53 protein-coding genes (2 of these 53 cut by a window edge) are annotated in these 57,352 nt (G+C 56.2%); 20 read left to right on the top strand and 33 right to left on the bottom strand.

Annotated features, from left to right (window positions below):
- Positions 1-273 carry the 5' portion of a molybdopterin adenylyltransferase gene (gene mog / locus G5193_RS04325; RefSeq protein ID WP_421205073.1) on the bottom strand. Its footprint begins 258 nt before the window's first position, so 273 of the gene's 531 nt are visible here — the first part of the coding sequence; its start codon is at positions 271-273; its stop codon lies off the left edge, out of view.
- A 382-nt stretch (positions 274-655) separates the two neighbouring features.
- On the opposite strand from mog, the gene G5193_RS04330 reads away from it, so the two are divergent.
- From G5193_RS04330 to proX, 7 genes are all read left to right on the top strand, one after another.
- Positions 656-991 carry a DUF3135 domain-containing protein gene (locus tag G5193_RS04330; RefSeq protein ID WP_421205075.1) on the top strand — a complete coding sequence of 112 codons (336 nt, stop codon included), beginning with the start codon at positions 656-658 and terminating at the stop codon, positions 989-991.
- A 235-nt stretch (positions 992-1,226) separates the two neighbouring features.
- Entirely contained in the window at positions 1,227-2,024 is a 798-nt protein-coding gene (locus G5193_RS04335; protein ID WP_421205077.1) for a threonine/serine exporter family protein, read from the top strand.
- Entirely contained in the window at positions 2,021-2,488 is a 468-nt protein-coding gene (locus G5193_RS04340; protein ID WP_026035076.1) for a threonine/serine exporter family protein, read from the top strand. Before G5193_RS04335 ends, G5193_RS04340 begins: the two co-directional genes overlap by 4 nt.
- Positions 2,489-2,506: 18 nt before the next feature.
- Positions 2,507-2,998 (top strand): type 3 dihydrofolate reductase, encoded by a 492-nt coding sequence (folA, locus tag G5193_RS04345; protein ID WP_421205079.1) that lies wholly within the window; start codon positions 2,507-2,509, stop codon positions 2,996-2,998.
- A gap of 555 nt (positions 2,999-3,553) precedes the next feature.
- Entirely contained in the window at positions 3,554-4,750 is a 1,197-nt protein-coding gene (proV, locus tag G5193_RS04350) for a glycine betaine/L-proline ABC transporter ATP-binding protein ProV (RefSeq protein WP_216953005.1), read from the top strand.
- The gene (gene proW, locus G5193_RS04355) at positions 4,747-5,901 is read left to right on the top strand and encodes a glycine betaine/L-proline ABC transporter permease ProW (protein WP_216953006.1); all 1,155 of its coding nucleotides are present in this window, start codon (positions 4,747-4,749) and stop codon (positions 5,899-5,901) included. Before proV ends, proW begins: the two co-directional genes overlap by 4 nt.
- The gene (gene proX, locus G5193_RS04360) at positions 5,898-6,896 is read left to right on the top strand and encodes a glycine betaine/L-proline ABC transporter substrate-binding protein ProX (RefSeq protein WP_421205081.1); all 999 of its coding nucleotides are present in this window, start codon (positions 5,898-5,900) and stop codon (positions 6,894-6,896) included. Before proW ends, proX begins: the two co-directional genes overlap by 4 nt.
- Before the next feature lie 93 nt (positions 6,897-6,989).
- Here the strand turns inward: proX and G5193_RS04365 are convergent, their stop codons facing one another.
- The 3 genes from G5193_RS04365 to G5193_RS04375 are packed head-to-tail and all read right to left on the bottom strand — an operon-like array spanning position 6,990 to position 11,276.
- The gene (locus G5193_RS04365) at positions 6,990-7,772 is read right to left on the bottom strand and encodes a phosphoadenylyl-sulfate reductase (RefSeq protein ID WP_421205083.1); all 783 of its coding nucleotides are present in this window, start codon (positions 7,770-7,772) and stop codon (positions 6,990-6,992) included.
- Positions 7,762-9,486, bottom strand: coding sequence for an assimilatory sulfite reductase (NADPH) hemoprotein subunit (cysI, locus tag G5193_RS04370; protein WP_421205084.1), 1,725 nt, complete (start codon positions 9,484-9,486; stop codon positions 7,762-7,764). The genes G5193_RS04365 and cysI overlap by 11 nt, the downstream gene beginning before the upstream one ends.
- Positions 9,486-11,276: an assimilatory sulfite reductase (NADPH) flavoprotein subunit gene (locus G5193_RS04375; RefSeq protein WP_421205086.1), complete on the bottom strand. Its 1,791-nt coding sequence runs from the start codon at positions 11,274-11,276 to the stop codon at positions 9,486-9,488. Before G5193_RS04375 ends, cysI begins: the two co-directional genes overlap by 1 nt.
- A gap of 189 nt (positions 11,277-11,465) precedes the next feature.
- Between G5193_RS04375 and G5193_RS04380 the strand changes: the two genes are divergently transcribed.
- Positions 11,466-12,272 carry a PhzF family phenazine biosynthesis protein gene (locus tag G5193_RS04380; protein ID WP_421205088.1) on the top strand — a complete coding sequence of 269 codons (807 nt, stop codon included), beginning with the start codon at positions 11,466-11,468 and terminating at the stop codon, positions 12,270-12,272.
- A gap of 120 nt (positions 12,273-12,392) precedes the next feature.
- Here the strand turns inward: G5193_RS04380 and lysS are convergent, their stop codons facing one another.
- Positions 12,393-13,928 (bottom strand): lysine--tRNA ligase, encoded by a 1,536-nt coding sequence (gene lysS, locus G5193_RS04385; RefSeq protein WP_421205090.1) that lies wholly within the window; start codon positions 13,926-13,928, stop codon positions 12,393-12,395.
- A 16-nt stretch (positions 13,929-13,944) separates the two neighbouring features.
- Positions 13,945-15,043, bottom strand: a protein-coding gene (gene prfB, locus G5193_RS04390) for a peptide chain release factor 2 (RefSeq protein ID WP_100645262.1) whose coding sequence is annotated in 2 segments (ribosomal slippage) — positions 13,945-14,967 and positions 14,969-15,043 — 1,098 coding nt in all. Because the reading frame shifts where the segments join, the coding sequence is not laid out codon by codon here.
- Positions 15,044-15,299: 256 nt separating this feature from the next.
- On the opposite strand from prfB, the gene G5193_RS04395 reads away from it, so the two are divergent.
- The gene (locus G5193_RS04395) at positions 15,300-17,171 is read left to right on the top strand and encodes a methyl-accepting chemotaxis protein (RefSeq protein ID WP_319920118.1); all 1,872 of its coding nucleotides are present in this window, start codon (positions 15,300-15,302) and stop codon (positions 17,169-17,171) included.
- A gap of 231 nt (positions 17,172-17,402) precedes the next feature.
- On the opposite strand, the gene gltS is transcribed toward G5193_RS04395, so the two are convergent.
- On the bottom strand, positions 17,403-18,602 hold the full coding sequence (gene gltS, locus G5193_RS04400; protein WP_108614086.1) for a sodium/glutamate symporter: 1,200 nt from the start codon (positions 18,600-18,602) through the stop codon (positions 17,403-17,405).
- A 446-nt stretch (positions 18,603-19,048) separates the two neighbouring features.
- Here gltS and ansA point away from each other — a divergent pair, with 446 nt between their 5' ends.
- Positions 19,049-20,056, top strand: a complete 1,008-nt coding sequence (gene ansA / locus G5193_RS04405; RefSeq protein WP_005335195.1) for an asparaginase — start codon at positions 19,049-19,051, stop codon at positions 20,054-20,056.
- 262 nt (positions 20,057-20,318) lie between these two features.
- On the opposite strand, the gene G5193_RS04410 is transcribed toward ansA, so the two are convergent.
- Both G5193_RS04410 and G5193_RS04415 read right to left on the bottom strand, forming a co-directional pair.
- Entirely contained in the window at positions 20,319-20,612 is a 294-nt protein-coding gene (locus G5193_RS04410) for a YeaC family protein (protein WP_005335194.1), read from the bottom strand.
- A 72-nt stretch (positions 20,613-20,684) separates the two neighbouring features.
- The gene (locus G5193_RS04415; RefSeq protein WP_421205092.1) at positions 20,685-22,118 is read right to left on the bottom strand and encodes a glyceraldehyde-3-phosphate dehydrogenase; all 1,434 of its coding nucleotides are present in this window, start codon (positions 22,116-22,118) and stop codon (positions 20,685-20,687) included.
- A gap of 211 nt (positions 22,119-22,329) precedes the next feature.
- Between G5193_RS04415 and G5193_RS04420 the strand changes: the two genes are divergently transcribed.
- From G5193_RS04420 to G5193_RS04445, 6 genes are all read left to right on the top strand, one after another.
- Complete coding sequence (locus G5193_RS04420) at positions 22,330-23,130, top strand: DUF2989 domain-containing protein (protein ID WP_421205094.1); 801 nt, start codon at positions 22,330-22,332, stop codon at positions 23,128-23,130.
- Positions 23,131-23,137: 7 nt separating this feature from the next.
- Positions 23,138-23,698, top strand: a complete 561-nt coding sequence (locus G5193_RS04425) for an NUDIX domain-containing protein (RefSeq protein WP_421205095.1) — start codon at positions 23,138-23,140, stop codon at positions 23,696-23,698.
- A 251-nt stretch (positions 23,699-23,949) separates the two neighbouring features.
- Entirely contained in the window at positions 23,950-24,600 is a 651-nt protein-coding gene (locus G5193_RS04430) for a TnsA endonuclease N-terminal domain-containing protein (protein WP_094698524.1), read from the top strand.
- Positions 24,597-26,474 carry a Mu transposase C-terminal domain-containing protein gene (locus G5193_RS04435; protein WP_421205097.1) on the top strand — a complete coding sequence of 626 codons (1,878 nt, stop codon included), beginning with the start codon at positions 24,597-24,599 and terminating at the stop codon, positions 26,472-26,474. Before G5193_RS04430 ends, G5193_RS04435 begins: the two co-directional genes overlap by 4 nt.
- A complete protein-coding gene (locus tag G5193_RS04440) occupies positions 26,474-27,370 on the top strand; it encodes a TniB family NTP-binding protein (RefSeq protein ID WP_421205099.1) in 897 nt (298 codons plus the stop codon). The genes G5193_RS04435 and G5193_RS04440 overlap by 1 nt, the downstream gene beginning before the upstream one ends.
- Entirely contained in the window at positions 27,370-28,356 is a 987-nt protein-coding gene (locus G5193_RS04445; protein WP_421205100.1) for a TniQ family protein, read from the top strand. The genes G5193_RS04440 and G5193_RS04445 overlap by 1 nt, the downstream gene beginning before the upstream one ends.
- A 22-nt stretch (positions 28,357-28,378) precedes the next feature.
- Here the strand turns inward: G5193_RS04445 and G5193_RS04450 are convergent, their stop codons facing one another.
- The 20 genes from G5193_RS04450 to leuS all read right to left on the bottom strand — a co-directional run bounded on the left by G5193_RS04450 (position 28,379) and on the right by leuS (position 49,629).
- Positions 28,379-28,795, bottom strand: a complete 417-nt coding sequence (locus tag G5193_RS04450) for a Mov34/MPN/PAD-1 family protein (RefSeq protein WP_421205102.1) — start codon at positions 28,793-28,795, stop codon at positions 28,379-28,381.
- A gap of 49 nt (positions 28,796-28,844) precedes the next feature.
- A complete protein-coding gene (locus G5193_RS04455) occupies positions 28,845-30,599 on the bottom strand; it encodes an E2/UBC family protein (protein WP_421205104.1) in 1,755 nt (584 codons plus the stop codon).
- Between the two features lie 2 nt (positions 30,600-30,601).
- Positions 30,602-31,888: a CBASS cGAMP synthase gene (locus G5193_RS04460; protein WP_421205106.1), complete on the bottom strand. Its 1,287-nt coding sequence runs from the start codon at positions 31,886-31,888 to the stop codon at positions 30,602-30,604.
- A complete protein-coding gene (locus G5193_RS04465; RefSeq protein ID WP_421205108.1) occupies positions 31,888-32,952 on the bottom strand; it encodes a CBASS cGAMP-activated phospholipase in 1,065 nt (354 codons plus the stop codon). The genes G5193_RS04460 and G5193_RS04465 overlap by 1 nt, the downstream gene beginning before the upstream one ends.
- A gap of 83 nt (positions 32,953-33,035) precedes the next feature.
- Entirely contained in the window at positions 33,036-33,200 is a 165-nt protein-coding gene (locus G5193_RS04470) for a DNA-binding protein (RefSeq protein ID WP_421205110.1), read from the bottom strand.
- A 160-nt stretch (positions 33,201-33,360) separates the two neighbouring features.
- Positions 33,361-35,052 (bottom strand): hypothetical protein, encoded by a 1,692-nt coding sequence (locus G5193_RS04475; protein WP_421205111.1) that lies wholly within the window; start codon positions 35,050-35,052, stop codon positions 33,361-33,363.
- Between the two features lie 95 nt (positions 35,053-35,147).
- A complete protein-coding gene (gene lipA / locus G5193_RS04480) occupies positions 35,148-36,128 on the bottom strand; it encodes a lipoyl synthase (RefSeq protein WP_421205113.1) in 981 nt (326 codons plus the stop codon).
- Complete coding sequence (lipB, locus tag G5193_RS04485; protein ID WP_216953013.1) at positions 36,125-36,802, bottom strand: lipoyl(octanoyl) transferase LipB; 678 nt, start codon at positions 36,800-36,802, stop codon at positions 36,125-36,127. The genes lipA and lipB overlap by 4 nt, the downstream gene beginning before the upstream one ends.
- A gap of 62 nt (positions 36,803-36,864) precedes the next feature.
- Positions 36,865-37,128: a DUF493 family protein YbeD gene (ybeD, locus tag G5193_RS04490; RefSeq protein WP_005348100.1), complete on the bottom strand. Its 264-nt coding sequence runs from the start codon at positions 37,126-37,128 to the stop codon at positions 36,865-36,867.
- Between the two features lie 292 nt (positions 37,129-37,420).
- Entirely contained in the window at positions 37,421-38,617 is a 1,197-nt protein-coding gene (locus G5193_RS04495) for a D-alanyl-D-alanine carboxypeptidase family protein (protein ID WP_216953014.1), read from the bottom strand.
- Positions 38,618-38,801: 184 nt separating this feature from the next.
- Complete coding sequence (locus G5193_RS04500; protein ID WP_421205115.1) at positions 38,802-39,782, bottom strand: septal ring lytic transglycosylase RlpA family protein; 981 nt, start codon at positions 39,780-39,782, stop codon at positions 38,802-38,804.
- Positions 39,724-40,722: a lytic murein transglycosylase B gene (gene mltB, locus G5193_RS04505; RefSeq protein ID WP_421205117.1), complete on the bottom strand. Its 999-nt coding sequence runs from the start codon at positions 40,720-40,722 to the stop codon at positions 39,724-39,726. The genes G5193_RS04500 and mltB overlap by 59 nt, the downstream gene beginning before the upstream one ends.
- Positions 40,722-41,825 carry a rod shape-determining protein RodA gene (gene rodA, locus G5193_RS04510; RefSeq protein ID WP_005335170.1) on the bottom strand — a complete coding sequence of 368 codons (1,104 nt, stop codon included), beginning with the start codon at positions 41,823-41,825 and terminating at the stop codon, positions 40,722-40,724. Before rodA ends, mltB begins: the two co-directional genes overlap by 1 nt.
- Entirely contained in the window at positions 41,818-43,740 is a 1,923-nt protein-coding gene (gene mrdA / locus G5193_RS04515) for a penicillin-binding protein 2 (protein WP_216953017.1), read from the bottom strand. The genes rodA and mrdA overlap by 8 nt, the downstream gene beginning before the upstream one ends.
- 103 nt (positions 43,741-43,843) lie before the next feature.
- Complete coding sequence (gene rlmH, locus G5193_RS04520; protein WP_005335166.1) at positions 43,844-44,311, bottom strand: 23S rRNA (pseudouridine(1915)-N(3))-methyltransferase RlmH; 468 nt, start codon at positions 44,309-44,311, stop codon at positions 43,844-43,846.
- A 19-nt stretch (positions 44,312-44,330) separates the two neighbouring features.
- Positions 44,331-44,672, bottom strand: a complete 342-nt coding sequence (rsfS, locus tag G5193_RS04525; protein ID WP_005335165.1) for a ribosome silencing factor — start codon at positions 44,670-44,672, stop codon at positions 44,331-44,333.
- Between the two features lie 103 nt (positions 44,673-44,775).
- Entirely contained in the window at positions 44,776-45,426 is a 651-nt protein-coding gene (nadD, locus tag G5193_RS04530) for a nicotinate-nucleotide adenylyltransferase (protein ID WP_216953018.1), read from the bottom strand.
- The gene (gene holA / locus G5193_RS04535) at positions 45,420-46,457 is read right to left on the bottom strand and encodes a DNA polymerase III subunit delta (protein WP_421205119.1); all 1,038 of its coding nucleotides are present in this window, start codon (positions 46,455-46,457) and stop codon (positions 45,420-45,422) included. The genes nadD and holA overlap by 7 nt, the downstream gene beginning before the upstream one ends.
- Positions 46,457-46,939, bottom strand: a complete 483-nt coding sequence (gene lptE / locus G5193_RS04540; RefSeq protein ID WP_245133103.1) for an LPS assembly lipoprotein LptE — start codon at positions 46,937-46,939, stop codon at positions 46,457-46,459. The genes holA and lptE overlap by 1 nt, the downstream gene beginning before the upstream one ends.
- A 113-nt stretch (positions 46,940-47,052) precedes the next feature.
- Positions 47,053-49,629, bottom strand: a complete 2,577-nt coding sequence (gene leuS, locus G5193_RS04545) for a leucine--tRNA ligase (protein ID WP_421205122.1) — start codon at positions 49,627-49,629, stop codon at positions 47,053-47,055.
- Between the two features lie 145 nt (positions 49,630-49,774).
- On the opposite strand from leuS, the gene G5193_RS04550 reads away from it, so the two are divergent.
- On the top strand, positions 49,775-50,263 hold the full coding sequence (locus G5193_RS04550) for a zinc ribbon-containing protein (RefSeq protein ID WP_041209964.1): 489 nt from the start codon (positions 49,775-49,777) through the stop codon (positions 50,261-50,263).
- Between the two features lie 84 nt (positions 50,264-50,347).
- Here G5193_RS04550 and G5193_RS04555 read toward each other — a convergent pair whose 3' ends face one another.
- The 3 genes from G5193_RS04555 to fldB all read right to left on the bottom strand — a co-directional run bounded on the left by G5193_RS04555 (position 50,348) and on the right by fldB (position 53,808).
- Positions 50,348-51,688 carry a TldD/PmbA family protein gene (locus G5193_RS04555; RefSeq protein WP_421205124.1) on the bottom strand — a complete coding sequence of 447 codons (1,341 nt, stop codon included), beginning with the start codon at positions 51,686-51,688 and terminating at the stop codon, positions 50,348-50,350.
- The gene (locus tag G5193_RS04560) at positions 51,688-53,088 is read right to left on the bottom strand and encodes a TldD/PmbA family protein (RefSeq protein WP_421205126.1); all 1,401 of its coding nucleotides are present in this window, start codon (positions 53,086-53,088) and stop codon (positions 51,688-51,690) included. Before G5193_RS04560 ends, G5193_RS04555 begins: the two co-directional genes overlap by 1 nt.
- A 201-nt stretch (positions 53,089-53,289) precedes the next feature.
- Positions 53,290-53,808 carry a flavodoxin FldB gene (gene fldB, locus G5193_RS04565; protein ID WP_042082737.1) on the bottom strand — a complete coding sequence of 173 codons (519 nt, stop codon included), beginning with the start codon at positions 53,806-53,808 and terminating at the stop codon, positions 53,290-53,292.
- A 250-nt stretch (positions 53,809-54,058) separates the two neighbouring features.
- Between fldB and xerD the strand changes: the two genes are divergently transcribed.
- Complete coding sequence (gene xerD, locus G5193_RS04570) at positions 54,059-54,958, top strand: site-specific tyrosine recombinase XerD (RefSeq protein ID WP_042061134.1); 900 nt, start codon at positions 54,059-54,061, stop codon at positions 54,956-54,958.
- 72 nt (positions 54,959-55,030) lie between these two features.
- Here xerD and mscL read toward each other — a convergent pair whose 3' ends face one another.
- Positions 55,031-55,441 carry a large-conductance mechanosensitive channel protein MscL gene (mscL, locus tag G5193_RS04575; RefSeq protein WP_042054731.1) on the bottom strand — a complete coding sequence of 137 codons (411 nt, stop codon included), beginning with the start codon at positions 55,439-55,441 and terminating at the stop codon, positions 55,031-55,033.
- 316 nt (positions 55,442-55,757) lie between these two features.
- Here mscL and G5193_RS04580 point away from each other — a divergent pair, with 316 nt between their 5' ends.
- Together G5193_RS04580 and recJ are read left to right on the top strand one after the other, a co-directional pair.
- Positions 55,758-56,405, top strand: a complete 648-nt coding sequence (locus G5193_RS04580; protein WP_216978179.1) for a disulfide isomerase DsbC N-terminal domain-containing protein — start codon at positions 55,758-55,760, stop codon at positions 56,403-56,405.
- Positions 56,371-57,352 carry the 5' portion of a single-stranded-DNA-specific exonuclease RecJ gene (gene recJ, locus G5193_RS04585; RefSeq protein ID WP_216978180.1) on the top strand. The gene runs 749 nt beyond the window's last position, so the window shows 982 of its 1,731 coding nt (coding positions 1-982); it begins with the start codon at positions 56,371-56,373; its stop codon lies off the right edge, out of view. Before G5193_RS04580 ends, recJ begins: the two co-directional genes overlap by 35 nt.

Consider the following 57,352-nt stretch of genomic DNA (forward strand, 5'->3'; position numbering starts at 1 on the left):
CACCGCTTCGGTCGCTTCCGGCGTGACATCCCGCTTGGCCGGGCCGGTGCCGCCTGTGGTGACGATGAGACAACACTGCTCTTCATCCGCCAGCCGGATCAGGGTCGCTTCAATCTGATCCTGTTCATCGGGGATCACCTGATAGACAGGTTCCCACTCCGAGGTCAGATAGGCGTTCAGGGTGTTGATGATGGCCTTGCCGGAGAGGTCTTCATAGATGCCCGCGCTGGCGCGATCGCTGACGGTGACGATACCGATTTTTGCCTTGCTCATGGTCTGCTCTTGAATGTCCGATAAAAGTGGCAATTAAAATAACATAATCAGTGAGATATGTTAAATCGTCGGAAGGAGCTACTGGTCATTTTATGGATGATAAAGAGTCGAATGAAGCAAAATTAATTTATCCCGACTTTTATTGGAAATAAAAAACATAAAAAAGCAGCCTAAAATGTCTAAGTGTTTTGCATGCTCTTTCTTTTTTAAGCAAATGTTTGTTTCTGCATGTTATTTCAATGGATGATTTTCATCATGGTTGCCATTTTAATAACGATTACCTGAGTGGTGTGGTGAGCTCTTTGCCGCTCGGTCGTATATAAAGTTTTATATGGCTGATTCCTCAAGTTGTGGAGCCAGCAAGAGTCGCCGAGGAGGGCATATGGAGTTGCCTGATTTTGACACCCTGAAGGAGTTGGCCGCGAGAGAGCCTTCCCGGCTGGATGCGATCCTGGAGCAGCAGATCGACCAGTTGATGGCCCGTGCGAGCCCCGATCAGCAGCGCCGTCTGCGCGGATTGCAGTTCAAGATTGATGGTCAGCGTCGGCTGGCTAAAAACAATCTAGACAGCTGTATCCGGATTGCCAACATGATGCGGGAATCCTTTTATCTGATGCGCAGCGAAATGATCCAGTTCAGAGAAGAGGGAGAGCCTCCGCCTGAAAACGATGGCAGTGGTAAAATAATCCGTCTGGCGGACTATCGACGTCGTAAATAATCTGCAAGAAACTCCTTGGTTGATATTTCAGCCAAATCGGTGAGGTCATAATAAAGGGAATTGCTGACGACCTGATTGTTATGGTTTTTAATGTTAGTCGTAATGTATTTGTGATGTAATCTCTTTTCTCCTTCTTGTAATAAATTATTAGTCAGGTTGTGATTGAGGTGGATGAATAACGGTAAAAGTTAGGCTAATATGGCCGAAATTTTTATTGCTACGACTCGAAGGGATTATGAGAAGTATCACACCAAGACGGGTGTTGTCGCGGGAGCAACAGACAGAGATCACCCGCATTATCGTCAAGGTGGGTCAGTTGTTGGCCCAGTTCGGGGCGGAGAGCCGGATCATCGAACAGACCACGGTGCGACTGGGGATGGCGCTGGGGTTGGAGAGTGTCGAAATGGCCATCTCTTCCAGTGCCATCGTGCTCACCAGCCTCTATCAGGGGGGCTGTGTTACCACTACCCGGCGGGTGCGCGAACATGGCATCAACATGCAGGTGGTGTGCGAGATCCAGCGGATCTGCATCATGGCGGAGAAAGAGCTGATCGGTGCCCGTGAAGTGCGCCAGCGCCTCGAGGCCATCGTCCCCTTTCACTATCACCCCTGGCTGGTGGTCCCCATGGTGGGGCTCTCATGTGGTGCCTTTAGCCTGCTGTTTGGCGGTGACTGGCCCATCTTCCTGGTGACCTGTTTCTCGTCTGCCGTGGCGATGCGGGTGCGCCAGCTGATGGCCCGCCATCACCATAGCCCGCTCATCAACTTTGCCGCTACCGGCTTTATCGCCACCTTGCTCTCCTCCAGCGCCACCTTCTTTAACTGGGGTGACCAGCCTTATCTCGCCATGGCGGCCAGCGTGCTGCTGCTGGTGCCGGGCTTTCCGCTGATCAATGCGGTCTCAGACATGGTGAAGGGCTACTTCAACATGGGGCTGGCCCGTTGGGGGACCGCGACCCTGCTGACTATCAGCGCCGCCATAGGTATCATTTTGGCCATGTCGGTCACCGGTATCTGGGGGTGGAAAGTATGATGGATTTGCTCTGGCTACTGGCCAAGGATGCCTTCTGGTCCTCCATTCCGGCGGTGGGGTTTGCCATGCTGTTCAATGTGCCACCACGGATGCTGAAGTACTGCGCCATGGGCGGCGCGCTGGCCCACAGCCTGCGTACCTTGCTGATCCACTATGGTATGCCCATCGAGTGGGCGACGCTGGCGGCGGCCACCACGGTCGGCTTTGTCTGCGTCTACTGGTCGCGCCGTCTGCTGGCGCCGCGTCCGGTGTTCAGCGTTGCCTCCATCATTCCGATGATCCCGGGCAGTTATGCCTTCAAGACCATGATTGCGGTGGTAGAGCTCAACATCAACGGCGTGACCATGGAGTTGATCCAGAGTGCGGTGGAGAACGGCCTCAAGGCGCTCTTTATCGTCGGTGCCCTCAGTTTCGGTTTGGCGATCCCCTCTCTGGTCGTGTACCGTAACCGCCCCATAATCTGACAGACGGTGAGAGGCCCCATGAAGATTTCCATGATTGCCGCCATGGCCCACGACAGGGTGATCGGCAAGGACAACCAGATGCCCTGGCATCTGCCTGCCGATCTGGCCCACTTCAAGCGTGTCACCCTCGGTAAACCGGTATTGATGGGGCGCAAAACCTTCGAATCCATCGGTCGACCGCTACCCGGACGGCGCAATCTGGTGATCAGCCGCAACCCCGACTACCGGGCCGACGGCGTGGAGGTGATCGACTCGGTGGACGCGGCGCTGGCGCTGCTGGCCGGCAGTGACGTGGCCGAGCTGATGGTGATCGGAGGCGGTCATCTCTACGGCCAGCTGCTGCCACGGGCCGACAGGCTCTATCTGACCCGCATCGATCTGGCGGTGGAGGGTGATACCCGCTTTCCGGCCTTCGACGAGGGCGACTGGTCGTGCATCGAGCGCGAGTCACATCAGCCTGACGAGAAGAATCCCCACTTCTACTGTTTCGAAACCTGGCAGCGGCGTTGACGGGCGGCGTTACCGCTCTGGCTGATAGCCCCTTGTGTTGCACAAGGGGCTTTTTTCGTACGGGCTATTTGCCAGAAGCTCCGTGCCAGCAGGCCGATTGTCCAGAGGTGGCAGGGCGATCTCATCGCGGCGTGTGAACGCACCTTCATCCTCTGCTCTGCCCCTCCTCTGCTCCTTTTCTTGTCCCCCAATCTGTCCTCATTGTGACCAATAAATAGTTAGATGTGTAATCATTTGGTCGCTGTTGATTATCTGGATGGCGCGTCACACAGTTACCGTCATTAACCTGCATTTTCTTGCGCTTTTTTGATTGTTTTTGAATGATTTTTCCCGGTGCATCTTCGTTTTATATGGAAGATTTTATGGATAAGACCAGGCTTTGTTCGGTTTTTATTGATAAAAATAACTTTTTAAAATCAATTGTTTATTTTGTGGTTTGCCTTTGGGGACTCTATTGGTCCTTTTGTTTTGGGTGTTTATTGCTTAGTGTAAAAAGCAGTTGGCTCGCGTTCGGCAGGTTAATCACCAAGATGTCGACCATGAAAAAAGGACAGTATGACAGTCAAACTCGAGGTTAAATCACTCTACAAAATCTTCGGCGATCAGCCGGAAAAAGCGTTCAAATTGCTGGCGAAAGGGCATGACCGCGCCAGCATCCTGCAAAAAACCGGGCAGACCCTGGGGGTCCAGGATGTCAATCTGGCCATCGACGAAGGGGAGATCTTCGTGGTGATGGGCCTCTCCGGCTCGGGCAAATCCACCCTGGTGCGTCTCTTCAACCGGCTGATCGAGCCGACCCGCGGCCAGGTACTGATCGATGGCGAGGACATCGCCGCCATCTCCGACGGCGAGCTGCGTCAGGTGCGGCGCAAGAAGATCAGCATGGTATTCCAGTCCTTCGCCCTGATGCCGCACCTGAGCGTGCTGGAAAACACCGCCTTCGGGCTGGAGCTGGCCGGTGTGCCGCTGGCGGAGCGCCAGCAGAGCGCCCGCCAGGCGCTCCATCAGGTGGGGTTGGGTCAGTGGATCGATGCCTTCCCCGATGCCCTCTCCGGCGGCATGAAGCAGCGGGTCGGCCTGGCCCGCGCACTCGCCAACGACCCTGACATCCTGCTGATGGACGAGGCTTTTTCGGCGCTGGATCCGCTGATCCGCACCGAGATGCAGGACGAGCTGCTCAAGCTGCAGGCCAGCCAGCAGCGCACCATCGTCTTCATCTCTCACGATCTGGACGAGGCGATGCGTATCGGCGATCGCATCGCCATCATGCAGGACGGCCAGCTGGTGCAGGTCGGCACCCCGGACGAGATCCTCAACCAGCCCGCCAATGACTATGTGCGCGCCTTCTTTCGCGGGGTGGATCTGGCCAACGTGTTCAGCGCCCGCGACGTGGCCAGCCGCAAGCAGATGCCGCTCATCAAGAAGCACACCACCGACGGGCCGGGCAACGCCCTGCGCCAGCTCAAGGAGCAGGAGCGGGAGTTCGGTTACGTGGTGGATCGCCGGCGTCGCTTCATCGGGGTCGTCTCGGTGGAGTCGCTCGGTCATGCAGTCAGGGCCAAAGGCAGCCTGGAGCAGGCGCTGCTGGCGGACATCCGGCCCATTATGGCGGACACCGCCCTCAACGAACTGATCAGCCAGGTGGCGGCCGCCCCCTGTCAGGTGCCCGTGGTCGAGGAGGATGGCACTTATCTGGGCCTCATCTCCAAGGCCAACCTGCTGAACACTCTGGACAGGAGTACCCCGGCATGAAGCTGATGAATCCCAATTTTTTACTGAGCGGGCTGCTGGCCCTGGTGCTGCTGGCGAGCCCCGCCCTGCGTGCCGATGAGGTGGCGGCCGACCCTTGGGGCGCCACGGCTTCTAGTGCCACCGAGGTGGCCGATCCCTGGAGTGATACCGCCACCGCCGCCACCGACTGGCAGAACCAGATCGAGACGGTGGATACCACAGCTGCCGTCGACTGGCTGGATCCCTTCCAGCAGGCGTTGGTGCCACTGGACAGCTGGGTCGAGGATGGCATCGGCTGGCTGGTGGACAACCTGCGTCCCGTGTTTCAGCTGATCCGTGCACCGGTGGAGCTGGCGCTGGGCGGCATGACCCATCTGCTGCAGACGGTACCTTCCACCCTGATGATCGGTCTGCTGACCCTGATCGCCTGGCAACTGGTGAACGCTCGCATGGCGCTGGGAACCCTGTTCTCGCTAGTGGTGGTGGGCCTTATCGGCGCCTGGTCCGATGCCATGGTGACCCTGTCGCTGGTGCTGACCTCGCTGTTCTTCTGCGTGCTGATCGGGCTGCCGGTCGGCATCCTGCTGGCGAGGAGCGAGCGACTGTCGCGCTGGACACGGCCGCTGCTGGATGCGATGCAGACTACCCCGGCCTTCGTCTACCTCATCCCCATCGTCATGCTGTTCGGTATCGGCAACGTGCCCGGGGTGGTGGTGACCGTCATCTTCGCGCTGCCGCCGATGATCCGGCTGACCATGCTGGGCATTCGCCAGGTGCCTGCGGATCTGGTTGAGGCGGCCCACTCGTTCGGTGCCAGCCCCTCTCAGCTGCTGTTCAAGGTACAACTGCCGCTCGCCATGCCCACCATCATGGCCGGGGTCAACCAGACCCTGATGCTGGCACTCTCCATGGTGGTGATCGCCTCCATGATTGCGGTGGGGGGCCTCGGCCAGATGGTGCTGCGCGGCATCGGCCGGCTCGACATGGGGCTCGCCTCCATCGGCGGCCTCGGCATCGTATTGCTGGCCATCGTGCTCGACCGCCTGACCCAGGCGATGGGACAGCCGGATCGCAGTCGTACCGGCCGCTGGTATCAGCGCGGCCCCGCCGCCCTGCTGCTGCGCCTGCTCGGCCGCGACAAGTCTATCGATTACAAAGGAGTAAATGCATGAGGCTCATTACCAAGACGCTGACCCTGGGTTCCCTGCTGTTGAGCTCCCAACTGCTCGGCCCGTTCGCCATGGCCAGCACCGAGCTGCCGGGGGAGGGAGTGCGCGTCCAGCCCCTGCAGAGCTCGTTGCCGGAGGAGAGTTTTCAGACCCTGTTGGTCAGCAAGCTGATGGCGCGCCTCGGCTATGACGTCCAGCCGGCCCAGGAGGTGGATTACAACGTGGCCTACGCCTCGGTGGCGCAGGGGGATGGCACCTTCCTCGCCTTCAACTGGATACCGCTGCAAAACAACAAGTATGAGCAGGCTGGCGGCGACAAGGTGTTCTTCCGTGAGGGCACCTATGTGGCCGGGGCCGCCCAGGGCTATCTCATCGACAAGCAGACCGCGACTCGCTACGGCATCACCAATCTGGGTCAGCTCAAGGATCCCAAGCTGGCGGCGCTGTTTGACGGCGATGGCGACGGCAAGGCCGACCTAGTGGGTTGCAATCCGGGCTGGGGCTGCGAAGAGGCGATCAACCGTCATCTGGCCGGGTTTGGCCTGACCCCGACCGTCACTCACAAGCAGGGCAACTACGCGGCGCTGATCGCCGATACCCGTGCCCGTTACCAGGCCGGCAAGCCGGTGCTCTACTACACCTGGACCCCCTACTGGCTCAGCAGCGAGCTGGTGCCGGGCAAGGACGTGGTGTGGCTGGAGGTGCCCGCCGACGGCCCTGATGCGGCCAAGACCCGGCTGCCGAACGGCAAGAACTATGGCTTCCCGGTCAACACCATGCATATAGTGGCCAACAAGCAGTTCGCCGAGGCCAACCCGGCAGCCGCCAGGCTGTTCTCCATCGTCAAGCTTCCGCTCAATGACATCAACGTGCAGAACGGCCTGATGAACAAGGGGCAGAACAAGCCGGCGGATGTGGAGCGTCACGCCGACGCCTGGCTCAAGGGCCACGAGGTGCTGGTGAACGACTGGCTGACCCAGGCGCGCGCCGCCAAGTAATGAGGGGTGGAATGCCACCCTTTTGCGCAAATTAAAACGCCCGGCTGTTGCCGGGCGTTTTTTTATGAAAGCCGTGCGGGTGGACAGCTTGGCTCAGATGCCTGAGCCGTCGTTCTCGCCATTTTCCTCGTGCAAACCGCACTCGCGCTTGAGGCCGAAGAAGCGGGTCTGCTCCTCGCTCATGCCCGGCTCCCACTTGGCGGTGGTGTGGATATCGCCCACCGAGAGATAACCCTGCTCCCACAGCGGGTGGTAGGGGAGGTCGAACTCCTTGAAGTAGTAGAAGACATCCTTGTTGCTCCAGTCGATCACCGGCAGGAACTTATAGCGGCCGCGCTGGATGCCCAACACCGGCAGCTTGCCACGGCTGCCGGACTGCTCCCGGCGCAGGCCGGAGAACCAGGTCTGGGCCCCCAGCTCACGCAGGGCGCGGTCCATCGGCTCCACCTTGTTGAGCTGGTTGTAGCGGGTGATGCCCTCTACCCCCTGCTCCCACAAGAGACCAAATCGCGCCTCCTGCCAGGCGGGGCTGAGCTCGGCCCGATAGATCTTGAGATTTAGCGCGAGGCGCTCGGTCAGCTCGTCGATAAAGCGGTAGGTCTCGGGGAAGAGATAACCGGTATCGGTCAGCACCACCGGCACATCGGCCCGCTCGCGGCTCACCAGATGGAGCATCAGCGCCGCCTGAATGCCGAAGCTGGAGGAGAGCACATGCTCCCCCGGCAGATTGGCCAGGGCCCAGCGCACCCGCTCGGGGGCGCTCATGGTATCCAGCTCGCGGTTGAGGGGCGCCAGCGCCTCGGCCTGCTCTTCACGGCCGAGGGCCAGCAGTGCCTGCAGGTCAAGGCGGCCATCTTCAGTGACATTAAGCGGCATAGAAGTCTCTCGCAGAGTCGATAACGGGGGCAATTACCCCAACCCGGATCACGAAGTCGCCGAAGCACTCACCCTGATTTCGCTCGGTGGCCCAGCGGCCGATCAACGCGTCGAGTTCGGCCAAAATCTGCGGCTCGGTGATGTTCTCGAGGTGCAGGCGCGGAATGCGGGTCCCCTCCAGATTGCCCCCCAGATGCAGGTTGTAGCGGCCCGGCGCCTTGCCCACCAGACCTACTTCCGCCAGCATGGCGCGGCCGCAGCCGTTGGGGCAACCGGTGACCCGGAAGATGATGGCGTCATCCGCCAGCCCATGTTTGGTGAGCAAGCCCTCGATGTCGGTGACAAACGCCGGCAGCATGCGCTCCGCCTCGGCCATCGCCAGCGGGCAGGTAGGCAGGGCCACACAAGCCATGGACTGCTTGCGCTGCTCGCTCACGCCGTCATCCAGCAGGCCGTATTGGCGTGCCAGCCCTTCGATGCGGGCCTTCTCGCTGGCAGGCACCCCGGCGATGATCAGGTTTTGGTTGGCGGTCAGGCGAAAATCCCCCTGATGCACCTTGGCGATCTCCAGCATGCCGGTTTTGAGCGGCTTGCCCGGGAAGTCCAGCAGGCGGCCATTCTCGATAAACAGGGTGAGGTGGTGCTTGCCGTCGATCCCCTCGACCCAACCGAAGCGATCGCCCCGGCTGGTGAACTCATAGGGGCGAACCGGTCCGAACTGGATGCCAGCTCGGCTCTCCACCTCGGCCTTGAACGCTTCGACGCCGACACGCTCTAGGGTGTACTTGGTCTTGGCGTTCTTGCGGTTAACCCGGTTACCCCAGTCGCGCTGGGTGCTGACGACGGCGGCGGCCACCTCCAGCACGTGAGAGAGCGGAATAAAGCCAAAATCGCTCGCCTTGCGCGGGTAGGTGCTGGTGTCGCCGTGGGTCATGGCCAGGCCGCCGCCCACCAGCACGTTGAAGCCTACCAGCTTGCCGTGTTCGGCAATCGCCACGAAGTTGAGATCGTTGGCGTGGATATCCACGTCGTTGTGGGGCGGGATCACCACGGTCGTCTTGAATTTGCGCGGCAGGTAGTTGGAACCCAGGATCGGCTCCTCATCCTGCCCCAGTTTTTCACCGTCCAGCCAGATTTCCACGTAGGCGCGGGTCTTGGGCAGCAGATGCTCGGAGATCTTCTTGGCCCACTCGTAGGCTTCCTGATGCAGCTCGGACTCCACCGGGTTGCTGGTGCATAGCACGTTGCGGTTCACGTCGCCGGCGGTGGCGATGGAGTCGATGCCGGTGCTGTGAAGGGTCTGGTGCATCAGCTTGATGTCGCGCTTCAATACCCCGTGGAACTGGAAGGTCTGACGGGTGGTCAGGCGTATGCTGCCGTAGAGGCTGTGCTCTTCGGCGAACTTGTCGATGATCTGCCACTGGGCCGGGGTGATGATCCCACCCGGCAGGCGGGCACGCAACATGACGTTGTGCAGCGGCTCCAGCTTCTGGGCAGCGCGCTCCGGGCGGATGTCACGGTCATCCTGCTGATACATGCCGTGAAAGCGGATAAGCTGGAAGTTGTCGCCGTTGAAGCCGCCGGTGAGCGGGTCCTGCAGATCCTGCTCAATGGTGCCGCGCAGGAAGTTGCTCTCGCGCTTGAGGCGCTCGTTGTCGGCCAGCGGCCCTTCGACCGGTCCCGCTTTTGGGTGAGAAAGAGGTTGTTTGCTCATCAATAGACATCCCTTTGATAACGTTTGGCACGACGCAATTCGCTCAAATACTCTTCTGCTTCCTCACGGCTCTTGTGGCCGTGTTCGGCAATCACTTCCAGCAGGGCCTCCTGCACATCCTTGGCCATCTTGTTGGCGTCGCCACACACATAGACGTGAGCACCTGCTTCCAGCCACAGGTAGAGCTCCTGGCCCGCTTCACGCAGGCGATCCTGCACATAAATCTTGTTGGCCTGATCCCGGCTGAAGGCTAGCGAGATCTTCGACAGCAGCCCCGATTTCACATAACGCTGCCACTCCACCTGATAGAGGAAATCCTGGGTAAAGTGGGGGTTGCCGAAGAAGAGCCAGTTCTTGCCTTCCGCGCCCTGAGCTTCCCGTTCCTGCATAAAGGCGCGGAACGGGGCGATGCCGGTGCCCGGCCCCACCATGATGACGGGGGTGTCGGGGTTTTGCGGCAGGCGGAAGTTGTCGTTGTGCTCGACGAATACCCGTACCTCGCCATCCTCAATCAGCCGATCCGCCAGATAGGAGGAGGCTGCGCCAGAGCGCACGGTGCCATCTTCCTGTGGGTAGCGCACCACGCCGACGGTCAGGTGTACCTCCTCTTCCACCTCGCTTTGGGCGGAGGCGATGGAATAGAGGCGCGGGGTGAGGGGGCGCAGCAGGCTGACCAGCAGCTCGGCTGTGAGGGCGGTCGGGAAGCGTTTGAGCACATCCACCACCTGGGCGGAGGCCACCAGTGCATTGACCTGGGCCTTGTCGCCCGCCAGATCTTTCAGCGCTGCGTTGTCCGATATATCAGCGAGCCCTGTGATAAAGCCGCCGTGCAGCCGGGTCAGTTCGAAGTGACTGGTCAGGGCTGCGCGCAAGGTGCCGTGGGCCGTGGCTTCATCGCCAGAGAGGCCGGTCAGGGCCAGCACTTCGCCCACCAGTTCGGCGTCATTGTCGAACCAGACACCGAGGGCATCCCCCGGCTGATAGGTGAGGCCGGAGTCGGCCAGATTGATCTCGATATGGCGGATATCCTTGGTGGAATCCCGGCCGGTGATCTTCTGATTGACCGACAGGCGGGCAGGGAAGGGATTCTCCTTGCTGTATTGGCTGTGGCCAACCGCCTGCTGCACCGCGCTTGTCACGCTGCTGCTGGCCGCTCCGGTAGAGAGGGTCGTGGCAATGGCGTTGAGCGCCTGTTCGCTCCAGCTCTTGGCTGCATCCTGATAATCCACATCGAGGCTGGCGAGCTCATAAACCCGCTTGGCCCCTGCTTTGGCGAGGAAGTCGTCAAAATCTTTGCCGGTCTGGCAGAAAAATTCGTAGGAGCTGTCACCCAGCCCCAGTACCGCGAACTTGAGCCCGTCCAGCTTGCCAATCTTGCCTTTTTTAAGCTGCTCGAACAGATCGACGGCGCTCTCCGGCGGTTCACCCTCCCCGTAAGTGCTCACTACCACCAGCAGGTGGCTCTCTTTCTTGAGCTGCTTGGGTTTGTAGTCGACCATCGACGCTAGGGTGACGGGGAGGCCTCGGGCCTCGGCCTGCGCCTTGATGGCAGTGGCGACCCCTTTGGCGTTGCCGGTCTGGGAGCCGTAGAGAATGGTCAGGCTGCCGCTGGGCGCAGCCACGGCGGCGCTGGCAGCAACGTTCTGGTGACCGGTCTGGGAGAGGCCGTAGAGATATCCGCTCACCCAAGCCAGTTGCTGGGTATTGAGAGTCGAGAGTACCTGGCCCAGCTGACGTTGCTGCTCGTCAGAGAGGGGGGAGAGGTTGAATGGGGAATCCTTCAATTGCATCACACGCGTCTTCCATGGTCTGATTTTTGGCCAGATTAAAGGGCGTGTTGGATAACAACAAAGAATAAAAATGTCTTCTTTATTCTATTAATGCATTAAAGGGGCAGAGGTACGCCTGTTCCCGCAGCAAAAGAGGGGCGTGGTATAAAGGGCGTTAAATGAGAGCCACTTGATAACACAGGAAGTGCCATGTCCAATATCAGATTGTTTCATGTCAATGCGTTCAGTCGGCAGCCCCTTGGTGGCAACCCCGCAGTGGTTGTATTGGGACCCGCCCTGCCGGATGCCAGCCAGCTGGCGATGGCGGCCGAGTTCAACCTCTCCGAGACAGCCTTTCTGGTACAACTTGGCAGAGCCCATTATCAGTTGCGCTGGTTCACGCCGAAAGTCGAGGTTGATCTCTGCGGTCATGGCACCTTGGCGGCTGCTCATGTGTTGTGGCAGACAGGGGCGGTAGCTGCACACGAGACTATCCGCTTCGAGACCCGTAGTGGTGAGCTGCTGGCCCAGCGCGAAGATGAGTGGATTTGGCTCGATTTTCCGCGTGTCGCATTGACTCCACTGACTCTGGACCTCGCCTATGCTGCCGCGCTCGGCTGCCAACCAAGACAAACCCTGGCGGCCGGGGCCAAGTTCTTGCTGGAACTGGCAAGTGAAGAGGAAATCCGTGCGCTTTTGCCAGATTTTCATGCTCTGCGTGCTTTGCCGGGACGGGGGGTGATAGTGACGGCGCCCTCAAACGACCCGAACCATGACTTTGTCTCCCGCTATTTCGCCCCTTGGGTGGGCGTCGATGAGGATCCGGTCACTGGTTCCAACCACTGCGCTCTGGTGCCCTTCTGGGCCGAACGGCTTGGTAAACGGCAACTGCGGGCCCGTCAGATTTCGGCCCGTGGTGGTGAGTTGCGGCTTGAACTGCAGGAGGCGCGGGTACTGATGGCCGGTCAGGCCGTCACCTTGTGGCAGGGAGAGTGGCTGCTACCGCCAGCCTCATAAGCGGTAAGCATTCGTCAATTGTTGTGAGCATTATAAAAAAACGCCCCGCAGTCGCGGGGCGTTTTTATGGGCTATCACGCTCGGGATTGACCCAAGGGATTTAGCTGGCTTCTGTGGGCCTTACTTCTGCGGACGCAGGGCAGGGAACAGAATAACGTCACGGATGGTGTGGCTGTTGGTGAACAGCATGACCAGACGGTCGATACCGATACCCTGACCGGCCGTCGGCGGCAGGCCGTGTTCCAGTGCGGTGACGAAGTCTGCGTCGTAGAACATGGCTTCGTCGTCGCCAGCTTCTTTCTGATCAACCTGATCCTGGAAGCGCTTGGCCTGATCTTCTGCATCGTTCAGCTCGGAGAAGCCGTTGGCCAGCTCGCGGCCACCGATGAAGAATTCGAAGCGGTCGGTTACGTCCGGGTTCACGTCGTTGCGGCGAGCCAGCGGAGAAACGGCAGCCGGGTACTCGGTGATGAAGGTCGGTTGCAGCAGCATGTGCTCCACGGTCTCTTCGAAGATCGCGGTGATCACGTGGCCCAGCTCCCATCCCTTCATCAGCTCGATGTGCAGACGCTTGGCAACGGCCTTGGCGCTCTCCAGGGTAGCCAGATCGTCCAGAGTTACGTCCGGGTTGAACTTCAGGATGGACTCGACCATGGTGAGGCGCTGGAACGGCTGACCGAAATCGATGGTCAGGCCCTCTTCGCCCTCTTTGGCGTAACGGATCTTGGTGTTGCCCAGAATGTCTTGCGCCAGGGTGCGCAGCAGCTCTTCGGTCAGGTCCATCAGATCGATGTAGTCGGCGTAGGCCATGTAGAACTCGATCATGGTGAACTCGGGGTTGTGACGAACCGAGATACCTTCGTTACGGAAGTTGCGGTTGATCTCGTAGACACGCTCGAAACCACCGACCACCAGACGCTTCAGATAGAGCTCCGGAGCGATACGCAGGTACATGTCGATGTCCAGCGCATTGTGGTGAGTGACGAACGGACGCGCGGAGGCACCACCAGGGATGACTTGCATCATCGGGGTTTCCACTTCCATGAAGCGCTTTTCGTTGAAGAACTTGCGGATACCGGCAACCACCTGGGTGCGGATCATGAAGGTCTTGCGGGACTCTTCGTTGGCGATCAGATCCAGGTAGCGCTGGCGGCAGCGAGCTTCCTGGTCGGTCAGGCCCTTGTGCTTCTCGGGCAGCGGACGCAGTGCCTTGGTCAGCAGGCGGATATCGGAAACGTGAACGGAGAGCTCACCGGTCTGGGTCTTGAACAGGGTACCTTCGACACCCACGATGTCGCCCAGATCCCACTTCTTGAACTGCTCGTTGTAGAAACCTTCCGGCAGGTCGTCACGGGTGACGTAGACCTGGATCTTGCCGGCCATGTCCTGCAGGGTGGCGAAAGAAGCCTTGCCCATGATCCGGCGGGTCATGATGCGACCGGCAATCTTCACCCGTTTACCCAGGCTCGTCAGCTCCTCGGCGCTTTTGTCGTCGAACTCTGCGTGCAGATCGCCAGAGAGGCTGTCGCGACGGAAGTCGTTGGGGAAAGGATTACCCTGGGCGCGCAGGGCGGCCAGCTTGGAACGACGCTCGGTCATCTCGTTGTTGAGTTCGAGAGTTTGGTCGACTTCCGGAGTGATGGTTTGTTCAGACATGGTGATTCCTGCTTGTTTACAGACCTGATTTCAGGCTGGCTTCGATAAACTTGTCCAAGTCACCGTCGAGCACCGATTGGGTATTACGGGTTTCGACGCCGGTGCGCAGATCCTTGATACGGGAGTCATCCAGCACATAGGAACGGATCTGGCTGCCCCAACCGATATCAGACTTGGTCTCTTCCAGGGCTTGTTTCTCAGCGTTCTGCTTCTGAATTTCCAGCTCGTAGAGCTTGGCTTTCAGCTGCTTCATACACTGGTCTTTGTTTTTGTGCTGGGAACGGTCGTTCTGGCACTGTACCACGACACCGGTCGGAACGTGGGTAATACGTACCGCGGATTCGGTTCGGTTAACGTGCTGACCACCGGCACCGGAGGCACGGTAGACGTCGATCCGCAGATCCGCCGGGTTGATCTCGATATCGATATCGTCGTCGATCTCGGGGTAGACGAACACAGAACAGAAGGAGGTGTGACGGCGGCCACCGGAATCGAACGGAGACTTGCGAACCAGACGGTGTACGCCGGTTTCGGTACGCAGCCAGCCGAATGCATATTCGCCGGTGAACTTGATGGTGGCGGATTTGATACCAGCCACGTCGCCTTCGGAGCATTCAATCAGCTCGGGCTTGTAGCCGTGGGCATCGCCCCAGCGCAGGTACATGCGCAGCACCATGTTGGCCCAATCCTGCGCTTCGGTACCACCGGAGCCGGATTGAATATCGATATAGCAGTCGGAGCCGTCGTGCTGGCCGGAGAACATACGGCGGAACTCGAGGTCCACCAGCTTGGCTTCCAGCTGTTCGGATTCGGCGATGGCTTCGTTGAAGGTCTCTTCGTCTTCCCCTTCCACGGCCAGGCTCACCAGCATCTCGACGTCATCCACGCCCTGGGTCAGGGTGTCGATGGTGCCGACCACGTTTTCCAGCGCGACGCGCTCTTTGCCCAGCGCCTGTGCGCGCTCGGGTTCATTCCATACGTCCGGCTGTTCCAGCTCGGCGTTGACCTCTTCTAGACGCTCTTTCTTGGCGTCATAGTCAAAGGTACCCCCTAAGAAGCTCGGTCCGCTCAGACAGCTCCTTAAGTTTATTTAATACGGGATTAACTTCGAACATCGTGAAAACTCTCAGGGTCGATGTGATTTAAAAACGGGATATTCTAGCCAATTGTGGAAGGAATAAACAGGGTTGCCTTGGCTTGTGCGGCTCATGCCGTCAATTTCTGGTGCACTTTTCTCCACCTCGGTAGAAAATATCGCCCGCAGACCCATTTTCAGGTTCAGTTTTGGCCATTCGGGTCGCTAATGACTACGTGTAGTGTTGTGCAATTCAGGGAAAAACCCGCTCCTCACCTCAATAAGAAGAACACATGATGAAAAACCTGTCACTCAAGCAGAAGATACTGTTGTCAGTGGTGATCGCCCTTTCGTTGGTGATTTTGTTGCTCTCCTGGCAGAGCTATAGCAGCCAGAAGTCCCTGTTGCTGCAAGGCAGCCAGGAGCAGTTGCAACGGCTGGGTACCCAGCAGGCCGAGCGTGTCAGCGACTGGCTCGCCGCCCGTCGCGACGTGATCCAGGCGCTCGGCAACAAGGCCGGTGCCGACCCCCTCAATGCCTTGCAACAGGCACAAGTTTCCGGCCGTTTCCAGCTCACCTATTTCGGTGAGAGCAGCGGCAAGATGAATGACTCCGATCCCTCCATCAACCGCGATGGCTACGACCCGCGCTCCCGCGGCTGGTATCAGGAGGCGATGAGCAAAGGTGGCCTGATTGTCACCAAACCCTATCTCGATGTGGCTTACAACATCATGGTGGTGACCCTTGCCCAGCCGGTTTCTGGCGGCGTCGTCGGTGGTGACCTCTCCATCGCCTCGCTGGTGGAAGACGTGACCAAGATGCAGCTGCCTGCCGACGGTTTCGCCATCATGATGCACAAGGATGGCACCATCATCGCCTACAAGGATGCTGCCAAGGCGATGAAACCGGCCAGCGAGATCGACAACGATCTGACCAACGCGCTGATCGAGCAGAGCAAGTCGAGCAAAGAGCTGGTGCCAGCTTATTTTGACAACGAAGGTCGAGACAAGCTGCTGTGGGCGGCCGATATCCCCGACACGGATTGGGAACTGGTGCTGGTGCTGGACAAGGCCGCGCTGGAAGCGCCGCTCTCCTCCCTGCTGATGACCCAGCTGGGCATGGCGCTGCTGGTGCTGGTGGGTAGCATCCTCGCTATCTCCTGGCTGGTCAGCATGCTGCTTGGCCCGCTCACCAAGGTCTCCCAGGCACTGGCTCGTATTGCCGATGGTAACGGCGATCTGACCCAGCGCATCAAGATCGACGCCAACGACGAAGTGGGCCAACTGGCCAACAGCTTCAACCGTTTCGTCGGCAGCCAGCATCAGCTGATCGGCAATATCCGTCAGCTGGCCAACGAGTTGAACGCCGATGCCGAGCGCAGTCTGGTGACCAACCAGGCCGCGGTGGACGAGCTGCAGCGTCAGCAGCAGGAGGTGACCATGGTCGCCACTGCGGTCACCGAGATGGCGAGCGCCACCATGGAGATCGCCGGCAACGCCGAGAACACCGCCGCCGCTGCCCAGCAATCTGCCCAGAGCAGTGAGCAGGGCAAGATGCTGGTCAACAAGACCCGCCAGTCCATCAATGGTCTGGCTGAAGAGGTGGGGCAGGCGACCGAGGTGATCGGCGAGCTGAGCCGTCACGCGCAGGCGATCACCAGCATTCTCTCCACCATTCAGGGGATTGCCGAGCAGACCAACCTGCTGGCGTTGAACGCGGCCATCGAAGCGGCCCGTGCTGGTGAGCAGGGTCGTGGTTTTGCGGTGGTGGCTGACGAGGTGCGGGTGCTGTCTCGCCGTACTCAGGACTCCACCCAGCAGATCCAGTCCACCATCGAGACCCTGCAACAGACCACCGCCCGCGCGGTGAGCCTGATGCAGACCAGTCAGGGGCTGGCGGACAACAGCGTGCAGGATGCGGATCAGGCGGTGCGCGCACTGGAAGAGATCACCAGTGCCATCTCCCTCATCTCCGACATGGCGGGCCAGATCGCCACTGCCGCTGAGGAGCAGACCCAGGTGACCGGCGAGATCACCCAGAACACCACCGCCATCAAGGATGTGAGTGACGAGATCACCGCCGCCGCCATGCGCGATCTGGATCAGGCCCAGAGTCTCAAGGGACGGGCAGCTGACCTTAACCAGCAGGTGTCGACCTTTATCCTGTAAGGTGCAACTCTCGGCCTGTTCCGGCTGAGATAAAAAAGCCCCGCCCTCTGTCGAGTGCGGGGCTTTTTGTTGTTCGGGGAAGTGCGGGATATAGGGATTCCGGGTTGCTCGCGGGTCACCCTGGTGGCGGATACGAGCCCCGGCTCTGCCTGCGTCACCTGGCGAGTCGATAACAAACAAAGAGCCCACCGAAAGGTGGGCTCTGATCATATACGTCTGACGGAAAGGGAATTACAGGAATGGCATCGCCATAAACAGCTTGATCACCATGGCGTTGATGATGTCGATAAAGAAGGCGCCCACCATGGGCACCACCAGAAACGCCAGGTGGGAGGGACCGAAGCGCTGGGTGATGGCCTGCATGTTGGCGATGGCGGTCGGGGTGGCCCCGAGGCCAAAGCCGCAGTGACCTGCCGCCAGCACGGCTGCATCATAGTTGCTGCCCATGACCCGGAAGGTGACGAAGATGGCGTAGAGCGCCATTGCCACGGTCTGGGCGGCCAGCAGAATGAAGATGGGCAGGGCCAGGCTGGCCAGATCCCACAATTTCAGGCTCATCAGTGCCATGGCGAGGAACAGCGACAGGCTGACGTTGCCCAGCAGGGAGACCTCGCGATCGCTCACCTCATGCCAGTTCAGCAGGGTCAGGACGTTGCGCAGCAGCACGCCGACAAACAGCACGCAGACAAAGATCGGCAGCTCGAAGGCGCCCCCTTTGAGAGAGGCCGAGAGCAGCTCGCCACCCTTGAGGCTGATGGCTATCAATGCCAGCGTTTCGATAACGCTGAAAGTGGTGAGGGGGCGCTCCATATCTGGCATTTCGAAGCCCTGGGGGGCCTCATCCTGATTGTGCTCCTCACCGGGCACCTGCACTTTCTTCACCAGATAGCGAGCCACCGGGCCGCCGATCAGGCCGCCCAGCACCAGACCGAAGGTGGCGCAGGCGATGGCGAGTTCGGCAGCGGATTGCACGCCGTATTTCTCGGAGAAGGTGGCACTCCAGGCCGCCCCGGTGCCGTGGCCGCCGGAGAGAGTGATGGAGCCGGCCAGCAGCCCCATATGGGGATCCAGACCGAGCAGGGTCGCCAGACCGACACCCAGACTGTTCTGCACCAGCAGCAGGCCGGTGACCACCATCAGGAAGGTAACCACCGCCTTGCCGCCGCGTTTCAGGCTGGCGAGATCGGCGGAGAGACCGATGGAGGCGAAGAAGGCCAGCATCAGCGGGGTTTGCAGGCTGGTATCAAATTGCAGCTCCATCTGCAGGGTGGAGCGCAGCAGCAGCAGTACCAGCGCGACCACCAGGCCGCCGGCTACCGGTTTGGGGATGTTGAAGGTACGCAGCAGCCCGACTCGGGTAACCAACACCCGGCCAAGCAGCAATACCAGAGTGGCAGCGACCAGCGTTGCGTAGGAATCAAGTTGTAACATTCAGTACTCCCATGTTGATTGGCTGTGTCTTTCATAGCAAAAGACTTACAGATTCAGCCGGGATGAAAACAGTGTGGCTCATGCGCCAACAAAGAAGGGGAAACATCTCCCCGCCCCAGGAAAGATGGGGCTTGTGCGGGCCTGAAATGCTCAGGCATCCAGATGAGATTTTAGTAAAATCCGGCGGATTGTAGCAAAAAGCATCGTTTAATTCCATCTTTGTCGTATTAATGCTCGTTTTAGTGGTTTATTGTGACATTTAGCACTATGTAGGTAGAGGGCAGAAAAGCCGAAAAGGGTGCATGGAACGGCTGTCATTTGGGGCGCCAGTCTCTATAATTCGCCGGTTTCCGCTGCACGCAGAGGCGCTGGCGGGCGTTGACATTGTGGTTCACCCCGACATGGTTCATGTTCCGGCGGTGTTCACTTCATCAAGAGGAGAGGGTGTGAAGAAGTCTATCTACATTGCCTACACAGGCGGCACCATTGGGATGCAGCGTTCCGATCACGGCTACGTGCCGATGGCGGGCTTTATGGAAGACTGTCTGGCGCGGATGCCCGAGTTCCACCGCCCCGAGATGCCGGATTACCATATCCACGAATATGCGCCCCTCATCGACTCCTCCGACATGACCCCGGCGGATTGGCAGCGCATCGCCGAGGATATTCGCGACAACTACGAGAAATACGATGGTTTCGTGATCCTGCACGGCACCGACACCATGTCGTTCACCGCCTCGGCGCTCTCCTTCATGCTGGAAGATCTGCACAAGCCGGTCATCATCACCGGCTCCCAGATCCCGTTGGCCGAGTTGCGCTCCGACGGTCAGCAGAATCTGCTCAACGCCCTCTATATCGCGGCCAACTACCCGATCCACGAGGTGACGCTGTTCTTCAACAACCAGCTCTATCGCGGCAACCGCAGCAAGAAGGTGCATGCAGACGGCTTCCACGCCTTCGACTCCCCCAACTATCCGCCGCTGCTCAATGCCGGGATCGCCATCTCGCTGGAGGCGGGCGAGCTGGGCGTGCCCTCCGAGCGGCCGCTGGTGCTGCACGACATCACCCCCCAGCCCATCGGCGTGGTGACCCTCTATCCGGGGATCTCCAGCGAGGTGATCGCCAACATCCTGCAACAGCCGGTGAAGGCGCTGATCCTGCTGTCATTCGGGGTCGGCAATGCGCCGCAAAACCCGGCCATGCTGGCGCTGCTCTCCGAGGCTTCGGCCCGCGGCGTCATCATCGTCAACCTGAGCCAGTGCCTGCACGGCAAGGTCAATATGGGGGGCTATGCCACCGGCAACGCCCTGTCGCGGGCTGGGGTGATCTCGGGCTTTGACATGACCGCTGAAGCTGCACTCACCAAGCTGCACTTCCTGCTGAGCCAAGACTTGCCATCCCACCGCATTCGCGAGCTGATGCAGCAGTCCCTGCGCGGGGAGCTGACTCCCTAAGCGATGCGGCCCTCACCCTAACCCTCTCCCGGCGGGAGAGGGGATAGCTCGAGGTGCGGTTGGCCGCAAGGCTTGCCATGAAGAGCGTTGGCAGGTGGCCCGTTCACTGTTCGCAGGTGCGAGCCTGCTCCCTTCTCCCCCTGGCGGGAGAAGGGTTGGGGATGAGGGGGATGAGTCACCCGGCATCGATAGGAAAAAAGAGGGGAGCCATCATGGCTCCCCTCTCTGTTGTGGCCGCCACGAGCGGCCTGCCGGGTCAGGCTCAGTGGTTGAGGTCGACCCGCACTATCTCTTCCTCATCGCGATACTGACGCTTGAGCTCGCTCTTGCTCTTCATCACAATCTCGCCGTCACGGCCGATGTTCATGTGCTCGGGATTGTCGAGGTGCATCGCCTGCCAGGCCATCACGGCTTGCAGGGAGGTGGCCTTCTGCTCGTCGGTGAGGGGCTTGCCATCGGGCCACTTGCCCAGCTCGACTGCGGTCTTGAGCCGCTCGTACACCTCTTCGGGCATCTGCCTGATTGCTTGCAAAAACTCACCCTGTTGAAACGACATCCGGCCTTCTCCTTGAACTATTGAGCCATAAACTGCGGGATCTGACGGGTCATGCAGGTAGACTCTATCGGTCTATGCAGGCAGATCCTGGCGGACTACGCCAGCCATCTGCTCCATCACCCGCACTACCTGACAACTGTACCCGAACTCGTTGTCATACCATACGTAGAGCACACAATGATCCCCCTCGGCGATGGTCGCCTGGGAGTCGACGATGCCCGCATAACGGGAACCCACCATGTCGGAAGAGACCAGCTCGGTGCTGGCGCTGAAGTCGATCTGGCGATGGAGGGCCGAGCTTAACGCCATCTGCTGCAGATAGGCGTTGAGGCTCTCCCGATCGGTGGCCTGCTCCAGCGACAGGTTGATGATGGCCAGCGAGACATTGGGTGTGGGCACCCGGATGGCGTTGCCGGTCAGCTTGCCCTTGAGTTCCGGCAGCGCCTTGGTCACCGCCTTGGCGGCGCCGGTGCTGGTCATCACCATATTGAGGGCCGCGCTGCGACCGCGCCGCTCCCCCTTGTGATAGTTGTCGATGAGGTTCTGATCGTTGGTGTAGGAGTGGACCGTCTCCACGTGGCCGTGGCGGATGCCGTACTGCTCCTGCATCACCTTGAGCACCGGGGTGATGGCGTTGGTGGTGCAGGAGGCGGCGGAGATGATCTTGTCATCCGGGCCTATCACCTCATGGTTGACCCCGAACACCACGTTCTTCATCTCCCCCTTGCCGGGGGCGGTCAGCAGCACCTTGCCAGCACCGCGCGCTTTCAGGTGCTCGGAGAGGCCAGCCTCATCGCGCCAGACCCCGGTGTTGTCGACGATCAGCGCATCGTGAATGCCGTAAGCTGTGTAGTCGATGTCAGCCGGGCTATTGGCGTAGATCACCTGAATGAAGGTGCCGTTGGCGATGATGGCGCTGCGCTCCACATCCACCTCGATGGAGCCATTGAAGGGACCGTGTACCGAGTCGCGGCGCAGCAGGCTGGCGCGTTTTTCCAGATCCCCGTCGCGACCACCGCGTACCACGATGGCGCGCAGGCGCAGCGGATTGGCGGCGCCGGTACGCTCGATCAGCAGGCGGGCCAGCAGGCGGCCGATACGGCCAAAGCCGTAGAGCACCACGTCGGTCGGCTGCGGCATCTGGTTGCGGCCAAGGGCCGGTGCCAGTCGCGCTTGCAGATAGTCCTCGATCCCCGCCTCATCCTGATGATCCTGCCAGTAGCCGACTGCCAGCTTGCCAAGGTCTACCTCGGCAGCGGTGGGTTTGAGGGCAACGATGGCCTGAAGAAGGGGGAAGCTTTGCTGGATGGGGAGGGGAGCGCCCTGGTGGCGGCGGACGACCCGGTGGGCCTTGAGGATATCGATGGTGGAGGCGTTTTGCAGTGGGCGGCCGTAGAGGGTGATCTCGACCCCTTGTTGTCGGTAGAGGCGACCAATCAAGGGTTGCATGGCTTCGGCGAGCTCCTGGCTCTCCTGCCACGCTTGCAAGTAGTGCTCGTGGGTCATTGACCAGATCCTTTATTTCACGTTGTTGGTGTAAATAGAAAATTCGTCGAATGCAGATCAGTGTAGGGGTCTATATTTCGTTATATTATTCTGCAATCGCGGCCTTATATGGCGCGCGCATTGTAATGGATATGTAACCGGTTTGCTAGCCGGTGGTGGCCGACAGAGGCTTCAGTTGTTACCAACCCGCGTTACCAACAAGATGTGAATCATGGCCAATTTCCCCCTGCGACAGACCTTCATCATGCTTTCAGTCGGCCTTGCCGTAGCTGGCTGCAATGACGATCGGATCCACAATATCTGCAGCAACCATGCCGAGCTCTGTCAGGATCTGGTGGACGATGGCTGGTGTCGCTACGAGCGTACCGATGTGATCCGCAGCCGCTTCTATCTCAAGGAGGAGGGAACGGATCGGCGCAAGTACGAGCTGATGCGCAACCTTGAGCGCTATCTTAAGTGTGCCGAGCGCTCTACCAACATCGAGTATAAGAATGCCCGCGAGCAGAAGAGCCCACGGGTGGAGGGGATGCTGGCGGCTGGCGAACAGTTGGCCCAGCTCGATGTGGCCACCCGCAACTCGCAGGATCCCTACTTGCTGCTCTGGCACTGGACCAACAACACCAACGAGCTGGCCCGTCAGCAGTTTATGGCGCTGGAAGGTAACAAGGTGCTCGACGAACCGGAACTTCAGCTGGCCCTTGGCGGAGCCTACGCCAAGAGCGACCCCGAGAAAGCTATTTCCATCATGCATCACGGCCTCTCCCTCTATCGGGAAGGTGACAAGATAAACAGCCGCCTGCTCACCTCCCTCAGCACCCTCTATATGGGCCAGAAGCAGTACGGGCTGGCCTATCTGTGGGGCAAGGTGAGCGAATCGTTTCAGGATAGCCCCGAGGTCTCAGCCAAGCGTTTTGGCATCTACCACACCCTGAGCAAGACAGAGCAGGATGGTTACGATGTGCGGGCTGCCGAAATTGTCGAGCAGCTCCAGCACGGCAACTACCGGCCCTGAGGCAGTGATGACGACGTTTTCTCCGGCCAGCTGCTGGCCCAATCCGTTCGATCTCTCTTTCGTTCATGGCGAGGTACGTACCGATGGCCGTACTCTGGAGCGCCTCACGGTGCGTGCAGTGGTGCCTCGTGGCGACGAGCTGCTGCTGGTCCACTCCCGGGTCAACGGCGATCTGATGTTCCCCGGGGGCGGCATTGAAGCGGGGGAAAACCACCATGTGGCGCTGGCCCGCGAGCTGAAGGAGGAGTGCGGTGCCGAGTTGCTGGAAGTAGGGACCCTGCTTGGCGAGACCCGGGAATACCGCGCCGCCCGCGAGCCGGGGTTCGATGCCTACTGCATCCGCTCGCTCTACTACTTGTGCCGGATTGGTGATCAACTGGTGGAGCCACAGCCACAGCCCTACGAGATCCGCCTTGGCTTCGTGCCCGGCTGGTTTGGCCTCGACGAAGCGCTGCAGACCAACAAGACCCAGCTGGCGGGGCCCTGTCCCCAGTGGACGGCGCGAGAGACCCGGGTGTTGGCCCAGTTGCAACGCTGGCATCAGCAGGGGGTCTTCGACCACGGCTGATGAGTAGATCAAGCTGCAACGGTCAGTGACACCAACAGAAAGAGCGCCAATAGGCGCTCTTTCTCATTGCGAGGGTGGCGGTTACTGGCCGCTCTATCGTGCGAGGTTACTTGACCTCTGTCATTTACATCGCTTCGTTGTACTCTCATAGCCAATGTCAGCCGTTAGAGCAACGCTCCTCTGTACCAGCCCATAAATCAGGCGGCTGATGCCCGTTACCTATAATGCTATTTTGTATTGGATTGACATATATGCCGGTGCGCAAGATCCCGAAAAACTACCGCAATGTCACAGGTGTGGCCTCTCATCATAAGTCCACTGGACAGGCTATGTTCGAGTCAACACTCGAACGTGATTTCTTTACATTGCTGGAATTCGACCCAGCAGTCGCGAGCTTTGAAGTGCAGCCTGTCACCGTTCATTGGCTTGATGCGTTGGATAAGAAACGTATCTATACCCCGGATGTATTGGCCTACTTCCACAGCCCTCATCATCCAACCACCCTCTATGAAGTCAAATATCGTAGTGAACTCAAAGAATGTTGGTCAGAATTGAAACCCAAGTTTAGAGCAGCCTTGCGGTTTGCCCGTAGCAAAGGATGGAGGTTTAAGCTCATCACTGAAACAGAAGTGCGTGAAGTCAGACTGAAGAATGCAAAATTCCTGCTCCCTTTTGTTAAGAATGGGCCCGTAGCAGAAGTTGATATGGATATTCTGGACGAGGCGATCCAGACATTGAATCAATCAACACCTAAAGACCTTCTGGCCCACATATATCAGGATGAATGGAACAGAGCCCGTCTATTGCCTACGCTCTGGTATCTGATAGGAACCCGCCAGATCGCTACCGATCTCGATCAACCTCTCACCATGTCGAGTACCATTTGGAGTTTGAATCCATGAGCCATAAACAATTGGTTCTTCAGCCCGGTAAGCGGGTCAGCTACCAAGGGCGTTCATTTCGGATTGTTAAACTTCTGTCTCTGCAATTGGCTGAATTGATTGCTGAAGATAACCACGAAGTCATAAATGCCAGCATCACGAAACTACAGGCACCAGAGGCTGAAGTCATTAAACGACCGGAGTTGACACTGATTGATGACAAGGCTTGGGAAATTGCGCGAACCCGTATGAGTATCATTAAGCCGTTGCTTAATATGCCATCTAGAACCAGAGCTCTGGTAGCAGCACACGGCCAGAAGCATTCGATTTCAACCAACACTCTGTATGGTTGGATTAAGGCCTACGAGAACTCCGGCGTACTGTCATCTCTGCTACCTAAAACACGCCGGGATAAAGGAACGACCAAACTGTCGTCGGAGGTTGAAGAAATAATTAGAGAATCAATGGCGACAGACTTCCTAACATTACAGAAAAAGTCTATTCAGAAGCTTTGCGATGAAATCATCAAGCGTTGTACGGGAGCAGGAGTAGAGCCACCGCACGACAACACCATACGTAACCGTGTTAAGGCTCTCTCGCCTGAGATCGTCGTCAGTAAGCGGGAAGGCCGCAAAAAAGCAGATTTGTCATTCAAGCCACACAGAGGCTCTTTTCCCGGTGCGGATTGGCCGCTGTCTGTTGTGCAGATTGACCATACTAAGCTCGATATCATTCTTGTAGATGATCACTACAGGCAACCGATTGGTCGGCCTTGGATCACTCTGGCGTTTGATGTTTACAGCCGTATGGTGACAGGTTTCTATGTGTCGTTTGATCCGCCCAGTGCTTTATCTACCGGTCTGTGTCTGGCGCACTCAATTTTGCCAAAAGACAAATGGTTGGCCCAGAATGGCATAAAAAGTGAATGGCCTGTGTGGGGACTTCCGACCACTATTCACGTTGATAATGCAAAAGAGTTTCGGGGGGAAATGCTTCAGAAGGCTTGTGATGAGTACAATATCAACATTGAATGGCGACCAGTGGGCCGACCAAATTTTGGTGCTCATGTTGAACGTGCTCTTGGGACGTTTTCAAAAGAGATCCATACTCTGCCTGGTACAACCTTCTCAAACATACATACCAAAGGCGACTACAACTCAGAAAAACATGCCGCGTTGACCTTATCGGAGTTTGAAACTTGGCTGTCCATATATATTGCTGACGTCTACCACCAGAAAGTTCATTCTGCTTTAGGTACTGCACCCATTGATGCCTTTAAAAAGGGAATTCTAGGTGATGAGCATCAGCCGGGATGCGGCCTGCCGCCTAAGATAACGGATGAAGACAGGCTACGATTAGACTTTATGCCTTTTGAGCTCCGAACAGTTCAGGATTATGGTGTCGTTGTAGAAGAAATACATTACTACCATGATGTACTTCGGCATTGGATAAACGCCCCTGACCCAAAAGATAGCAAGCGGAAACGCAAATTCATCTTCCGGTGTGACCCTAGGGACATAAGTGTTATCTGGTTTTTTGATCCTGAAATTCAGACTTACTATCCGATCCCTTACCGGGATAACTCACATCCTGCGATCAGTATCTGGGAACTACGGGAAGCCAAGAATAAAGTGACTTCAGATAAACGCCGTCATCTGAGTGAGCGCAATATTTTTGATGCCTATGACCGAATGCGTGAAATCGAAACCGAAGCGCTAGCTAAAAGCAAGGCTGCTCGTCGAGCGAATCAACGGAGAGCTCATCACCAACAGGTTGAAAAGCCGTTTATCACGCCCCCCACAGTTGAAAGCCCAGAATCAAAATATTTGGTGATGAGTGACTCGACTTCGGTCATATCCGATATTATGCCATTTGATGAAATGGATGATTTGTAATGATTATATATAACCATTTAAATACTTCAGCTATTGAAGCGTTGGCTCTGGCGGATAAAGACAGGATCCTAAAAATACGCTCAGAGCGATGGATCGGATATCCAAAAGCAAAACAGATACTTGCCAAACTGGAGGACCTGCTGATTTACCCTAGAACCCATCGGATGCCTAATTTACTGATCGTGGGGGATACAAACAATGGTAAAACCATGTTAGTGCAGCGCTTCAAAAACTTGCACCCTGCTATCGACAATCCATCTGGAGAGGGTATTCAGGCTCCCGTTCTACTGGTTCAGGCTCCACCGGTACCTGATGAGGGGCGTTTTTATAATGCGATCCTTGAACTGTTATTCGCCCCATATCGCCCCAGCGAGCGAGTAGACAAAAAACAGTTTCAGGTAATAAAATTACTCCGTTATGTTGGTCTGAAAGTGCTCATTATCGACGAAATTCATCATATTTTGGCGGGTAATATGAACCGCCAGAAGGCATTCTTGAACGTAATTAAATATCTGGGTAACGAACTCCAAATCAGCATCATTGGTGTTGGTACCAAAGATGCCTTTCGAGCATTGCAAACAGACCCTCAGCTTTCAAACCGGTTTGAACCGATCACTTTGCCTAGATGGGAAATGGACCACGACTTCCAGAGATTGCTAGCCAGCTTTGAACGGATGCTTCCTTTGAAACAGGTTTCAAATCTTTCTCAGCAGGATATGGCATCTACTCTTTATGCCATGTCGGAAGGTTATATTGGTGAACTGTCACGCTTGCTATCAGAAGCAAGTATACTAGCTATTCATTCAGGTGCGGAGACGATTTCAGCAAAAATTCTCCAACAAGTAGACTGGACTCCGCCATCTAAACGTAAACGCCAGTTGGAAGGAGTGCGTTAATGCTGTCGGGTACACTCTGGCCTGCACACCCCCATCCGTTGCCAGGAGAATCCTTATCTTGCCTGATCGTTCGGACTGCCCATGCAAATGGCGTAAAGGTGCAAACATTTTGTGATCAAGCATTCGGAAACGATTTTCAGATATGGAACCGTGACATAGATAGAAATGCTCCAGAATGGTTGCTTAAAATAATGAGTAGTAAAGCAGGAACTCCAATAAAGAAGATCAAAAATACGACTTTTAGACTTTATGAAAAAAGGTTATTCCCAATTCTCCATACGGCAAGTTATCTCCGTTGGATCATGCCAATAAAGCATCATCACCGCCTTAATACTGGCTATGCTATTCAATATTGTCCACAATGCCTAGCTCAGGATGATATACCATATTTCAGACTAGCTTGGCGTTTGGCATTCTATACCTTTTGCCCAAAACATCAGATTATGATGGTTGATAGATGTCCCCACTGTGGGGCTTCGATTGCGTTTCATAGGATTGAATTGGGAAGGCCTAAAAAGTCACATGTTGATACGTTAGACTGTTGTTGGCAGTGTGAAAAAAAATTAAGTAGTACCTTTGTCGAAGGTGCAAATATAGCCTCGATATTTGTAAAGAATCGATGGACAAGTCTTCTTAAAACTATCGATCGGGGATTTTACCCAACTGGTTCTTTAAGTTATGTCAATTTAGCCTTGTTACACCAGATCTGTCGTTTAATCAGTTCAAAAAAATATGGTGAAGGATTTGCTAAATATATTTCGGATAAGGGGGGGAATACGATTGTGAATATGTTGTCATGTCCAGTAAATTTGGAATTAAGACCAATCCAAGAGCGGCATGTTTTAATTGAAATCGCTTTTTCACTCACAGCTAACAGAAGAAAATTAAAGAGCATGGTTAAGTTGGAAATAATTCCATTACATATGTTGTATAAGGACTTTGAGGGTGAATTGAAAGAATATACAATAAAAAACTTTCGTAATTGAAATTGTTAAAGATATTACATGTTTAATTATCTTGAATTTTAGTTAGCTTTACGAGACAGTTTTTAAATATTTTCCCTACCCATAAATCATAACGGCCGACAATGATGACGATCATTGGTTTATCATATTTTAAATTTCGCACCCAAGAGGATTTATCTGTGTTGGATGGCGTTGGATAATCTTCAGGGTGAGTATGCCATTCACCTAAATATTGTTTTCGCCCATTGGATTGAGAGAATGTTGATATTACCTTAGCTTGATGATGTTGTCCTCGTCTATCTACGTTGTAACGGTGTCTAATATCGCCGACTCCGGGTTCAGAAAGGTCATTTATTACTAGATGCATTCCTCTGCGTTCTCCAATAATAACCCCAGCGGCCTCGAAACTGTCAGGTGTAAGCTGGCGATGTGATAACAATATCTCTACTACATTGCTCATTATCACAATCATACCATTACCGTTATCTGAAAATATTAAGTCTAAATTTTTATTCATGACAAATGGGGCAATTATTGTAACGGACAAGTCGTTTTTGCTTTCTAGAACGAGAACCATCGAACATATGTTCATTATAAGTCCATGGTGCATTTTCTTCTAAAGTATTAAGAACTGCTTCTTGTGCTAATGCTGCCGTAATATGACTGACTGCTGCATCATATGGTGCATATGTACTACCACAACTAATATCTATTTCAGATGATTGGTCAATTTTTTCAAATCTCAAGTCAATATTATTTCGATGTGTAGCTGGATCGGAAACCATACAGCCATAACAGCAGCTTCCGTCATCAACCAGGACTTTAGATGCTCGTCCATTTCCATCATTTAATGCATGAATAAGAATTGGTCTCGATTCACTATTGATCATCCTAATTACAGCGCTTAAACGCTTAGATACTGGTGGCCGTCCAGTTGCATCAATTATTATATCGTAGTGTGCTAGTGTTTTCGGTAAAATTGGAAACTGTGACGAAAATCCTTTAATGTTTTTAACGATATGTATCGTGTCATATAATGTTTCAGCTAAAGCTAATGCTTTATTCTTGCCAAAATAGTTAGCTGTTAAAGTATGGCGGCCAAAGTTATGAGGACTAAAATGATCACTATCATATAGATGAAAATGTTTTTCACCACATCCGGCTCCACTACGTAACAGTAATTGAGCTAAGTAACCACCGATTGTACCACAGCCAATAAGTGCTATTCTTTTGTTACTTAAATTACCTACACCTGGTCGTGGTAAATTGCGACTTAGTAATGTATCCCTATCTGACTTTGTTACGCTTAGACGCTTAAATACAGAGGTAACATTTTTACCACCGAGTAGAGATGCTTTATATTTCAAAGATGAACTCTTAGCACTTTTTCTAGAATAGCGCTTTATGTTTATTGCATCTAAATTTAACTCGATGTAGATAGCAAGTGTATCTTGGTGTTCTATGTCAAGTAATAGGACATGCCTTTTTTTATCCTTGGATAATAAGCAATCAATTACTCGATCACGTGCAATATGATCTACTTCTGAAAGCCAAGTCAATACATTAGAAAAACTCATAGGTGGCCATGTTACACCTGCGAGTTTAGTAGGTTTGACAAGAATATAATGAGTGGGTATTGGTCCTTTTTTTAATCCTTCCGGTTTCAATCCACGTTGCTTTAGCCAATTTATGTGCTCATTATTGTTTTTATCAAGGGTATTCTCGACAGTCAAATATTCATCGTAGGTATTGTTTTCATAATTTATAACCCATGTGGATAAAACAGATTTTTTTATAGGTTTAGAAAGAATAAAAAGTTCTTCTATTGGTCTCCAATAGGCAGAAAACTCTCCCTCTAATTCAATATCATTAGATGGTGAATTTATTAATGATCTAATTGCGTTGTTTAAAGTAATCTGTATCTGTGCATCAACGTCATGATATAACCCATCTAGATCGTTAGGGTCCCAGTCGGCCTCCATTTGTGAGACATAGCAAACTATGCCCTCATGGGATATATGAGGCGTCAGTCTTCCAAGACAGTAGTCAGGACGTTGAATTGCAAAAGCTGTAGGGAGTTTGATATGTGGATCATTTGATAAAACTAAAGCAATAGAGAATACTCCTACATCAGTGATGTAGTCTTTAACGTAATACCCATATCGATTATTTCTATTATATATCAGTGTATCTTTTGGCATTCGTTGGGCTGGGGTATATATGAAACCACAGCCCAATAAGATACTATGAAGCTCAGAGTTCATACTTAGCCGCTTACCATAGTACTACTAATCTTAGATGGTGTGGTGGCTATACTTGCCGTCTCTCTAAATACTGGCGAAGCTGCTTCAGAAATAATTAAATTATGATCACTTACACGTTTACCAAATGCCTTATTAATTTTAGATAAAGCATTTTGCTTTGATTCTGCAACTTCAGCGTCAAGAAGAATACCATGTAGTTTATTCAATTTTTCCATTATATCTTTCTCCCTGTTGCCATGTTCATTAAATGGTGGAAACAGTGGCTTTTCATCAGTACTATCAGGGCTTTCAATGCCATTCCTAAACTCTTCTGGGAGGTGTTTTGCAACGGTCTTCATCGTTTCTCCCATATTTTTTGAATCATGCCACACTCGATCCATTACATTTACAGTGGCGGCCATGAGACTAATTGATGATGGCCCCCCAACTTCCCATTGAGCATCGCGCCAAGCCTTCATAAAGCGACAAACATCTCGAAGGTGTTCACCTATACGAATACAACTGTTATTAAACCAGTCTTCAACAATTTTAGGATCACTGTTCAGCCATTTTTTACTACCATCACGTAGAGCTAGATTTACATGTTTGGAGTCAACTTCATAAGATGTATCATCACTGTCCATCGCGTAGGATTCAAAAATACTTTCAGAACCGATTCTAGCTCTACATTTAGCCATAGCGGTCTGCTTTTGAAGAAATTGGTCTTTCGGTATAGCATACATAGGCACATCGATATGTGTTTTGTTGCTTGGGATTTTGATTCTGCCGCAAGTTTGTTTTGCTTCATAAACCCAACCATCATGCTCTGCTACTAGTGATTTTAAGGATGAGTCAACTAGTAAAATGAGCAACGAATGGCCTATTTTAGGTTCAGCTTCAAAAATTGGCATTGGCATATAGGTGCCATCGTCAATGTCCATTTCTTGGCCTGGATGAAACGGTCGATTGAGAGTGTCGTATTGAAAGCTTCCTTGAGTCCAAAAGCGTGGAGTTAGGCCTAAAAATTCTTGACGGGCATCCTCATCCAAATCATAAATTAGTTTTGCAATTTGATTTCGCTCAACTTTGGATAGGTAGCTTAATTTTGAGTTAATAAGCCGGTACTCTATATTTTCTAATGTGGAGATTGAAGAAGCAATCATTTTTGCCTCTTCAAAAATCTCTTTGGTTCTCCAGCGAATAACTTGACGTAAATCTATTAGTTGTTTTTTTTCATTTGGTGAGAGTACCAATTTACCTATAAGGCCGTTCTCATTATCGGTGTAGTACTCGTGAAAATTCCAAGTCATTAGTTGTTTCCTTCAATTATCACACGATTAAAAGGAAGTGCTGGGATATCAAAAAAATATTGCAATTTCATATTACTGGTAAATTCAACTGTCGCCAGTTGTTTACCTCTACTTGATAAATTCCGAAGCGAGCTCTTACTGGCATTATCTAATGTGATATCGCTTGCTGCCTCGTTTGGTATGGTATCATCTAAATACACATAATTATCTTTAGCGGAGTTAGTTAATAACTCTCGTATTAGCATGTTTTTATGCAATAACTGGTTTGATGTCATTGTTGTTAGGACTAATCGTTTTCCTGCTCCCCACAATCCAATATATCCATTCCACCATTTTGCATCCAGAGCCTTTGGACTTATTGTATATTCTTCGCCAAGAGTTCCAATGTTTAAAATATGAACATTCTGGTGAGATGCATTGGGAAAATCAGTTTTCATATCACGGAAAACCTCAAGTAAACCAATATAACTTGGGTTGTTTGCGACCAAGCCACCATCCGCAAAGTATGCTTTAAGATCGTCACAGTAGTGAGGAGCAAAGTAGGTTGGTGCGGCCGAGGTCGCCATCGCCGCATCGATCAATTTTAATATGCCATCTCTGTTAAAATTAGGATTATGAGGAGTCTTAAAGAATTGGGGTTTACCAGTGGATAAGTTTACTGCTGGAATCATTACTCGTCTATTAAGGTCATTAAATACGGTATCTGCCCCTATCATCTTTTCTACAGCTCTTTTCAAGGGCTCACTATCATAGATCGGTGCGAAAAGAGACCTTAATGTATTGAGCCATCCCCAGCGTGGCGGAAAAATATTAGGGGCTTGCTCAAAGAACACTGCTTCTAGTTCTCTTGCTGTTTTTCCTGTAGCTAGCCCAAGAGCTAATATTCCACCTATGGAGGTTCCTGTTATTAGATCAAAATAGTCACCTACCTTGACATCTTGGATTCCAGTTCTCGATGCGATTATACGTTCTATCTCTGCGAGCACACTTATAGTAAAAAGCCCCCTAGCCCCCCCTCCGTTAAGACTGAGAATTCTAACCCGAGAATTATCTGCATTTAACATCGCTGCGCCCTTAATAATTTTGATGAGAGGTGAAGGGAGATTTTATAGGTAAAAGTACTCTTAATTTAAGTCGTGTCAAAAAATCAAGGGTGATGTGAATTACTTTTACGTATCTTCTCAATGTCATTAAGTACAACAGATATCAACTCTAAGTCTCCAATCTCGATCGCTTCCTTCAGGTAAGCATTGATCTCTGCTTCACTAGTCAAGTATTCGGCAGGATCATATTTGCTAAATTCTTCTTCCATATTAAGATTCTCCATCACGATAATAACATTGATTAATTTAATACAAAAAAAGAAAAATATCAATATAATCTTATTTAGACTAAGAAGTTTGATATAGTGATTTTTATATTTATGCGTACCTTAATCATTGCTGATGCCACAGTAATTACTATTGTGGAAATTATGGTATGGTAATAATTCGTCTGTTTATTGCCTCAGAAAACGACTTGTGATCGCTCCATGTGTGTTTTAGGCTTATCAAATCGATACCTAGGTCATTGAGTTTGATCTTCTTCCAAATACCTTCAGCTAGAGAACATCGAAAGAGGATTTTATGAAAATCTTCAGCGTTGAGTTTGTGCTCCCCAGACGAGATCAACGAGACTGTGAAATTTTCATTTTCTCTCATTTCAAACTCGATAAGATTAAAAAATTGCCCATTAAATAAAATATCTGCGATTATAACATCGCGCTTTGTTTTGGTTGATGAATCCAAATATGCCCATTGCCATCTTTTTGATGATTTTGTTAATGGCATGTGTTCAAATGCGGGGGCTACTTGGCGAATGCTTGCGGATATTCCATTATATTTATTCAGTTCTTCTACTGCTGAAATTAAGATATCAAAACTTGCTTTAGCACCTTTTTTGCGTGTGTAGGTAGGAGAAATATTGGCTTTTTGGGTATTTTTTTCATCCAAACCAAAGCCACCAAGACCTGTACCGAGAGCGTCAATGAGAAAGCCTTGTAATGACGTACCTGCACTACGATATTCACATTCCTCTTTCGTAGGTTTATCCGGCTTTCGGCCTGTTAATGCTCCAAATCGATCGCTTGGAACAGTTATTAGCATATTTGACAGGCTTGCATTCGTATCTGTTCCACTTTGCAGATGTGGGTCTTCAGATTTTTGTGTAGAAGTTACTGTTTTGCGGGAATATAGTTTCTTTTCATCTTCTGGACGATCGGTATCGTTTTTTGCTCCAGTACCATCATTATCTCTAATCACTGTTAGGTGGCTATATGGGAGTGGGGCAGAGCAACGCTCTAAAGACAATACTAGGCAACGCCATGGGGAGTCTTCCGATTGTTGTATCCATTTTACTCTAGCCTCAAGATTAGTTAGGCCAGTAAACGGAAAATCGGATTCAATATGTATAAAATTATGATTTATTGCATTTTTCAATACAGCATCATGGATTTTACAGCTAGCTAAAAATGCTTCTTTAGAATGAAGAATTCTAGCAATTATCCATCCTTCTTCATCAGTTATATGTTGTCTCAAACCAAGGAAAAACCTATCATCTTCAGCACGATAATGAGTACGACTAAGATTTATAACTGAATCTGGGTTATGTTGTAATGAGCCAAAGAATAATGCATGAGACAAATTTGTTGAGATGGCATAATAAAATCTAACTAATTCCATTACAGGGATTAGAAGAGCAAATGGATCTCCATTACGTTCAATTGCTACCAGTTTGCTTCCTGCGCCAGCCTTTCCAATACGGTAGGATTTGTATGGAATAATATTTTTTCCATTTTCTTTATGTGTAGCTGTGATTATCTGAGTTGTCTGTGGTGAAATTAGCAGATTATTTATTGCTTCATATTTTCCCGCTAGAATATCCTGACATATACCATTCATCCATATAGAGCCAGTGGCAATCAATGGCAACTGTCCAATACCTATGTTAACAACTATCTGATGTTCTACATCAGTTTGGCTAACCGATGCTCGCTTGTCTCCTCGCATTTTAAAGGGGTTATCAAGGAACGGACTGAGTACGATTTGGAAAAGAGGCTCAGTAGTGACGTCAGGATTTGGGAGCACAGCTCCTTTCCAATCAACACGCCAGAATTTCCCATCCATGGGAAATTCTTTGATCTTGGGTATCCTTCTTGCTGCCATTTCTGAACCTCACAGTACAAAACATCAGTGTTAATCCCATTTACCGATGTAGAGTACTATTTAGCCTTGTAACCCACAACCTCTTCGCCCTTGGCTTGCAGATCCGCGTGATAGGAGGAGCGCACGAAAGGACCGCAGGCGGCGTGGGTAAAGCCCAGCTCCATGGCGACATCTTTCAGCTCGTCAAACTCTGCTGGCGGCACGTAGCGCTTGACCGGCAGGTGGTGGCGGCTTGGCTGCAGATACTGACCCAGGGTCAGCATGTTGACGCCGTGAGCGCGTAGATCCTTGAGCACCTCGACGATCTCTTCGTTGGTCTCGCCAAGGCCCATCATCAGACCGGACTTGGTCGGTACATGGGGGTGCATCTCCTTGATACGGCGCAGCAGCTCCAGCGACCACTTGTAGTCGGCACCCGGGCGAGCGACGCGATACATGCGCGGCGCAGTTTCCAGGTTGTGGTTGAAGACGTCCGGCGGCGTTTCGCGGAACACCTCAAGGGCCTGCTCCATCCGGCCACGGAAGTCCGGGGTCAGGATCTCGATGCGGGTCTGCGGGCTGTGCTCGCGGATCTCGCGGATGCAGTCGGCGAAGTGCTGGGCACCGCCGTCGCGCAGATCGTCGCGGTCCACCGAGGTGATCACCACATACTTGAGGTTCATCTCCTTGATGGTCAGCGCCAGCTTCTTCGGTTCTTCCGGATCGAGTGCCAGCGGGCGGCCGTGGGCCACGTCGCAGAAGGGGCAGCGACGGGTGCAGATCGCGCCCATGATCATGAAGGTGGCCGTGCCGTGGTTGAAACACTCCGCCAGGTTGGGGCAGGAAGCCTCTTCACAGACCGAGTGCAGCTTGTTCTTGCGCAAGGTGCTCTTGATGTGTTCGATCTTCTGGCTGGAAGGGGGGAGTTTGATCCGCATCCAGTCCGGCTTGCGAAGGATTTCTTCGTTGGGATCCGGCATGAATTTCACCGGGATCAGGGCCATCTTGTCGCCATCGCGCAGCTTGACGCCCGGCTCCATACGAACGGGTTTGCTCATGATTCACTCTCGGTGTTTGTTATTGTCTGATAGCCAATCAGGCTGGCCAGTTCGGCCACCAGAATGGATTGCGCCTCGGCCACGCTCTGCGGGCCGCCCAGGGCGCTGGTCTGGGTCATGGCCATGCCCGCATAGCCGCACGGATTGATGTGCAGGAAGGGGGTCATGTCCATGTTGATGTTGAGGGCCAGCCCGTGGAACGAGCAACCCTTGCGGATGCGCAGTCCCAGCGAGGCCAGTTTGGCCTCCATGCCAAGGTCATTTTTCACATAGACCCCGGGGGCATCTGCCTTGGCATAGGCCTGGATATTGCTTTTGGCCAGGGTGTTGATGATGGCTGTTTCCAGCGCGGTCACCAGCTCGCGCACCGAGAATTTGCAGCGGCGGACATCCACCAGGACGTAGAGCACCAGCTGGCCCGGGCCGTGATAGGTCACCTGACCGCCGCGATCGCTCTGCACCACCGGGATATTGCCCGGATTGAGCAGGTGTTCGGCCTTGCCGGCCTGCCCCTGGGTGTAGACGGGGTCATGTTCGACCACCCAGAACTCGTCCGGGGTGTCGCTGGTGCGGTTGTCGGTGAAGGCTTTCATGGCGTCCCATACCGGCTGGTAGGGGCGGCGACCCAGCTGCCTGACTATCAGGCTGTGCTGAGCGGGGATCTGGGATGACATGGTGTCCTCGTGGCGTGCTGCGGCCAAAAACAGTCGCCCCGCAGAACGGGGCGAGAGAGAAATTACAGTACGTATTTCACCAGCTCGATCTTGCCAAGCGCAGTGTACATCGCTTCGATGTGCTCTTTGCTCTGGGCTGTCACGGTCACGCGAACCGAGTGATAGTTGCCCTTGGAGCTGGGCTGGACGGTCGGGCTGTAGGTGCCCGGAGCATGCTGCTGCAGCACTTCAACCACCATATCCGGCAACGCAGGATCCGCGATGCCGAGTACCTTGAACGGGAATTTGCAGGGAAACTCCAGCAGTTCATCAAACTTGGTATTCATTTACTCACCTTTTTCGTCATCAGCATGATGACTTCATCTTGGATGGCTAGTGGCCGATGGCCCGTGGAGGCCGCCATTTCAAGTCTGTATGGGTGCGGCTAAACCCTATATGGGCGCCGCACACTCCGGGATCAAGGCCGGGAGCGGTCAGACAAGGATGGAAGTGCTGCTTTTTACCACAAATCAGGGTAAGGCGGAACCTGCAGTTTACAGGGTTATTCACTGCCATTGTCCGGCGCAGACAGCAGCGGCGCCTGTTGGCGCCGCTGTTTGGTGAGGATTGTGCGTCGGATTACTTGAACCAGCTGGTGACCAGCAGTACCAGGTAGTCCCACAGACGGCTCATCAAGCCACCTTCCTGCACCTCTTCCAGAGCGACCAGCGGTACCTGCTTGATCTCTTTGTCACCCTGCTTCAGGAACACGGTACCAACGCGTTGACCCTTGGCCAACGGGGCTTTCAGCTCGCTGTCGAGCTGGAAGTCTGCCTTGAGGTTGTTGCCCTGACCGCGGGTGACCAGCACGGAGACATCCTTGTCGACGCCCAGTTTCACTTCAGATTTGTCGCCCATCCAGATCTTCTGGGTGACCAGCTCGGTGCCTGCCTTGTACGGAGTCAGGCTCTGGAAGAAGCGGAAGCCGTAGGTGAGCAGTTTCTTGCTCTCGGCGGCGCGGGAGGCTTCGCTGCTGGCGCCCAGTACCACGGCGATCAGGCGCATGCCTTCGTTGTTGGTGGCAGAGGAGACCAGGTTATAGCCGACCTGGCTGACGTGGCCGGTCTTGATGCCATCCACTTGCAGGGATTGATCCCACAGCAGGCGGTTGCGGTTGTGCTGGGTGATACCGTTGAAGACGAAGGATTTCTGGGAGTAGATCTTGTACTCCTCCGGCTGATCATGGATCAGTGCCTGACCCAGGCGGGCCATATCACGGGCTGTACTGTAGTGACCCTCTTCATCCAGACCGTGGGGGTTCTTGAACTGGGTGTCCTTCATGCCGAGCTTGGCGGCCCAGGCATTCATCAGGCTGGCGAAGGAGTCGGTACTGCCGGCCAGATGTTCGGCCATGGCGACGCAGGCATCGTTGCCGGACTGGATGATGATGCCCTTGTTCAGGTCATCGACAGAGACCTGCTTGCCCACCTCGATAAACATCTTGGAGGAGTCTGAGTAGTTCTTGGACCAGGCGTTCTGGCTGATGGTCACCATGTCGGTGCCCTTGATGTTCCCCTTGTGCAGCTCGTCGCCAACGATGTAGGAGGTCATCATCTTGGTCAGGCTGGCAGGGGGCAGACGCTCGTCGGCGTTCTGCTCGGCCAGCACCTGACCGGAGTAGTAGTCGATCAGGATATGGGCCTTGGCGGAGATCTCCGGCGCGGCGGGAACCACCACTGGGTTGGCGTTCGGCGTGGGTGTCGGCACCGGCGTATTGGCCTGAGCGGTTACGCTGATCAGTGAGGCCAGAAGAACTGAACGGGCAAATTTGGACATCTTGAAATTCCTGCGAGCCAGATGGGGATAAAATGCGGGCCTAACTATACCAGATGCGCCCGCAGGTTATAGTCCGACATGGCGATCATGACTGGTTTTTTATCCATCAATCCCTGCCATCACGCCATAAAGCGACGTGATGGCGGGGCCGGGAGATTGGTCACCGCCGCTGTCAGAGGAGGGATCAGGGCACGATAAAGGCCTGTTCCAGTCCCCCTTGCCGTACTTTTTCCAGCAGTGCGGCTTGTTTATCCGCCTCCACCGGGCCGATCAAGACCCGGAAGATGGCGCCATGGGCTTCAATCCGGTAGGGCACACCATGGCGCTGGGTCATCACCTTGCCCATCGCCTCGGCCCGATCCCGGGAGCCGCTGGCCAGTACCTGGATCATCTTGCCATCACCACTGCTGGCAGGAGCTGCGGTCTTGGCGGGAGCTGGCTTGACAGGTGCCGCTTTGGCGGGCGTGGTCGCGGGCGCCTTGACGGGAGCGGGTTCGGCAGCGGGAGTGGCCATCGCCAGTGCGGTTGGTTCACCCAGGAAGCCATCTTGCGACAGCGTGTTGGAGGCCGCAGCCGGAGTGGTCGGAGTCATTTCGATGGGCTTCATCGGCTCCATGATCACCATCTGATCCGGGGTGTCGCTAATCAGCTCCAGCCGTACTCGGGCCTCACCGCTGTCGACCATCTCCAGCTGCTTGGCCGCTGCGTAGGAGAGGTCGATCAGGCGCGGGCTGTTGAATGGACCGCGATCGTTGACCCGCACTATGGTCTCCAGCCCGTTGTCCAGATTGGTGACCCTCACATAGCTCGGGATGGGCAGGTTGCGGTGGGCGGCACTGAACAGCTTGCTGTCCAGCACATCGCCGTTGGCGGTATTCTGGCCATCCAGATCCGGTGACAGCCAGCTGGCGGAACCCTCTTCGCTATAGTGCTTGATATCGCGCCACACCTCGTTTTTCTGTTTGCCAATCCAGTAGTCCCGGTTGCCGCTCGCGCTCAGGGGCTCCGGGCGTGGGATGGCGCCGGTGGCTTGCGGGATCTCGATAACGGGTGGCTTGCTGACCGGTGCAGGCGGCTCGACAGGGGCGCTCTGTTCCGGCTGGCTGCTACAGGCGGCCAGCAACAAGCTCAGACTGAGCGGGAGGAGTTTGTGACGAAGATGCATACGCTTCCTGAATAGCTTGGCTAAGTTGATACACCGCCATCGCGTAGAGTGGGCTGCGATTGTAGCGGGTGATCACGTAAAAGTTATGCCGTGCGACCCAGTATTCCGGTCCATCGGCTTGGGCAAGCGCCAGCAACTTGACCGGCGTCTGCGGGGCCAGCGGCGTGGCGAGCTCAATCCCTGCCGCCGCCAGTTCTGACCACTGTTGTGTGAGCTCGGGCTCAGATCTCAGCAAAGGTTCGACCGCCATTAGCCCGATCTGGGCTGGTTCCACCACGGATTCGCCCCAGCGCCACTGGTGGCTGGCAAAATAGTTGGCCACGCTGCCGATGGCATCGACCGGGTTGGCAAACAGATCCCGCTTGCCATCCCCGTCAAAATCGACGGCATAGTGGCGGTAGCTGGAGGGCATGAACTGCCCCATCCCCATGGCGCCGGCATAGGAGCCCTTGAGGGCATCGAGTTGCCACCCTTCCTCTTTGGCCAGCACCACCAGCTGGGCAAACTCCTTGGCAAAGAAGTCGCTGCGCTCCGGGTAGTGGAACCCCAGGGTGTAGAGGCTATCGAGCACCGGATGACGGCCCATCTGGCGACCGTAGAAGGTCTCGACCCCTATGATGGCCACGATGAGCGAGGCGGGCACCCGATAGGTCTGCTCCGCGCGGGTCAGTGTCTCGGCATGTTGCTGCCAGAACTGCTGGCCGTCACGGATGCGATCTGGGGTAACAAACAGCGGCCGGTAGCGATGCCAGGGTTTGGCCTCCCACGGCTTGCTGATGGTGTCTAGTACCTCCTGCCGCAACTGGGCGCGGGCCACTGCCGCCTGCAACTCCGCCAGCGGCACCTGCTGCTGTTCGGCGAGCAGGGCCAACCGATCCGGCGCCACGGCGGCGGTTGCCATCGTGGTGGCGAGAGAGAGCAGCAATCCGACCCGTTTCATCAGGCCAGCAGCCTTCTATGAGTCTGGATGGACATCAGTATGCCAAAGCCGGCCATCAGGGTCACCATGGAGGTGCCGCCATAGCTCACCAGCGGCAGGGGAACCCCCACCACCGGCAGGATGCCGCTCACCATGCCCATGTTGACGAACACATAGACGAAGAAGGTGAGAGTGATGGCGCCGCCCAGCAGTCGCTCGAAGCTGTTCTGGGCCTGCATCGAGATAAACAGACAGCGGCTGATGACGTAGAGGTAGAGCACCAGCAGCAGGGCAACCCCCACCAGACCAAACTCCTCGCTAAATACCGCGAAGATGAAGTCGGTGTGGCGCTCGGGCAAGAACTCCAGCTGGGACTGGGTCCCTTGCAGCCACCCCTTGCCGAAGACGCCACCGGAGCCGATGGCAATCTTGGACTGGATGATGTGGTAGCCGCGGCCGAGCGGGTCTTTCTCCGGGTCGAGCAGCATCAGCACCCGCTGGCGCTGGTAGTCGTGCATCAGGAAGAACCAGAGCACCGGCATAAAGGCCAGCATCAGTAGAACCGCCAAGCCGATCAGCCACCAGCTGAGCCCCGCCAGAAAGATCACGAAGAAGCCGGAGGCGGCCACCAGAATGGAGGTGCCAAGGTCCGGCTGGGCGGCGATCAGCAGGGTGGGCAGCAGCACCATGATGAGGGCGATCACCACATGGCTGAACTTGGGTGGCAGCGAGTGGCGACTGAGCCAGGCCGCCACCATGATGGGCATGGAGAGCTTCATCACTTCGGAGGGCTGGAACTTCATAAAGCCCAGATCGAGCCAGCGCTGGGCCCCCTTGCCGATGTGGCCGAACACGTCCACCGCAATCAGCATCAGCACCACCACGGCGAACAGCGGCACCGACCAGCGGGCGTAGAGGGAGGGGGGCAGCTGGGCCAGGCCGATCATCAGGGCAAAGGCGAGACCGCCGCGCACCAGCTGGCGCACGATGGAGTCCATATCCTGACCGGAGGCGGAGTAGAGCACCACCATGGAGAGGGTCATCACGGCCAACAGACCGAGCAGCAGGGGCAGGTCGATATGCAGCTTGTACCAGATACTCTGCTGGCGGGCTGAATTACTCATGGGGGGCGACCTCACTCGGTTGGGACGGCTTTTCCGGTGCCGGTGGCAGTTGCGGATCTGGGGGCAGCAGATAGGCATCCAGCATCTGGCGTGCAATGGGCGATGCAGCCCGGCCACCACCACCACCAATGGAGTTTTCCAGCACCAGTGCGACGACCGCTTTGGGCGCCTCAAAGGGGGCATAGGCAACGAACAGGGCGTTATCGCGATGTTCCGCCTTGACGGTCTTGATGTTGTAGACCTGATTTTCCTTCAAACCGACTACCTGCGCAGTGCCTGATTTACCACCTGACGAGTAGGGGGCCTTTGCAAATGCATGACGGCCACTGCCTTCACTGCCATGGTTGACGCGCCACATGCCGTCCTGGGCTACTTTCCAGTAGCTGTCGCTCTTGAGCTTGAGGGCGATGTTGGGGTTGACCGGGGCATCGACCACCCCCGCCTGCGAAGCGGTGCTCTTGAGCAAGTGCGGCGTCACGTCGTGGCCGTTTTGGGTCAGGATGCTGATCGCCTTGGCCAGTTGGAGCGGGGTGGCGCTCCAGTAGCCCTGACCGATACCGACAGAGATGGTGTCACCCTGATACCAGGGCTGGCGCCAGCGGGCCATCTTCCAGTCACGAGACGGCATGACACCCTTGGTCTCTTCATAGAGATCGACCCCGGTGTACTGACCGAAGCCGAACTTGGTCATATAGCTGTGGATCTTGTCGATGCCGACCCGATAGGCGAGATCGTAGAAGTAGGTATCTGCCGAGACCTCGATGGCGCGATAGACGTCGAGCCAGCCATGACCCCAGCGGCGCCAGTCGCGAAACTTCTTGGTGGTACCGGGAATGGAGAAGCTCGGGCCGCCGAAATAGCGGTAGCCCGGGGTGATGGCCCCCTCGTTGAGACCCATGATGGACATCATGGGCTTGACGGTGGAGGCAGGGGCATAAATGCCCTGAGTGGTGCGGTTCACCAGCGGCCGTGCCGGATCGTTGAGCAGTGCCGAGTAGTTGGCGCTGGATATGCCTGTCACGAACAGGTTGGGGTCATAACTCGGGCTCGACTCCAGCGCCAGGATGGCACCGGTTTTCGGGTTCATCATCACGATGGCACCACGCTGGCCGGCCAGCAGTTGCTGGGCCTTGAGCTGCATCCGGACGTCGATATTGAGGTAGATATCCTTGCCCGGAACCGGAGGCTGGAACTTGAGGGTGCGGACAATCCGGCCGCGGTTGTTGACCTCGACCTCCTGATAACCCGCCACCCCGTGCAGCTCATCCTCGTAATACTTCTCCACCCCCTGCTTGCCGATATCCTTGGTGGCGGCATAGTTGGCGAGTTTGTCCTCTTTTTCGAGACGCTCCACGTCGCGGGTGTTGATCTTGGCCACATAACCCAGCGCATGGGTCAGGGTGTCGCCAAACGGGTAGTAGCGCTTGAGGTAAGCCTCGATACTGGCTCCCGGATAGTTGTGCTGGTTGACCGAGAAGAGTGCCACCTGATATTCGGTCAGCTTTTCGTAGAGAGGGACCGGCTTGAAGCGACGTTGGCGTTTCACCTCGGTCAGAAACTTCTCTTTGGTGCCTTCCGGCAGCCCCAGCAGGGCGATCAGCTGGTCAGCGGTTTTTTCAAGATCCCTAGTCTCTTCCGGGACGATTTCCAGACTGTAGACAGGGCGGTTCTCCGCCAGCAGCACGCCGTTGGTGTCGTAGATGAGACCCCGGGGTGGCGCCACCGGCACTACCCGGATGCGGTTGGAGTTGGAACGCGTCTGGTAGGTGTCGTAGGACTCGACCTGCAGATAATAGAGATTGCCCAGCAGCACCAGCATCAGCACGACGATGCCGATGTAGGCTACCAGGGTGCGCCGGAAGAACAGATTGCCCTCGGCACTGTGATCGCGCATTTCGATGCGTTGTTTCAGCATGCCTTTACCTCAAGACCCTTGGGGGCAATAAGAGCAGGAACTGCATTGTTCACTCTCTGTGATAGGGGTGAATATGAGAGGTGAGACTCCAGAGACGCATGGCTCACTCTCTATGATACGGATGATTGGTCGTTATGCTCCAGGCACGGTAGAGGCTCTCGGCCACCAGTACCCGTACCAGCGGATGGGGCAGGGTGAGCGGTGACAGGGACCAGCTCTGTTCGGCAGCAGCCTTGCACTCGGGGGACAAGCCTTCCGGTCCGCCGACCAGCAGGGCCACATCGCGGCCATCGAGTTTCCACGCCTCCAGCTGGGTGGCCAGCTGCTCCGTGGTCCAGGGCTTGCCCGGAATGTCGAGGGTAACGATGCGCGAGCGCCCCGCAGCCGCCAGCATGGCTTCCCCTTCCTTCTGCAGGATGCGGGGAATGTCGGCATTTTTGCCCCGTTTGCCAGCGCCGATCTCGACGAGTTCAAACGGCATGTCTTTGGGGAAGCGGCGACGATACTCTTCGAAGCCATGCTCTACCCAGGCGGGCATCTTGGTGCCCACCGCAATCAACTGGATCTTCATGGTCGTTACACTTGTGCTCTTATTGCGTATTCATTTGAGCGGCACCGCTCCACAGCTTTTCCAGTTGGTAGAAGTCACGGTGTTCATCCTGCATCACATGCACGATCACCGAGCCCATATCTACCAGCACCCATTCACCGCTCAGTTGCCCTTCCACGCTCAGCAGATCCAGACCCGCGTGGCGGGCCTCGCTGGCCAGATGGTGGGCAATGGCGCTGACGTGACGACTGGAGTTGCCGGAACAGATGATCATGGTGTCAGTAATGCTGGATTTGCCGCGTACATCGAGGGTGATGATGTCGCGGCCTTTCATGTCATCGATCTTGTCGATGATAAAGGCATGCAATTCTTGGCCTTGCAATGAGTCTCTCCTGTATTCCGGCGCGCAGCGTTTGCGTCAGGGCGGCGGATTATATCATGGTCACTCCCGTTTCCCATCGGGTGGGGCGGGATAACGACAGGGGCTAGCGGCGGTTGGCGCGGTAGAGCCCCTGTTGATCAATATAGTGCGCAACCGACTCGGGCAAGAGGTAGCGGGTGTCTTGTCCCGCATCCAGCAAGGCTCGCAGTCGGGTGGCTGACAGTTCGATGGGCTGGTTGTCCGCCAGCCAGATATGACCGGCCAGACGCTGATGCAGCGCGTTGGCATCCGCGGTGTGATGGCGCGCCAGCAGCTGTGCCACCCCGGCCGGATAATCCGGTTGCCAGCCCGGCCGCACGCTCACCACCAGATGGGCATAGTCGAGCAGCTCCTGCCAGCGGTGCCAGCTTGGCAGGCTCAGCAGGGAATCCATCCCCATCAGAAAACAGAGCGGCGTATCGGGCAGTTCATGACGCAGCTCGATCAGGGTATCGATGGTGTAAGAGGGCTTGTCCCGTCTCAGCTCCCGCTCATCCACCACAAAGTGGTGGTTCTCTGCCGCCGCCAGTTTGACCATGGCGAGACGCTGTTCGCTGGAGCAGAACGGATTGGCGCGGTGGGGCGGGATATGGTTCGGGATCAGCCGCATTTCGGCCAGCCCGAGAGCATCGCGCGCCTCGATCGCCGGGCGAAGATGACCGATATGGATGGGGTCGAAGGTGCCGCCAAGCAAACCGACAGGCGCCTTCAGCACGGGCTGCTCTCCATCACCAGCGGCAGCGGGGTGCCATCACGAAAGCCGAGGGCAATGGTCTGCAGCATCAGCCACGCCTGTTCGGTATCAAAGCGGCGCTGGGCGCCATCCAGTTGCGCCATCAGCTGCCATAGTTGTTGCAACTTGGCGAAGGGGAGACGAGTCAGCGCTTGCTGAATGAGCTGCTGGCGGCTCTGCCAGATGCGCAGGCGGCTGAAGTGCTCCCCCAGCGGCTGGCCGTTTCGCATCGCCAGCGACAGCTCGGTCAGCTGCTCCAGCTCGCGGCAGAGGGTCCAGGCCAACATCCCCGGCTCGGTGCCTTCGGCCCGCAGGGCGGCCAGAATGCGCTGGGCCCGGTTCACCTTGCCCTCCAGCAGGGTATCGACCAGCTGGAACGGGGTGAAGTGGGCGTGGCGGATAATGGTCTCTTGCAGATAGGTGACGCTGATGGGCTGGGGCGGCGAGAGCAGGGTCAGCTTCTCGATCTCCTGACTGGCGGCCAGCAGGTTGCCCTCGTAGGAGTGGCACATGAAGTTGATGGCATCCGGCAGCGCCTTGAGGCCGAAACGCGCAAAACGGGCGCTCATCCAGCGCGGGAAGAACTTGGGCTCCGGATGGTTGACCGGCACATAGGTGCCAATCTGGTAGAGCTTGTCGAACCAGGCTGCCTTCATCTGGGTCTGGTTGAGGCGACCGCCACTCAGCACCAGCAGCAGGTCGAGATGAAGCTGCTTGCCGATTTCGCTGATGCGGGCAGCGAGATCCTTGTCCACCTTGGCGGGCAGCTCCAGCTCGATGATCTGGCGGGCGGAGAAGAGGCTCATGGCCTGACAGGCATCGTAGATCTGATTCCAGTCCTGCCCCTGCTCCACCACGAAGGTGTGGCGTTCATCGAAACCCTGCTTGCGGGCGATCTGACGAATGGCATCGATGGCCTCCAGTCGCAGCAGGGGCTCGTCGCCAAAAACGAGATAGCAGGGCCGAAGCCCTGCCTTGAGGTGGTCACCAAATTGCTCAGGGTAAATCCGCATCAGAAGCTGACCTGACTCAACTGACGGATCACCTGATTGGCCGCCTGCTCCTGCATCTCGCGGTTGAGCTGCTCCTGCTCACGGGAGGAGGCGAGCGCTGCATCCGGCTTGTTGAGGAAGCTGCGGTTGAAGTTGATGGGGAAGACCTGAGTTGGCTTGCCCGGTACCGAGATGGTGAACTGGGTACCAAAGCCCAGCACATATTCGGTGTCCGTCCCCAGCGCGTTGACCGAGGCGACCTGACTGGTGCTGCCTACGCCGCCCAGAGTGAGCACCGGAATGCCCTCCTTGTCGACCAGGGTCACGCCAGAGGCCTTCAGACGGGTGGTAACCATCCGGTAGAAGTCGCTCTTGTTGTCGCCCACGACCTTCATGGTCATCAGCTCGCTCGGAATGCCGTTGCCGCGCATGTGAAAGCCGCAGCCTTGCAGCAGCAGACCAGCCAGCACGATGGCCATCCAGCGGGTGAAGATGGTGCCCATAGAAAATCCTCTTTGCATTAAGGGAAAGCGGCGGGCGCAGGGCCCGCCGTTATCATCCGTTTGCTGTCACAGATTGGCAATGATCAGTTGGTAACCAATCAGTTGGCAGCCAATTAGTTAGCGACAATATTGAGCAGCTTGCCAGGTACATAGATCACTTTGCGCACGGTCAGACCGTCGGTGAACTTCTGCACGGAAGCATCGGCCATCGCCAGCTTCTCGACGTCGGCCTGGCTGATCTCGGCCGGCACGGTCAGTTTGCCGCGCATCTTGCCGTTGATCTGTACCACCACCAGCTTCTCGGTCTCGACCATGGCCGCTTCATCGGCCACCGGCCATGCAGCGTGATCCACATCGTCGCCCTTGCCCAGCATCTTCCACAGCTCGAAGCCAATGTGCGGGGTGATGGGGTAGAGCATGACCACCACCGCTTCCAGCGCTTCCTGCATCAGAGCGCGATCCTGCTCGTCGTTGCCCAGCTTGGAGAGATTGTTCATCAGCTCCATGATGGCGGCGATGGCGGTGTTGAAGGTCTGACGGCGACCCACGTCGTCGCTCACCTTGGCGATGGTCTTGTGCAGTTCGCGTCGAATGGCTTTCTGCTCGTTGGAGAGGGCAGCCAGATCCAGCGCGGCAACGGCGCCACCGGAAACGTGTTCGAAGGTGACGCGCCACAGGCGACGCAGGAAGCGCTGGGCACCCTCTACGCCGGAGTCGGACCACTCCAGTGTCATCTCGGCCGGAGAGGCGAACATCATGAACAGACGGACGGTATCGGCGCCATAACGCTCGACCATCAGCTGCGGGTCGATGCCGTTGTTCTTGGACTTGGACATCTTGGTCATGCCGGAGTGGATGACTTCGCGGCCCTCGTTATCGATGGCCTTGGTGATGCGACCCTTCTCGTCACGCTCTACCTTGACGTCGGTCGGGCTGACCCAGACGTTGCCGCCCTTCTCGTCTTTGTAGTAGAAGGCGTCGGCCAGCACCATGCCCTGACAGAGCAGACGCTTGAACGGCTCGTCGCTGTTCACGAGACCTGCGTCACGCAGCAGCTTGTGGAAGAAGCGGGCGTAGAGCAGGTGCATACAGGCGTGCTCGATGCCGCCGATGTACTGATCCACCGGCAGCCAGTGGTTGGCAGCAGCCGGGTCCAGCATGCCTTTGTCGTAGTCCGGAGAGCAGTAGCGCGCGTAGTACCAGGAGGACTCCATGAAGGTGTCGAAGGTATCGGTCTCGCGGAACGCTTCCTGACCGTTGTAAGTGGTCTTGGCCCACTCGGCATCGGCCTTGATCGGGCTCTGGATACCGTCCATCACCACATCTTCCGGCAGCAGTACCGGCAGCTGGTCTTCCGGAGTCGGCACCACGGTACCATCAGCCAGAGTCAGCATCGGGATGGGGGCACCCCAGTAGCGCTGACGGGAGACCCCCCAGTCGCGCAGACGGAAGTTGACGGTGCGCTTGCCCTTGCCCAGCCCTTCCAGCTTGTTGGCGATGGCATCAAAAGCGCCCTGGAAGTCGAGACCGTCAAACTCGCCGGAGTTGAACAGTACGCCCTTCTCGGTGTAAGCGGCTTCGCTCACGTCGACGTCGCCCTCAACCGGCTTGATGACCGCCTTGATGTCGAGGCCATATTTGGTGGCGAACTCGAAGTCACGTTGATCGTGGGCCGGAACCGCCATCACGGCACCGGTGCCATAGTTCATCAGCACGAAGTTGGCGACCCAGACCGGTACCTTGCGGCCATCCAGCGGGTGAATGGCGTAGAGGCCGGTGGCCATGCCCTTCTTCTCCATGGTGGCCAGTTCGGCTTCGGCTACCTTGGTGTTCTTGCACTCTTCGATAAAGGCTGCCAGTTCCGGATTGTTTTCGGCGGCCTGCAGGGCCAGTGGGTGGCCAGCGGCGATACCGACATAGGTGACGCCCATGAAGGTGTCCGGACGGGTGGTATAGACCTCCAGCTGCTCAGCCTGACCCTCGATATTGAAGCTGATGTTGACCCCTTCTGAGCGGCCAATCCAGTTGCGCTGCATGGTCTTGACCATCTCCGGCCAGCCTTCGAGGTTGTCGATATCGTTCAGCAGCTCTTCGGCGTAGTCGGTGATCTTGATGAACCACTGGGGGATCTCTTTCTGCTCCACCGGGGTGTCACAGCGCCAGCAGCAGTTGTCGACAACCTGCTCGTTGGCCAGCACGGTCATGTCGTTCGGGCACCAGTTGACGGAGGAGGTCTTCTTGTAGACCAGACCCTTCTCGTAGAGCTTGGTGAAGAACCACTGCTCCCAGCGGTAGTAATCCGGTTTGCAGGTGGCGACTTCACGATCCCAGTCATAACCCAGACCCAGCATCTTCAGCTGGTTCTTCATGTATTCGATGTTTTCGTAGGTCCAGGGCGCCGGTGCGGTATTGTTTTTGATCGCGGCGTTCTCTGCCGGCAGACCGAATGCATCCCAACCGATGGGTTGCAGCACGTTCTTGCCATTGAGGCGTTGATAACGGGAGATCACATCACCTATGGTGTAGTTGCGAACGTGCCCCATGTGTAGACGACCAGACGGATAGGGGAACATGGAGAGGCAGTAGAACTTCTCTTTGTCTACTTTTTCCACGGCCTTGAAGGTTTTCTTGGCATCCCAGTGCTTCTGCACTGCTGGTTCGATTGATTGGGGAACGTATTGCTCTTGCATTGGTGACATCCGGATCTGTGAAATGAATAGATAAATCAGCTGGGAAATCGCAATAGAATACCCATATCCTGCGGCGGCAACAACCGCCAGCATCCGTCAAGCCTGAAGCCGGGCCAGAAAGGGATTTAGCAGAGGAGTAACAGCCATGGACAAACGTCAAAAAGGGTATGAAACCTTCATTGCCGAACTGCAAAAGCAGTGGCAAGAGACAGAGCAGTTCCAGGGGGAGCGCCTCAACCGGATGATTGCCCGCGTTCAGGCCTATCTAGAAGCGGCCAGTGACCTCACTCAGGACGAGCTGGCGCTGATCGCCGAGTATGTGAAGCGGGATCTGGGGAACTATGACGAGGGGCGCAAGGATGAGCAGGTGGAGGAGTCTGCCTTTATGCTGGCCCTCAAAGATACCGCCTGGTCCTGGCTGGCGGATGTGACTGACCGCGCCCAGGTGGAGTGGCGCGAGCTGGCCGACGAGCTGGAGCACAAGGGCGTCTATGAGGCGGGCGACTGGGTGGGGCTGGGGGTCATGGTGTGCGACCAGTGTGGCTGGCGCCATACCGTGCTCCATCCCGAGCAGCTCGATACCTGCCCCGAATGCGGCTGCGCCGAGTATCACCGCGAGCCGCTCTCGCCCTGAGTCATGCCATCAATGTGGACGAGATAACGAGCAAAAAGGCGCCATCAGGCGCCTTTTTCTTACTTGCAGGTTTCGTCGGGGCGTTTACTTGCCCGCGACGGAGAGACCGCCAAAACGGATCTGCGGGGCGTAGAAGCCCTTGCCATCGTTGTGGTGCAGGGTGTCACCGACCGCTTCCAGCTCGCCCAGCAGGCGGTAGAAGTTGCCCGCCACCGTGATGCCGCGCACCGGCTGCAGGCGAACGCCATCGCGGCAGAGGAATCCTGATGCGCCAAAGGAGAAGTCGCCGCTCACCGCATCGGCACCCGAATGCAGGCCATCCAGCTTGACCAGCTCCAGATAGTCGCCGCTCTGCACTTCCGCTTCGCAGTGGGGGCCCGCGCCAAACACCAGATGGCGAGCGGTCACATCGAGGGCGCTGCGGGCACCGCGAGCGGCCGAGCCGTTGCTGGCGACGCCAAAGTGGCGGGCGGTGGCGCTGTTGTGGAGCAGGGTTTTCAGCTCCCCTTCGCCAATCAGCAGCAGATCCGAGCTGGCCGCCCCCTCGCCATCAAACGCCTTGATGTTCATGCCGCCCGGCATATAGACCCGGCTTTCCAGAGTAAGCCAGCGTGACGCTACGCTCTGGCCGACCTTGCTGCGCCAGGGGTTGATCCCTTGTTGGGCCCACTTGCCCGACAGCACACCCTGAAAGCAGCCAAACAGGCTGGCGAAGCAGTTGGTGCTAAAGATGACGCTGTAGCGACCGCTCGGCACCGCTTCACCGGGCAGCAGACCATCGGCGATGGCGTAGATCTGCTCGATCAGGGCCTGGCTATCCAGCTCGTCGAAGCGACGGCCATACTGCCCCTGCGAGTGCATCGACTGGCGGCTATCCCGTTCCACCAGCGCCGAGGTGTAGCAGCCGACGCTGAACTCGCCGTGCTGGCAGAGGGTGCCCTGACTGTTGGCGAGCCAGAGCTGGCTCTCCCCTTCGAAGAAGCTGTTGTAGGGGGCGCCGCTCACATCGGGCATGGCCAGCATGTCAGATTCGAGGCGCAGGGCCAGAGCGATCTTCTCCTCAACCGGCGTGGTATCGGGCTGGTTGATCTCGGCGCAATCTGTGGTGATCCGGCTATTGGCCACCGAGATGCGCTGATCCGGGTCAACCTTGGCAAAGCGGCTGGCATCGAGCGCATCTTGCAGCATGGCATCCAGCGCCAGCTCATCGAGGGATTCCGAGTAGGCGATGCCGACCCGGCCCTCTTTGATCAGGCGAATGCCGAGCTGCTGGCTGCTGGTGACCTTGTATTCACCCAGCTCGCCCTTGTCTGCCTTGAGGGAGAAGGCCTTCTCCTGATTGGCGATGATGTCTGCCTCGGCGTTGAGGTCGGCCACTTTATCCAGCAGGCGGGTGAGCAGTTGGTTCATGTCGAGTTGGCTCATCAGGCGTTCCCTCCCACCAGGATATTGTCCACTTTCAGCGCCGGCTGGCCCACCGAGGTGGGGACCGAGCCCGAGACCGAGCCGCACATACCGGCGGCCAGCGCCAGATTGCGGCCCACCATGGAGATCTCTTTCAGCACCTGCGGGCCGGTACCGATCAGGGTGGCTGACTTGAGCGGCTTGGTGATTTTGCCGTGCTCGATGAGGTAGGCCTCCTGCACATTGAAGTTGAATTCACCGGTGCCGGGCTGTACCGAGCCGCCCCCCATCTTCTTGGCATAGATGCCATGTTCGACGGTGGCCAGCATATCGTCGAGGCTGTGGTTGCCCGGCTCGATATAGGTGTTGCGCATGCGCGAGGTGGGGGCGTACTTGTAGGATTCGCGCCGCCCCGAGCCGGTGCGGGCGTAGCCCGTCTTGAGGGCGCCCATTCTGTCCACCAGAAAGCCGGTCAGAACGCCGTCCTTGATGAGCTGGGTATGCTGGGTCGCCATCCCCTCGTCATCGACGTTGATGGAGCCCCAGGCATTGCCTTGCAGCCCTTCATCCACCGCATTGACCACCGGATTGGCGATAAGCTGGCCCATCTTGTCGTGGAACACCGAGGCCTTCTTGGCTACCGAGGTGGTCTCCAGCAGGTGGCCGCACGCCTCGTGGAAGATGACGCCGCCAAAGCCGTTCTCCATGATGACCGGCAGGGTGCCGCTCGGGCAGGGAGCCGCGCCCAGTTTCACCAGTGCCTGACGGGTGGCGGTGAGCGCCAGCTCGCGCGGATCGATGCGATCGGCATGCTCCCACCCCATCAGGGCGCCGGGGGCCTCGTAACCGACGCTCTGCTCGCTCCCTTCCATGGCGATGGTCTGGGCCATGATGCGGTTGTAGTGGCGGCGATCGGCGACTTGCACCCCTTCGCTGTTGAAGATCTCCACCTCCTGCTCCCAGCCCAGCACGTTGCCGGAGAACTGGCTCACCTTGCTGCTCTCGGCACGGGCCACCGCATCCATGGCGTGCAGATAGGCGATCTTCTGCTCCAGCAGCTTGTCTACCGACAAGGGCAGGGCCACCGGGTTGCGATCGCTCAGGCGGGTGAAATCGAAGGCGGTGGCGGTCACCACGGGGTCGCGGCGGTCTTTGGCCGCCAGCAGGGTGACGATGCGCAGCAGCTCGTCGCGGCTGGCTTGGTTGGTGTAGCCGTAGAGCACCTTGTGGCCGTAACAGAGGCGCACGCCGATGCCGAAATCGAGGCCACCGCTGATGTTCTCTATCTGGCTGGAGAGCAGGCTGAGCTGGCTGCGGCGCTTGCGCTCGACAAACAGCTCGGCGAAATCGGCACCCAGTGCCAGCGCGTGATCGAGCACGTCACGGGCGATGGCGGGGGCCAACAGGGAGAATGGGGTCATAGAATATCCTTTTCTGGTCTGTCCGTTTGCTTCCGACATCCGGCTCTGATTGTTATGGGATGTCGAGTCCATTGTTGCAGACCAGCACAAAAAAGTCGCTATAGCGTCATGCGATGATACCGATTGAGAAAACCGGTGCGATAACTGCGCCCGGACGGCCACATCCACAGGGAGTGGCCGCCTTGAGATGAGTGAAAAAGATCAGAGCAGGGCGTGGATTTCGCTCAGGATCTGTTCGACCCACTGCTCGATGCGCGGATCGGTCTGGTCATACTGATTGGCATCGTCCAGCGCCAGCCCGACGAAGTGACGGCCATCGTCGATCAGTGCCTTGGAGGCATCGAATTCGTACCCTTCGTTGGGCCAGTAGCCCACCAGCTTGACCCCTTTTGGCACCAGCTGATCGTGCAGCATGCCGAGGGCGTCCTGGAACCATTCGCCATAACCGAGCTGATCGCCGAGGCCAAACAGGGCGACGATGCGTCCCTCCAGATGGAGATCGGTGATATCTTCCCAGCGGGACTCCCAGTCCTCCTGCAGTTCGCCAAAATCCCAGGTGGAGATGCCGAGGATCAGGATCTCGTAATCCTCCATCCGGCGCAGGGAGACATCCTTGATATTGTGAATATCCACCAGCTCGGGGCCGATGAGGGCGCGGATCTTCTCGGCAGCCATCTCGGTGTAGCAGGTGGTGGAACCGTAAAACAGACCAATCTTCATCGCTCTACTCTCTGTTGGCGCTTTCTCGCTTGCTTTTGGCGCGTTCTCGCATGCTCGTGTGGGCTGCGCCATGTTGGCAACACGATGGGTAACGTAAGGGGAGGGCGCCAGTCTAGCAGATTGCCATTCGACCTTCACCGCCCGGCAAGGGTCGTGGCAAACGAGCCTTATCTTTCCAATGAAAGTGCCTTGTCTTTCTAAGGAGTTGGCGCGTTACAATGGGCCATCTTTCCCCTGATTGCAGCGCACTATGAGCAAGCCCGACCCACATCCCCTGATTGAACCCTTCCTCGACGCCCTCTGGCTGGAGCGGGGATTGTCTGACAACACGGTCAGCTCCTATCGCAGCGATCTGGAGAAGTTCTCCCTCTGGCTCGACGAGCAGGGGAGCTCGCTGCTGCTGGCGGGGATGGACGAGATCCAGCACTACCTCGCCTGGCGGGTCGATCACCAGTTTGCGGCCAGCAGCACCGCCCGTTTTCTCTCGGCCTTGCGCCGTTTCTATCAGTATCTCAACCGTGAGAAGCTGCGCAGCGATGATCCGACCGTGCTGCTGGAGGGGCCCAAGCTGCCGAAAAAACTCCCCTCCGATTTAAGCGAAACGGAGGTGGATGCGTTGCTGAGTGCGCCGCTGGTGGATGACCCGCTGGAGTTGCGGGACAAGGCAATGCTGGAACTGCTCTACGCTACCGGCTTGCGGGTTTCCGAGCTGGTGGGGCTCACTGCCGAGCATGTCAGTTTGCGTCAGGGTTTGGTGCGGGTGGTCGGCAAGGGCAATAAGGAGCGGCTGGTGCCGATGGGCGAGGAGGCGATGCACTGGCTGGAGCGTTACTACCGCGAGGCCCGCACCCTGCTGCTGGGGGGCACCAGCTCAGATGTGGTGTTTCCCTCCAAGCAGGCCCGTATGATGACCCGCCAGACCTTCTGGCACCGCATCAAGCTTTACGCGCAGCGGGCCGGGATTAACGGCGAGCTATCCCCCCATACCTTGCGCCACGCCTTTGCCACCCATCTGCTCAACCACGGCGCCGACCTGCGGGTTGTGCAGATGCTACTGGGTCACGCGGATCTCTCCACCACCCAGATCTACACCCATGTGGCCAACGAGCGACTCAAGGCGCTGCACGGGGAGCACCACCCCAGAGCTTGAGTGGCTGGCCTCCCAAAAACAAAAAACCGCCAGCAGGCGGTTTTTTTATCTCTACACGACAGGAGATGGCGCTTATTTCCCTTGCTGGGATTTCAGCAGATCACGGATCTCGGTCAGCAGCTCCTGATCCTTGGTCGGGCCTGCCGGGGCGGCGGCTTCCTCTTCCTGCTTTTTCTTGAGGGTGTTGATGGCCTTCAGTCCCATGAAGATGGCGAAAGATATGATCAGAAAGTCGATGATGGTCTGGATGAACTTGCCATAGGCGATGACCACGGCGGGTGTTGTCCCTTCTGCAGCCTTCAGGGTGACCGCCAGGTCGCTGAAGTCCACGCCGCCCAGGATCAGGCCGATGGGCGGCATGATCACGTCACCGACAAAAGAGGAGACAATTTTGCCGAAGGCGGCACCGATGATGATACCGACGGCCATGTCGATGACGTTGCCGCGGGCGGCAAAGGCTTTGAACTCTTGAATCAGACTCATTATTTCCTCCGAAATTAAACAAGATAGCGCGTTGACTACCCTGGCCAAAGGGCGAACTCTTGTCAGGAAAAACAGAGGCTAAGCTGCGTTATTCCTGTCGTCCTGACTAGCTTGCGGGCGTTATGAGTCCTTGGCAATCGGGGGGAACCATTTTTTTGGTACAAAGTGATATTAATTTTTTGATAAGTAGCTGGTTGAATGATGAGCTGTGCTGCTGTAGTTTGCTGGGTCGATTCATTCATACCGCGTGAGTAAACAAGTGAAGTATTTACTACTGGGAATGATGCTTTTGTGCACATTTGCTGCCAGAGCGGGGATGGATACCCAAACCTTGAAACAGACCATTACCGCCCGGTTAGGGGTCTCTGTTTATCTGGTGGAACAGACCCCCATTCCCGGGCTCTATATGCTGGGCACTTCACAAGGGGTGCTCTACAGCGATGCCAAGGGGAACTATGTGGTGCAGGGGGTCATGCTGGATATGACTCATAACATGAAGAACCTCACCATCTCGGGCATGCGCGAGCAGCGTCGACTGGGCTTGTCCCAGGTGACCCATACACCGGTCGTGCTCCAGGCCAGTAATGAGCGTCATCGGGTTGCGCTCTTTTTCGGTGAGCAGGATGCCGCTCGTCGCCAGCTGTCCGGCACGCTGCAACATCTGCAGGCGTCCGGGGTCAGTGTCGAGCTCTACCCCGTGATTGAACATGCAGGACAGGCTTCCCACTGGTGCCAGGATCCCCTGCTACAGAATGATCCCTTCAAAGCCTATTTGCCTCAAACGGCATGTAGTGAGACCCTTATCCAAAATATTGGCCTGAGCCAATGGTTGGGGGTCAAGGTACTGCCGGCCTGGGTCTCCTCCGACGGGGATCTGGTGCGCGGGTATCAGAGCCCCGAACAGCTGCTCAAGATACTGGATCATATTGATGTCCCTGCAAATCCGTCGTCGTCCGCGAGTTGATGATTCCCATCTGCCTGCCACCCTGCATCCCCTGCTCCGCCAAATCTTCGCCAGCCGTGGCGTAGAGGATCCCGCCCTGCTGGAGCGCAGCGCCAGCCAGCTGTTGCCGCCCCAGCGCCTCTATGGCATGGAGCAGGCGGTGCCGCTGCTGGCGGAGGCTCTGACTGCCCAGAAACGGATCCTGATTGTCGGCGACTTCGACTGCGATGGTGCCACCAGTTCGGCCCTGTGTGTGCTGGCCCTGCGCGCCATGGGCGGTCGCCACATCGATTTTCTGGTGCCCAACCGCTTCGAGTTTGGCTACGGCCTTACCCCCGAAATTGTCGAGCTGGCGGTGGCCCGTGGCGCCGAGTTTCTTATCACGGTGGATAACGGCATCTCCAGCATCGCCGGGGTGGCGGCAGCCAAGGCGGCGGGCATGCAGGTACTGGTTACCGATCACCATTTACCGGGTCAGGAGCTGCCTGACGCCGATGCCATCGTCAACCCGAACCAGCATGGTTGCGATTTCCCCTCCAAGTCGCTGGCCGGGGTGGGGGTGGCCTTCTATCTGATGGCGGCCCTCAACACCCATCTGCGTCAGCTCGGCTGGTACGAACGGCAAGGGTTGCGCGCCCCCAATGTGGCGGATTACCTCGATCTGGTGGCCCTAGGCACGGTCGCCGATGTGGTGGCGCTCGATGGCAACAACCGTATTCTGGTCCATCAGGGCTTGCAGCGGATCCGGGCCGGGCGCTGTCGCCCCGGCATTCAGGCGCTGGTGGATGTGTCGGGCCGCGATGGTCGCCGCCTCACCGCCGCCGACCTCGGCTTTGCGCTGGGGCCGCGCCTCAACGCGGTGGGCCGTCTCGATGATATGTCCCTCGGGGTTGCCTGTCTGCTCTGCGATGATCTCAATTTGGCGCGCCAGCTTGCGGCCGAGATGGACAGCCTCAATCAGGAGCGCA

The sequence above is a fragment of the Aeromonas sp. 601027 genome (genome assembly GCF_049174455.1).
Lineage (GTDB): Bacteria > Pseudomonadota > Gammaproteobacteria > Enterobacterales > Aeromonadaceae > Aeromonas > Aeromonas veronii_A.

What these genes read in the sequence shown, in the direction of transcription:
- G5193_RS04330 (WP_421205075.1), top strand. Translation starts at nt 656, where the DNA reads ATGGAGTTGCCTGATTTTGACACCCTGAAGGAGTTGGCCGCGAGAGAG.
- G5193_RS04335 (WP_421205077.1), top strand. Translation starts at nt 1,227, where the DNA reads ATGAGAAGTATCACACCAAGACGGGTGTTGTCGCGGGAGCAACAGACA.
- G5193_RS04340 (WP_026035076.1), top strand. Translation starts at nt 2,021, where the DNA reads ATGATGGATTTGCTCTGGCTACTGGCCAAGGATGCCTTCTGGTCCTCC.
- folA (WP_421205079.1), top strand. Translation starts at nt 2,507, where the DNA reads ATGAAGATTTCCATGATTGCCGCCATGGCCCACGACAGGGTGATCGGC.
- proV (WP_216953005.1), top strand. Translation starts at nt 3,554, where the DNA reads ATGACAGTCAAACTCGAGGTTAAATCACTCTACAAAATCTTCGGCGAT.
- proW (WP_216953006.1), top strand. Translation starts at nt 4,747, where the DNA reads ATGAAGCTGATGAATCCCAATTTTTTACTGAGCGGGCTGCTGGCCCTG.
- proX (WP_421205081.1), top strand. Translation starts at nt 5,898, where the DNA reads ATGAGGCTCATTACCAAGACGCTGACCCTGGGTTCCCTGCTGTTGAGC.
- G5193_RS04365 (WP_421205083.1), bottom strand. Translation starts at nt 7,772, where the DNA reads ATGCCGCTTAATGTCACTGAAGATGGCCGCCTTGACCTGCAGGCACTG.
- cysI (WP_421205084.1), bottom strand. Translation starts at nt 9,486, where the DNA reads ATGAGCAAACAACCTCTTTCTCACCCAAAAGCGGGACCGGTCGAAGGG.
- G5193_RS04375 (WP_421205086.1), bottom strand. Translation starts at nt 11,276, where the DNA reads ATGCAATTGAAGGATTCCCCATTCAACCTCTCCCCCCTCTCTGACGAG.
- G5193_RS04380 (WP_421205088.1), top strand. Translation starts at nt 11,466, where the DNA reads ATGTCCAATATCAGATTGTTTCATGTCAATGCGTTCAGTCGGCAGCCC.
- lysS (WP_421205090.1), bottom strand. Translation starts at nt 13,928, where the DNA reads ATGTCTGAACAAACCATCACTCCGGAAGTCGACCAAACTCTCGAACTC.
- G5193_RS04395 (WP_319920118.1), top strand. Translation starts at nt 15,300, where the DNA reads ATGAAAAACCTGTCACTCAAGCAGAAGATACTGTTGTCAGTGGTGATC.
- gltS (WP_108614086.1), bottom strand. Translation starts at nt 18,602, where the DNA reads ATGTTACAACTTGATTCCTACGCAACGCTGGTCGCTGCCACTCTGGTA.
- G5193_RS04410 (WP_005335194.1), bottom strand. Translation starts at nt 20,612, where the DNA reads ATGTCGTTTCAACAGGGTGAGTTTTTGCAAGCAATCAGGCAGATGCCC.
- G5193_RS04415 (WP_421205092.1), bottom strand. Translation starts at nt 22,118, where the DNA reads ATGACCCACGAGCACTACTTGCAAGCGTGGCAGGAGAGCCAGGAGCTC.
- G5193_RS04420 (WP_421205094.1), top strand. Translation starts at nt 22,330, where the DNA reads ATGGCCAATTTCCCCCTGCGACAGACCTTCATCATGCTTTCAGTCGGC.
- G5193_RS04425 (WP_421205095.1), top strand. Translation starts at nt 23,138, where the DNA reads ATGACGACGTTTTCTCCGGCCAGCTGCTGGCCCAATCCGTTCGATCTC.
- G5193_RS04430 (WP_094698524.1), top strand. Translation starts at nt 23,950, where the DNA reads ATGCCGGTGCGCAAGATCCCGAAAAACTACCGCAATGTCACAGGTGTG.
- G5193_RS04435 (WP_421205097.1), top strand. Translation starts at nt 24,597, where the DNA reads ATGAGCCATAAACAATTGGTTCTTCAGCCCGGTAAGCGGGTCAGCTAC.
- G5193_RS04440 (WP_421205099.1), top strand. Translation starts at nt 26,474, where the DNA reads ATGATTATATATAACCATTTAAATACTTCAGCTATTGAAGCGTTGGCT.
- G5193_RS04445 (WP_421205100.1), top strand. Translation starts at nt 27,370, where the DNA reads ATGCTGTCGGGTACACTCTGGCCTGCACACCCCCATCCGTTGCCAGGA.
- G5193_RS04450 (WP_421205102.1), bottom strand. Translation starts at nt 28,795, where the DNA reads ATGAGCAATGTAGTAGAGATATTGTTATCACATCGCCAGCTTACACCT.
- G5193_RS04455 (WP_421205104.1), bottom strand. Translation starts at nt 30,599, where the DNA reads ATGAACTCTGAGCTTCATAGTATCTTATTGGGCTGTGGTTTCATATAT.
- G5193_RS04460 (WP_421205106.1), bottom strand. Translation starts at nt 31,888, where the DNA reads ATGACTTGGAATTTTCACGAGTACTACACCGATAATGAGAACGGCCTT.
- G5193_RS04465 (WP_421205108.1), bottom strand. Translation starts at nt 32,952, where the DNA reads ATGTTAAATGCAGATAATTCTCGGGTTAGAATTCTCAGTCTTAACGGA.
- G5193_RS04470 (WP_421205110.1), bottom strand. Translation starts at nt 33,200, where the DNA reads ATGGAAGAAGAATTTAGCAAATATGATCCTGCCGAATACTTGACTAGT.
- G5193_RS04475 (WP_421205111.1), bottom strand. Translation starts at nt 35,052, where the DNA reads ATGGATGGGAAATTCTGGCGTGTTGATTGGAAAGGAGCTGTGCTCCCA.
- lipA (WP_421205113.1), bottom strand. Translation starts at nt 36,128, where the DNA reads ATGAGCAAACCCGTTCGTATGGAGCCGGGCGTCAAGCTGCGCGATGGC.
- lipB (WP_216953013.1), bottom strand. Translation starts at nt 36,802, where the DNA reads ATGTCATCCCAGATCCCCGCTCAGCACAGCCTGATAGTCAGGCAGCTG.
- ybeD (WP_005348100.1), bottom strand. Translation starts at nt 37,128, where the DNA reads ATGAATACCAAGTTTGATGAACTGCTGGAGTTTCCCTGCAAATTCCCG.
- G5193_RS04495 (WP_216953014.1), bottom strand. Translation starts at nt 38,617, where the DNA reads ATGTCCAAATTTGCCCGTTCAGTTCTTCTGGCCTCACTGATCAGCGTA.
- G5193_RS04500 (WP_421205115.1), bottom strand. Translation starts at nt 39,782, where the DNA reads ATGCATCTTCGTCACAAACTCCTCCCGCTCAGTCTGAGCTTGTTGCTG.
- mltB (WP_421205117.1), bottom strand. Translation starts at nt 40,722, where the DNA reads ATGAAACGGGTCGGATTGCTGCTCTCTCTCGCCACCACGATGGCAACC.
- rodA (WP_005335170.1), bottom strand. Translation starts at nt 41,825, where the DNA reads ATGAGTAATTCAGCCCGCCAGCAGAGTATCTGGTACAAGCTGCATATC.
- mrdA (WP_216953017.1), bottom strand. Translation starts at nt 43,740, where the DNA reads ATGCTGAAACAACGCATCGAAATGCGCGATCACAGTGCCGAGGGCAAT.
- rlmH (WP_005335166.1), bottom strand. Translation starts at nt 44,311, where the DNA reads ATGAAGATCCAGTTGATTGCGGTGGGCACCAAGATGCCCGCCTGGGTA.
- holA (WP_421205119.1), bottom strand. Translation starts at nt 46,457, where the DNA reads ATGCGGATTTACCCTGAGCAATTTGGTGACCACCTCAAGGCAGGGCTT.
- lptE (WP_245133103.1), bottom strand. Translation starts at nt 46,939, where the DNA reads ATGGGCACCATCTTCACCCGCTGGATGGCCATCGTGCTGGCTGGTCTG.
- leuS (WP_421205122.1), bottom strand. Translation starts at nt 49,629, where the DNA reads ATGCAAGAGCAATACGTTCCCCAATCAATCGAACCAGCAGTGCAGAAG.
- G5193_RS04550 (WP_041209964.1), top strand. Translation starts at nt 49,775, where the DNA reads ATGGACAAACGTCAAAAAGGGTATGAAACCTTCATTGCCGAACTGCAA.
- G5193_RS04555 (WP_421205124.1), bottom strand. Translation starts at nt 51,688, where the DNA reads ATGAGCCAACTCGACATGAACCAACTGCTCACCCGCCTGCTGGATAAA.
- G5193_RS04560 (WP_421205126.1), bottom strand. Translation starts at nt 53,088, where the DNA reads ATGACCCCATTCTCCCTGTTGGCCCCCGCCATCGCCCGTGACGTGCTC.
- fldB (WP_042082737.1), bottom strand. Translation starts at nt 53,808, where the DNA reads ATGAAGATTGGTCTGTTTTACGGTTCCACCACCTGCTACACCGAGATG.
- xerD (WP_042061134.1), top strand. Translation starts at nt 54,059, where the DNA reads ATGAGCAAGCCCGACCCACATCCCCTGATTGAACCCTTCCTCGACGCC.
- mscL (WP_042054731.1), bottom strand. Translation starts at nt 55,441, where the DNA reads ATGAGTCTGATTCAAGAGTTCAAAGCCTTTGCCGCCCGCGGCAACGTC.
- G5193_RS04580 (WP_216978179.1), top strand. Translation starts at nt 55,758, where the DNA reads ATGGATACCCAAACCTTGAAACAGACCATTACCGCCCGGTTAGGGGTC.